General features: G+C 71.3%; 49 protein-coding genes (2 of these 49 cut by a window edge). 19 read left to right on the top strand and 30 right to left on the bottom strand.

Annotation, left to right across the window (positions count from 1 at the left end; all coding sequences use genetic code 11):
- The 10 genes from F8279_RS00300 to F8279_RS00345 form a co-directional block, all read right to left on the bottom strand.
- Window positions 1–2,803: the 5' portion of a non-ribosomal peptide synthetase gene (locus tag F8279_RS00300; protein ID WP_225853054.1), read on the bottom strand. The gene continues 10,064 nt to the left of window position 1, outside the view; only the first 2,803 of its 12,867 coding nucleotides appear in the window; the start codon lies at window positions 2,801–2,803; the stop codon falls past the left edge of the window.
- Between the two features lie 160 nt (window positions 2,804–2,963).
- Complete coding sequence (locus F8279_RS00305) at window positions 2,964–3,908, bottom strand: DUF6039 family protein (protein WP_091416421.1); 945 nt, start codon at window positions 3,906–3,908, stop codon at window positions 2,964–2,966.
- The gene (gene fabD / locus F8279_RS00310) at window positions 3,905–6,241 is read right to left on the bottom strand and encodes an ACP S-malonyltransferase (RefSeq protein WP_151498722.1); all 2,337 of its coding nucleotides are present in this window, start codon (window positions 6,239–6,241) and stop codon (window positions 3,905–3,907) included. The genes F8279_RS00305 and fabD overlap by 4 nt, the downstream gene beginning before the upstream one ends.
- Before the next feature lie 12 nt (window positions 6,242–6,253).
- Window positions 6,254–7,027, bottom strand: coding sequence for an enoyl-CoA hydratase-related protein (locus F8279_RS00315; protein ID WP_091416413.1), 774 nt, complete (start codon window positions 7,025–7,027; stop codon window positions 6,254–6,256).
- Between the two features lie 20 nt (window positions 7,028–7,047).
- Window positions 7,048–7,962 carry a DUF6039 family protein gene (locus F8279_RS00320; protein WP_225853055.1) on the bottom strand — a complete coding sequence of 305 codons (915 nt, stop codon included), beginning with the start codon at window positions 7,960–7,962 and terminating at the stop codon, window positions 7,048–7,050.
- Between the two features lie 116 nt (window positions 7,963–8,078).
- Window positions 8,079–8,813, bottom strand: a complete 735-nt coding sequence (locus F8279_RS00325; protein WP_208576406.1) for a Crp/Fnr family transcriptional regulator — start codon at window positions 8,811–8,813, stop codon at window positions 8,079–8,081.
- Window positions 8,810–9,949, bottom strand: a complete 1,140-nt coding sequence (locus F8279_RS00330; RefSeq protein WP_139135434.1) for an alpha/beta fold hydrolase — start codon at window positions 9,947–9,949, stop codon at window positions 8,810–8,812. Before F8279_RS00330 ends, F8279_RS00325 begins: the two co-directional genes overlap by 4 nt.
- Before the next feature lie 53 nt (window positions 9,950–10,002).
- The gene (locus tag F8279_RS00335) at window positions 10,003–10,950 is read right to left on the bottom strand and encodes a chlorinating enzyme (RefSeq protein ID WP_091416403.1); all 948 of its coding nucleotides are present in this window, start codon (window positions 10,948–10,950) and stop codon (window positions 10,003–10,005) included.
- A gap of 45 nt (window positions 10,951–10,995) precedes the next feature.
- Window positions 10,996–12,801, bottom strand: a complete 1,806-nt coding sequence (locus tag F8279_RS00340) for an amino acid adenylation domain-containing protein (protein WP_175438653.1) — start codon at window positions 12,799–12,801, stop codon at window positions 10,996–10,998.
- A 435-nt stretch (window positions 12,802–13,236) separates the two neighbouring features.
- A complete protein-coding gene (locus tag F8279_RS00345) occupies window positions 13,237–13,818 on the bottom strand; it encodes a Crp/Fnr family transcriptional regulator (RefSeq protein WP_091416396.1) in 582 nt (193 codons plus the stop codon).
- Window positions 13,819–14,236: 418 nt separating this feature from the next.
- On the opposite strand from F8279_RS00345, the gene F8279_RS00350 reads away from it, so the two are divergent.
- On the top strand, window positions 14,237–15,775 hold the full coding sequence (locus F8279_RS00350; protein WP_175438652.1) for a class I adenylate-forming enzyme family protein: 1,539 nt from the start codon (window positions 14,237–14,239) through the stop codon (window positions 15,773–15,775).
- 27 nt (window positions 15,776–15,802) lie between these two features.
- On the opposite strand, the gene F8279_RS00355 is transcribed toward F8279_RS00350, so the two are convergent.
- Both F8279_RS00355 and F8279_RS00360 read right to left on the bottom strand, forming a co-directional pair.
- Window positions 15,803–16,627 carry an NmrA family NAD(P)-binding protein gene (locus F8279_RS00355; protein ID WP_091416389.1) on the bottom strand — a complete coding sequence of 275 codons (825 nt, stop codon included), beginning with the start codon at window positions 16,625–16,627 and terminating at the stop codon, window positions 15,803–15,805.
- Window positions 16,624–17,037: a nuclear transport factor 2 family protein gene (locus tag F8279_RS00360; RefSeq protein ID WP_091416386.1), complete on the bottom strand. Its 414-nt coding sequence runs from the start codon at window positions 17,035–17,037 to the stop codon at window positions 16,624–16,626. The genes F8279_RS00355 and F8279_RS00360 overlap by 4 nt, the downstream gene beginning before the upstream one ends.
- Before the next feature lie 105 nt (window positions 17,038–17,142).
- Between F8279_RS00360 and F8279_RS00365 the strand changes: the two genes are divergently transcribed.
- Window positions 17,143–17,691 (top strand): TetR/AcrR family transcriptional regulator, encoded by a 549-nt coding sequence (locus tag F8279_RS00365; protein ID WP_091416383.1) that lies wholly within the window; start codon window positions 17,143–17,145, stop codon window positions 17,689–17,691.
- An 18-nt stretch (window positions 17,692–17,709) separates the two neighbouring features.
- Here F8279_RS00365 and F8279_RS00370 read toward each other — a convergent pair whose 3' ends face one another.
- Entirely contained in the window at window positions 17,710–18,846 is a 1,137-nt protein-coding gene (locus tag F8279_RS00370; RefSeq protein ID WP_091416380.1) for a hypothetical protein, read from the bottom strand.
- Window positions 18,847–18,993: 147 nt separating this feature from the next.
- Entirely contained in the window at window positions 18,994–20,034 is a 1,041-nt protein-coding gene (locus tag F8279_RS00375; RefSeq protein WP_091416377.1) for a DUF4034 domain-containing protein, read from the bottom strand.
- A gap of 108 nt (window positions 20,035–20,142) precedes the next feature.
- Here F8279_RS00375 and F8279_RS00380 point away from each other — a divergent pair, with 108 nt between their 5' ends.
- Window positions 20,143–20,499 (top strand): nuclear transport factor 2 family protein, encoded by a 357-nt coding sequence (locus F8279_RS00380; RefSeq protein WP_091416373.1) that lies wholly within the window; start codon window positions 20,143–20,145, stop codon window positions 20,497–20,499.
- Window positions 20,500–20,513: 14 nt separating this feature from the next.
- On the opposite strand, the gene F8279_RS00385 is transcribed toward F8279_RS00380, so the two are convergent.
- Window positions 20,514–20,885 carry a nuclear transport factor 2 family protein gene (locus F8279_RS00385; protein ID WP_091416370.1) on the bottom strand — a complete coding sequence of 124 codons (372 nt, stop codon included), beginning with the start codon at window positions 20,883–20,885 and terminating at the stop codon, window positions 20,514–20,516.
- A gap of 200 nt (window positions 20,886–21,085) precedes the next feature.
- Window positions 21,086–22,678 (bottom strand): beta-1,3-glucanase family protein, encoded by a 1,593-nt coding sequence (locus tag F8279_RS00390; protein ID WP_151498724.1) that lies wholly within the window; start codon window positions 22,676–22,678, stop codon window positions 21,086–21,088.
- Window positions 22,679–22,858: 180 nt separating this feature from the next.
- Between F8279_RS00390 and F8279_RS00395 the strand changes: the two genes are divergently transcribed.
- Window positions 22,859–23,299 (top strand): hypothetical protein, encoded by a 441-nt coding sequence (locus tag F8279_RS00395; protein ID WP_151498725.1) that lies wholly within the window; start codon window positions 22,859–22,861, stop codon window positions 23,297–23,299.
- Between the two features lie 229 nt (window positions 23,300–23,528).
- On the opposite strand, the gene F8279_RS00405 is transcribed toward F8279_RS00395, so the two are convergent.
- Entirely contained in the window at window positions 23,529–24,059 is a 531-nt protein-coding gene (locus F8279_RS00405) for a hypothetical protein (RefSeq protein ID WP_151498726.1), read from the bottom strand.
- A gap of 121 nt (window positions 24,060–24,180) precedes the next feature.
- Window positions 24,181–25,188 carry an acetylxylan esterase gene (locus F8279_RS00410; protein WP_151498727.1) on the bottom strand — a complete coding sequence of 336 codons (1,008 nt, stop codon included), beginning with the start codon at window positions 25,186–25,188 and terminating at the stop codon, window positions 24,181–24,183.
- Between the two features lie 78 nt (window positions 25,189–25,266).
- Between F8279_RS00410 and F8279_RS00415 the strand changes: the two genes are divergently transcribed.
- From F8279_RS00415 to F8279_RS00440, 6 genes are read left to right on the top strand one after another with little or no spacing between them, the layout of a single operon-like run.
- A complete protein-coding gene (locus tag F8279_RS00415) occupies window positions 25,267–26,202 on the top strand; it encodes a sugar ABC transporter permease (RefSeq protein ID WP_192580590.1) in 936 nt (311 codons plus the stop codon).
- The gene (locus tag F8279_RS00420; RefSeq protein ID WP_175438650.1) at window positions 26,199–27,137 is read left to right on the top strand and encodes a carbohydrate ABC transporter permease; all 939 of its coding nucleotides are present in this window, start codon (window positions 26,199–26,201) and stop codon (window positions 27,135–27,137) included. The genes F8279_RS00415 and F8279_RS00420 overlap by 4 nt, the downstream gene beginning before the upstream one ends.
- Window positions 27,138–27,176: 39 nt before the next feature.
- On the top strand, window positions 27,177–28,820 hold the full coding sequence (locus F8279_RS00425) for an extracellular solute-binding protein (protein WP_151498728.1): 1,644 nt from the start codon (window positions 27,177–27,179) through the stop codon (window positions 28,818–28,820).
- 6 nt (window positions 28,821–28,826) lie between these two features.
- A complete protein-coding gene (locus F8279_RS00430; RefSeq protein ID WP_151498729.1) occupies window positions 28,827–30,353 on the top strand; it encodes a xylan 1,4-beta-xylosidase in 1,527 nt (508 codons plus the stop codon).
- On the top strand, window positions 30,350–31,042 hold the full coding sequence (locus F8279_RS00435) for a hypothetical protein (protein ID WP_151498730.1): 693 nt from the start codon (window positions 30,350–30,352) through the stop codon (window positions 31,040–31,042). The genes F8279_RS00430 and F8279_RS00435 overlap by 4 nt, the downstream gene beginning before the upstream one ends.
- Window positions 31,039–33,150, top strand: coding sequence for an alpha-glucuronidase (locus F8279_RS00440; protein ID WP_151498731.1), 2,112 nt, complete (start codon window positions 31,039–31,041; stop codon window positions 33,148–33,150). Before F8279_RS00435 ends, F8279_RS00440 begins: the two co-directional genes overlap by 4 nt.
- Before the next feature lie 10 nt (window positions 33,151–33,160).
- Here F8279_RS00440 and manD read toward each other — a convergent pair whose 3' ends face one another.
- From manD to F8279_RS00465, 6 genes are all read right to left on the bottom strand, one after another.
- Window positions 33,161–34,369 (bottom strand): D-mannonate dehydratase ManD, encoded by a 1,209-nt coding sequence (gene manD / locus F8279_RS00445; RefSeq protein ID WP_091416341.1) that lies wholly within the window; start codon window positions 34,367–34,369, stop codon window positions 33,161–33,163.
- Between the two features lie 87 nt (window positions 34,370–34,456).
- Window positions 34,457–34,627 (bottom strand): hypothetical protein, encoded by a 171-nt coding sequence (locus tag F8279_RS30135; protein ID WP_013287071.1) that lies wholly within the window; start codon window positions 34,625–34,627, stop codon window positions 34,457–34,459.
- A gap of 130 nt (window positions 34,628–34,757) precedes the next feature.
- Window positions 34,758–34,979: a hypothetical protein gene (locus F8279_RS00450; protein ID WP_225853056.1), complete on the bottom strand. Its 222-nt coding sequence runs from the start codon at window positions 34,977–34,979 to the stop codon at window positions 34,758–34,760.
- Window positions 34,980–35,207: 228 nt separating this feature from the next.
- On the bottom strand, window positions 35,208–36,368 hold the full coding sequence (locus tag F8279_RS00455; protein ID WP_151498732.1) for an alkaline phosphatase PhoX: 1,161 nt from the start codon (window positions 36,366–36,368) through the stop codon (window positions 35,208–35,210).
- A gap of 109 nt (window positions 36,369–36,477) precedes the next feature.
- Window positions 36,478–37,329, bottom strand: a complete 852-nt coding sequence (locus F8279_RS00460; RefSeq protein ID WP_151498733.1) for a nuclear transport factor 2 family protein — start codon at window positions 37,327–37,329, stop codon at window positions 36,478–36,480.
- 38 nt (window positions 37,330–37,367) lie between these two features.
- The gene (locus tag F8279_RS00465) at window positions 37,368–38,378 is read right to left on the bottom strand and encodes a sigma-70 family RNA polymerase sigma factor (protein ID WP_151498755.1); all 1,011 of its coding nucleotides are present in this window, start codon (window positions 38,376–38,378) and stop codon (window positions 37,368–37,370) included.
- A gap of 408 nt (window positions 38,379–38,786) precedes the next feature.
- Here F8279_RS00465 and F8279_RS00470 point away from each other — a divergent pair, with 408 nt between their 5' ends.
- Window positions 38,787–40,328, top strand: a complete 1,542-nt coding sequence (locus tag F8279_RS00470; protein ID WP_225853057.1) for an RICIN domain-containing protein — start codon at window positions 38,787–38,789, stop codon at window positions 40,326–40,328.
- Window positions 40,329–40,486: 158 nt separating this feature from the next.
- Here F8279_RS00470 and F8279_RS00475 read toward each other — a convergent pair whose 3' ends face one another.
- On the bottom strand, window positions 40,487–42,118 hold the full coding sequence (locus F8279_RS00475; RefSeq protein WP_225853058.1) for an Ig-like domain-containing protein: 1,632 nt from the start codon (window positions 42,116–42,118) through the stop codon (window positions 40,487–40,489).
- Window positions 42,119–42,390: 272 nt separating this feature from the next.
- On the opposite strand from F8279_RS00475, the gene F8279_RS00480 reads away from it, so the two are divergent.
- From F8279_RS00480 to F8279_RS00490, 3 genes are all read left to right on the top strand, one after another.
- Window positions 42,391–43,140: a maleylpyruvate isomerase family mycothiol-dependent enzyme gene (locus F8279_RS00480; RefSeq protein ID WP_151498734.1), complete on the top strand. Its 750-nt coding sequence runs from the start codon at window positions 42,391–42,393 to the stop codon at window positions 43,138–43,140.
- Window positions 43,141–43,718: 578 nt separating this feature from the next.
- Entirely contained in the window at window positions 43,719–44,135 is a 417-nt protein-coding gene (gene panD, locus F8279_RS00485) for an aspartate 1-decarboxylase (protein ID WP_091416322.1), read from the top strand.
- Window positions 44,136–44,424: 289 nt separating this feature from the next.
- Window positions 44,425–45,114 carry a LuxR C-terminal-related transcriptional regulator gene (locus F8279_RS00490; protein ID WP_091416318.1) on the top strand — a complete coding sequence of 230 codons (690 nt, stop codon included), beginning with the start codon at window positions 44,425–44,427 and terminating at the stop codon, window positions 45,112–45,114.
- 28 nt (window positions 45,115–45,142) lie between these two features.
- On the opposite strand, the gene F8279_RS00495 is transcribed toward F8279_RS00490, so the two are convergent.
- The 5 genes from F8279_RS00495 to F8279_RS00515 all read right to left on the bottom strand — a co-directional run bounded on the left by F8279_RS00495 (window position 45,143) and on the right by F8279_RS00515 (window position 49,982).
- A complete protein-coding gene (locus tag F8279_RS00495; protein WP_225853059.1) occupies window positions 45,143–45,877 on the bottom strand; it encodes a thioesterase II family protein in 735 nt (244 codons plus the stop codon).
- A gap of 2 nt (window positions 45,878–45,879) precedes the next feature.
- Window positions 45,880–46,614, bottom strand: a complete 735-nt coding sequence (locus F8279_RS00500; RefSeq protein ID WP_091418355.1) for a thioesterase II family protein — start codon at window positions 46,612–46,614, stop codon at window positions 45,880–45,882.
- A gap of 17 nt (window positions 46,615–46,631) precedes the next feature.
- Window positions 46,632–47,819: a cytochrome P450 gene (locus F8279_RS00505; protein WP_217493413.1), complete on the bottom strand. Its 1,188-nt coding sequence runs from the start codon at window positions 47,817–47,819 to the stop codon at window positions 46,632–46,634.
- 52 nt (window positions 47,820–47,871) lie between these two features.
- The gene (locus F8279_RS00510) at window positions 47,872–49,686 is read right to left on the bottom strand and encodes a non-ribosomal peptide synthetase (protein ID WP_225853060.1); all 1,815 of its coding nucleotides are present in this window, start codon (window positions 49,684–49,686) and stop codon (window positions 47,872–47,874) included.
- A 74-nt stretch (window positions 49,687–49,760) separates the two neighbouring features.
- Window positions 49,761–49,982, bottom strand: coding sequence for an MbtH family NRPS accessory protein (locus tag F8279_RS00515; RefSeq protein WP_091416312.1), 222 nt, complete (start codon window positions 49,980–49,982; stop codon window positions 49,761–49,763).
- A gap of 234 nt (window positions 49,983–50,216) precedes the next feature.
- Between F8279_RS00515 and F8279_RS00520 the strand changes: the two genes are divergently transcribed.
- The 5 genes from F8279_RS00520 to F8279_RS00540 all read left to right on the top strand — a co-directional run.
- Window positions 50,217–51,323 (top strand): branched-chain amino acid aminotransferase, encoded by a 1,107-nt coding sequence (locus F8279_RS00520; protein ID WP_151498735.1) that lies wholly within the window; start codon window positions 50,217–50,219, stop codon window positions 51,321–51,323.
- A gap of 73 nt (window positions 51,324–51,396) precedes the next feature.
- A complete protein-coding gene (locus tag F8279_RS00525; protein WP_192580591.1) occupies window positions 51,397–53,415 on the top strand; it encodes a SidA/IucD/PvdA family monooxygenase in 2,019 nt (672 codons plus the stop codon).
- Window positions 53,416–53,486: 71 nt separating this feature from the next.
- Window positions 53,487–55,427 (top strand): LuxR family transcriptional regulator, encoded by a 1,941-nt coding sequence (locus F8279_RS00530; protein WP_151498737.1) that lies wholly within the window; start codon window positions 53,487–53,489, stop codon window positions 55,425–55,427.
- Window positions 55,428–55,493: 66 nt separating this feature from the next.
- A complete protein-coding gene (locus tag F8279_RS00535) occupies window positions 55,494–56,909 on the top strand; it encodes a DUF6002 family protein (protein WP_151498738.1) in 1,416 nt (471 codons plus the stop codon).
- Window positions 56,903–57,671 carry the 5' portion of a hypothetical protein gene (locus tag F8279_RS00540; protein WP_151498739.1) on the top strand. The gene runs 380 nt beyond the window's last position, so only the first 769 of its 1,149 coding nucleotides appear in the window; its start codon is at window positions 56,903–56,905; its stop codon lies beyond the right edge, outside the window. Before F8279_RS00535 ends, F8279_RS00540 begins: the two co-directional genes overlap by 7 nt.

The raw sequence follows: 57,671 nt of genomic DNA on the forward strand, positions 1-57,671 counted from the left end.
GCCGGTCGGCGGACCCCTCGGCGAAGTCGGCGTCGACGACGTCCCAGAAGAAGCTGAGCCGGTCGCCGTCGTCGACGGCGTTGCTGTCCAGAGACACGTCCGGGGTGCAGGTGAGCCACGGTCCGGCGGTGACGCCGCCGGGCAGCGGGTGATCGGCCAGTTCCAGGACGGACGTGTAGACGACAGGCAGCGCGAAGGGACGTGACCTCCGCTGCCGCATCACGATCCGGCGCAGCTCGGCCAGGCCGCTCAGCGCGGGCGCCTGCGCGTCCGCCCGGATCTGCGCCTGCGCGTCCCGCGCGAGCGCGATCAGGGCGCGGTCGTCTCCCGGCGTCACGGTCAGCCAGCTCAGGGCGGTGAACTCCCCCGGCCGGTACGGCTCGGCCTCCTCGGTCCAGCGCACCACCGGCACGGTGAACGGCTCCTCGAACTCCGTTGCCAGCGCGCGCGTCAACGCCGCCACGAGCAGCGCGTCCGGCGTCACGCCCTGCGCGGCGGCCCAGGCCCGCACCGACCGCCACCCGTCGACGTGGCCCTGGAGGCGACGGCGGCGGCGGTCCGCCGCGTCCGGGGCGACCGGCAGCGCCGGACCGGGCGGCAGCTGCGCGAACCGCCGCTGCCAGTACGCCGGCCAGTGGCCGTCCCCCGCCGGCGGCTGCCGCTCCCCCTGCGCCCGGAGGTACTCCTCGGCCGGTACGGGCGGCGTCGGCGACGCGTCCGGGTCGGCGTAGCACCGCAGCAGCTCACGGAACAGCACGTGCATGCTGCGCCCGTCGAGCAGCACGAGGTCGAGGGCGAGGTGCAGCGAGGCCCGGCCCGGCGCGGTACGCGTCACGCGCAGTTCGCACTGCGGCGCGCGGCCGAGCGGGAAGGCCGTCCGTACCATCTCCCGCGCCATCGCCGCGTGGACCGCCTCGGGATCCGGCTCACCGCTCAGGTCGATGTCCGGGATCCACCACCAGCGTGGCGGCCGGGCGCTGACGTGCAGGTGCCCGTCGAGGGCGAGCACGCTGCGCAGCGGGTCGTACGCCGCCACCAGGCGCAGCCAGGCGGCCTCCAGACGGTCGAGGTCGAGGTCCTCGACATCGAAGCGGTGATAGACCTGGCAGCCGTTCCACGGCGCGCCGCCGTCGGTGGCCCGGGACACGTAGTAGGCCATCTGAAGCTCGTTGAGCGGCCGGACCTCGACGTCGTCCCCGTCGTCGACCGCCTCCAGCGCGGTGCGGAAGGCGCAGAACAGCGTCTCCGGCAGCCCGGCCGGCAACCGGCCGGCGGCGATGTCCCACCGCAGGCGCAGCTCACCGTCCTGCTCCCACATCTGGTGGTCCAGGACGACACCCGACGTACGGCTGGAGGCGTGGGTCACCGCGGCGGCGAAACCGTGGGGGTCCGGCGCGGGGCCCACGTCGAGCAGGCTGGTGAAGACGACCGGCAACGCCACGTCGGCGGCGGTGCGGTCGCGGCGCCGGCGCTCCCGCAGGGCCGTGACCCCGGAGACGGTCCGGTGTCCCAGGTCCGTCCAGAGCTGCTCGTGCACGGCGCGTACCGCATCGCCGAACGGCAGGTCGGTCATGGCCCCGGTCACGAACACGCTGGTGTCGGTGAACGGCCCGATCAGCTTGTCGGCGTCCCGGGGCAGCTGCGGCCGGCTGCTGGTGGTCAGCACCAGCGAGAACGAGGTGCGACCGGCGTGCCGGGCCAGTGTCTCGGAGAACAAGGTCAGGACCAGGGCCGTCGCGGAGACCCCCAGGCTGTCGGCCCGGGCGCGCAGCACCCGCCACTGCCTGGCGCCCACGCGACCGGTCAGCACCCGGCGGGTGGCCAGGTTCTCCCGCGCCGGTCGCAGGCCGGCCAGCGGTCCGGGCGGCAGGTCGCGCAGCCGGTCGGTCCAGTACTCCAGATCCGCGCGGTAGGCGTCGGTGTCCTGCTGCTCCGCGAGCGCCAGCAGCGCGTCGCGAGCGGTGAACGCGGCCGCCGGCAGGTCCGCCGCGGGGTCGGCGTAGCAGCGACCCCAGTGGTCCAGCAGCAGTGCCATGCCGTGCCCGTCGACGAGCATCGCGTCGATCGCGACGTGCACGGTGGCCACGCCGTCCGGGCCCGGTGTGATCTCGACGGCGTGCATCGGCCGGTCGCCGGGCTCGAACCGGAGGGCGCCGAGGCGGTCACGGACGGCCGCGACCCGCTCGGCGTACGCGGTGGCGGTGGGCTGTGCCGGGTGCACCACCACGGCGGACGGCGGCACGTCCTCGGTACATCGCTGCCGGCCGTCCGCCTCGACCACCATGCGGAGCATGTCGTGGTGGGCCACGACCCGCGCCCACGCCGCGCCGAGCCGGCCGGTGTCGGCGTCCGGCACGACGAACTCGCGGTAGAGGTGGCAGCCGACCGGGTCGTCGGTCAGGTCGGGGTCCTTGCCGAAGACGTACGCCTCCTGCAGCGGCGTCAGGTCGAAGGGCTGCCACCGGTCGGCGGGCCGGGCGGTGAGCGGACTGAGCGCGCCGGCCGCATCCGGTCCGGTCCCGGCGGCGGTGACGAGCTCCAGCAGGTCGGCCGGGGTGGTGCCGGGCCTGAGGCGCTCCATCGGAACCTCGACGCCGAAGGCCACCTGTAGTTCGAGCACCAGCCGTGCCGTGGCGACGGAGCTCAGGCCCGCCGCCCGCAGCGGGACGCCCCAGGCCGGCGGGGGTCCGTCCGGCAGCACCGCCGCGAGGACCTCGGTCAGTCGCGCCGCCGCCGGTCCGCCGGGTCCGTCGCCGGGTCCGGCCGGAGCCTGCCGATCGTGTGCCCCACCGCGTGGTTCCACTTCTCCTCCTGTACGAGGAAAGAGCACGTCCCGCATGCGGCGCAGAGCCGGCCCGCGGTTCGTGTGACGCCACTTCCGACGCTGGTCAGGGACGCTAATCACGACGACGGCGCCCGGCTGCTCATAACTGAGCAACCGGGCGCCGGGGGTGTTCAGCAGGTCAGCGGCCCGCTTCGGGGGCGGTGGCGTACATGCCCCAGTGCTGCGGGGTGAGGGCGGTGTCGGTCATCGAGCCCTGGACGAACATCCGGGCCCAGCTGCCACCGCCCCGCTCCGGCTCGATGCGCTGGCGGAAGAAGATGTCGCGCACGCTCGCGTCCCGCACGTGCAGCTCGAGCAGCCGCTGGTAGGTGGCCAACGACTTGAGGTGGATCAGCCAGTGGATCCGGTCCTGCGTGCCGAACGCCTCCTCGTACAGGAAGGCGGTGGCCTCCCCCGGCAGGTTGCGGTTGATGGCGTCGGCGGCCTCCCGGGCGAACTGCCGGGCCTCCGAGCGGAAGTCGTAGACGATCTCCGCGGTCCGGTGGATGACGATCCCGGCGTTCGCCGAGTGCATGATCTGGTCCGCCGGGATGTCGGTCTGTGCCTGCGCGCCGGGCAGGGTGCTGTTGCCCTGGGAGCGAAAGACCTCGCTGTGCTCCTCGGCGCCGTGCTCGGTGCGGGTGCCGTACATCCCCCAGAACTGGGGCAGCAGCACCGTCTCGCGCAGGCTGCCGTCCAGGAACAGGCGGGCCCAGGTCCCGCCGCCCTTCTCCTCGGGGATGTAGTTGCGGGAGAAGGTGTTGCGGTACGACTCGTCGCTGTCGCCCATGTGCACGAGCGTCTCGTACTGGTCCATCGACGACATGTGGATGAACCAGTGGATCCGGTCCTTGACGCCGAACGTCTCCTCGTACACGAACGCGCTGGCCACTCCGACCTGCTTCGTGTTGATGTACTCGGCGATCTCCCGGGCGAAGGTGCGCCCCTCGGAGCGGAACTCGTTGCGCAGCTGGCCGACCCGCTCGACGATCATGCCGGAGTTGGCGGAGTGGAGGATCTCGTGCGGGCTCAGCGACGTCTGGTGCTGCGCCGAGGGAATGGGGGGCGGACTCTGGTCGGTCATCCTGTCGCTCCTTCGGTGAACTGGTGGTACCGGGTGCCCAGCAGGGCGGCGGCGCCCTCCATGAGGCGCTCGGCGATGACGTCGACGTGCCGATCGCGCCAGTCGGCCAGATCCGTGCCGTCGACGAAGCGGTTGAAGGCACCGATGGCGGGGCCGGTGTGGATCTGGAAGTTGACACGCTCGTCCAGGACCCCGCGCAGCGCCATCCGGCTGGAGTGGACGAAGTACCAGCGGAACACCAGGGCCATCCGGTGCTTCTCCTGCCGGTTCGCCCGTGGGATCTGCTCGGGGTGCCGCCGTTGCAGATAGCGCCGCGTCTCGTCCCACACCTCGTCGAAGGACCGGCGGAAGTAGGTGTCCTCGATGGTGCGGCGGGTCCGCGCGTCGATGTCGCCGAGCGACTCGTGCTGGCGGTACAGCTGGTAGAGCCGGTTCGCGCGGGCCGGGAAGAGGGTGCCCTTGCGCACCACCTGCACCCGTGCGCCGAGTTCGAACATGTCGCCGGCCGGCGCGTACGTGGTGTCCTGCACGTCGAGCGTGGCGAGGATGTCCTTGACCGCCGGTGACGTTCCGGCCTGCGGGCTGCACTGGTTGACCGACCCGGTGACGACGAACTCGGCGCCCAGCGTGAACGCCGCGGCGACCGCCTCCGGTGCGCCCAGGCCGCCCGCCGCGCCGATGCGGGGCCGTTCCGGGTAGCGGTACTCGGCGACGACCCGATCACGCAGCCGGGACATGGTCGGCAGCAGTGTCAGCGCCACCCCGGCGTCGGTGTGCCCGCCGGAGTCCGACTCGACGCAGACGTCCGCGCTGACCGGCAGCTCACGGGCCACGTCGGCCTCGGCGGTGGTCAGCCGGCCGTCGTCCACCAGCCGTCGCAGCAGCGACTCCTCCGGCGGGCGGAGGAACTTCTCGGCGACCTCCGGGCGGGACACCTTCGCCAGGACGTTGCGGACCGCCACCGGCCGGCCGTGGGCGTCGCGGTGGGCGCCGGCGAACCGGGCGTGCACGAGCGGCGCGGTGATCCCGGTGTAGCCGGCGGCCTCGACGAACCGCACGCCGTGGCGCACGTAGAGGGCGGCCACCGCGGCCTCGTGGTCGGGGTCGTCCACGGCGTGCAGCAGGTTGGCGCCGTACGGGCCACCGCGCCCCAGCTCGCGGCCGAGGACACCCAGCGCGTCGTCGATCTCGTCGAGGGTGAGGCCACCGGCGCCGAAGAATCCGAGCAGACCGGCCCGGCCCATCCGGAGCACCAGGTCGACCGAGCCGATGCCCTGGTACATGGAGCCGCTCAGATAGGCGTACCGGACGCCGTAGGCGCGGCGGAACGCCGCGGAGCCGAGCAGTTCCGCGCGCACCGGCCGGGGTACGGCCGGCGGCCCCGCGACAGCGGCCGGCGACATCGGAGCCGTGGGTGCCGTGGGCGCCGGGGCCGAGGGCGCCGGGGCCGTGGCGACGCGTGCCGGAGGACCGGCGGCGGGCGCGGCGGCGGGGACCGTCTCGGCGGTGCGCCAGATCCGGCTGAGCACGGTGCCCGGGCCCAGCTCGGCCACGCCGGTGACGCCGTGCTCCCGCAGCCACCGCACCGTGTCCCACCACCGCACCGCACTGCGGATCTGGCGGCCGAGCAGGTCGGCCACCGCGCCCGGCGGGTACGGCCGGGCGGTGACGTTCGAGATCACCGGCAGGCGTGGCTCGCGGAACGTCACACCGGTGAGCACCCGGGCGAACCGGGCCGCCGCGTCGGCCATGTAGCGGGAGTGGAACGGCGCGCTCACGTTGAGCGGCACGCACCGCACCCCGGCACGTCCGGCGAGCCGGTCGGCCGCCACCCGCAACGCCGGTTGCGGCCCGGAGATCACCACCTGGGCGGGCTCGTTGTGGTTGGCGACGTCGAGGACCCGCAGCGCGTCCTCGGCGAGTTCCGCCGCGAGCTGCTCCATCGGGAGCCCGATGACGGCCATCATCCCGCCGCCGGTCACCTCGCCCATCAGCCGGCCGCGCTCGTGCACCAGACGCAGCCCGGTGTCGAAGTCGAAGCAGCCGGCGGCGAAGAGTGCGCCGTACTCGCCGAGGCTGTGGCCGGCGACGACGTCGGGGGCCCCGCCGTCGTCGACGCGCGCGAGATAGGTGAGGGCGTGCACCACGAACAGCGCCGGCTGGGCGTACCGCGTGTCCCGCAGCCGGCGGTCCGGATCCCGCTCGCACAGCTCCCGTACGGAGTACCCGAGCAGTTCGTCCGCGCGGCGTACCAGGTCGGGGTACCGGGCCAGGACGTCCGCTCCCATCCCGCGTGCCTGCGATCCCTGCCCCGGGAACAGCCAGGCGTCCATGCGCGTGCCTCCTCAGCTCTCCCAGGGGAACTTCCCGTGCGCGGCGAAGTCGGCGATGCGCCGCCGTACCGGCGCCGACGACATGAGCCGGCCGAACTCCCGCACCGCTGCCGCCTCGGTCTGCTCGGAGATGATCCACAGCTGGTCGAAGTAGCGTTTGGTGTCGGCCACCGTCGCCCCGTCGATCCGCGACGCCCGCATCAGCAGCCGGCGCAGCGCGGCGTCCGGGTCGTCGGTGACCTCGTCGACCAGGCCGCTGCGGGCGGCCTGCTCCGCGCCCACCGGGTGGGTGCCCAGGGTCATCGCGTACGCCTTCTGGAACCCGACGCGCCGGATCAGGAACGGGAGCACGCAGCACGGCAGCAGGCCCCACAGCGCCTCCGGCAGGCTGAACCGGCTGCGCGGGGTGGCGTACACGAAGTCGCTGGCGGCGGCGATGCCGACGCCGCCACCGGCAGCCGTGCCGTCCACCTGGGACACCACGACGCGGCCGATGGTCGTGAGGCGCCGGAGCAGGCCGAGGAACTCCCGGGCGCCGTTCTCCGCCAGCTCGTCGGTGCCGGCTCCGGCCGTCCCCGCCTCGGCCAGGTCCATGCCCATCGAGAAGATCCCGGCCTCGCCCCTGATCACGACGAGGCGGCAGGTCGGCGACTGCTCCGCCCGGTCCAGCGCGTGGTGCAGGTCGGCGAGCAGCGCGGAGGTGATGCTGTTCTGCCGGTCCGGGCGGTTCAGGACGACGGTGAGCACCGCCGCCGACTCGGAGAGCCGGACGGTCCGGCCGGGCATCGTCGCTGCCACCGGCCGCGTCAGCGGCCGGTGCGGGCGGTGTGCGGCACCAGCACCGTGTCGTTGATGGATCCCTCGACGAACATCCGGCCCCACGTGCCGCCGCCCTTGTGCGGTGCGACGAACTGCTTGTCGAGCAGCGCGCGGAAATCGTCGTCGGTCTCGGCGAGCCGCATCAGGTGCCGGTACGCGTCCAGCGTCCGCAGGTGGATCAGCCAGTGGATCCGGTCCTGGCGTCCCCAGGTCTCCTCGTACAGGAAGATGGTGGCCTCGCCGGCGAGCGTGCGGTTGATGTGCTCCTGCCACTCGTACGCGAACTGCCGGCCCTCCTTGCGCATCTCGTACTTCACCTGCGCCCGGCGGTGCACGATCGCGCAGGCGTTGGCGGAGTGCAGCATCCGGTCGGCGGGCTGGTCCGTCTGGTGGTGTGCGGGCGCGGCGAACAGGCCGTCCAGATCGTCGTCCTCGTCGGCGTGGGTGAGCCCGTGCTGCGGCACGATGACGGTCTCCTGGAACGTCGCCTCGCCGAACATGCGTTCCCAGTTGCCGCCGCCGCGGTCGGTGAGGCGGTCGCCCTGGGCGATCTCCTTGAAGTCGCTGTCGTGCTCGACCATCTCGAGCAGCCGGCCGTAGTCGTTGGGCGCCCGCATGTGGATGAGCCAGTGCAGCCGCTCCTGCCGGCCGAACACCTCCTCGTACACGAACGCCGTCGCGTACGGGTGCAGCACCTGGTTGTTGTGCTGCTGAAGGCTCCGGGCGAACTCGCGGGCCTCGTCGCGGAACTCGTACGCCACCTGGCCGACGCGGTGGATGATGAGACCGGCGTTGCCGGAGTGCAGGATCTCGTCGGGCGCGGTCGTCGTCTGGTGCTGCGCCGGCAGCAGGAACGACCAGGGGTCGGATTTCGCGGATGTCGGGCGCGACGTGATGGTCACCGGCATTCCCTTCGTTACGGCCGAGGGCGACTACGGCGGGACTTGGTGCGGCGTGTGGACGCTAACCGCGGACCGGGACCGGCACTGCTCAACGTTGTGCAGGACGGGTGGCGCGGTCACATCAGCTTCTGCACATAGCCGGTGAGAAGCTCCTCGTGCACCAGCAGGTACGACTCGCGGGTGCGGCGCACGAAGCCCGCGTCGTGGAACCGCTTGAGGAAGTAGCCGACGCGTGACCGGGTGGTGCCCACCATCCAGGCCAGTTCCTCCTGCGAGATGCGCTCGACGATGCACAGGTACTCGCCCTGCCGCTTGCCGAGCTTGCGGGCCAGTCGTAGCAGGATCGTGGCCAGCCGCTGCTCGCTGTCCATCGTCACCAGCGTGGTGATGATCTGCTGCTGCTCGGACAGCCGGCCGGTCAGGTGCCGGATGAAGGCGCCCTGCAACCCGGCCTCGGCCACCGCCTCGAGCAGCCTCGTCTTGGGGATGCGCCGCAGCGCCACCGGGGTCATCGCGGTGGCGGTCTCGATCCGGTTCTCACGCAGGATGCACAGCTCGCCGAAGACGTCCCCGTCGGTGTAGACCGACAGCAGGCAGCGCTTGCCGTCGCGGGACAGGCTGACGGTGCGGACCTGGCCGCTCTCGACCAGGTAGATGTTGCCGTCGCGTTCACCGCAGTTGTAGATGTGCGAGTGCTTCGGCACGCGCATCGTCGTGGCGCTGAGCGCCCGGTCCTGCACCAGGTAGCGCAACTGCTCGCCGAGCGACAGCAGACCGCGCGACATGGCACAGCCTCCCTCCTGGTCGGCCCGTGACTCCTGGTTCTCGGTGCGATGCCGTTCGGCCGTCATGACGCCTCCCTGACGAACGAGGCCGCGAGTTCGAGCAACTCGGGCCGGCCTTCGAACAGCGAGAGATGGTCGCCGGTCGGGGCGACGTGCAGGCGGGCGCCGGGTATCGCGGCGGCGACGCGACGTGAGCCCTCCGGGTGGGCGGTGGCGTCGTCCTCACTCGTGACCACGAGCGTGCGGATCCCGCTCACGGCGGGCAGGCAGGCTCGCGCGTCCGTCCCCATGATCGCCCCGTTGAGCCGGCAGTACCGCTTCAGCAGACGCGGGGTGGCGTACGGGTAGAGCACCAGATGCGCCAGCCCGGGCGGCGTGCCGCGCAGCATGGACCCGCTCATCACCGCGAACATGGACTCGGCCGACACCCGGCCGTCGGCTGTCATGTCCAGCAGAGCACGCAGGTTGCGCTGGTGCTCCGTGCGCGGGCAGTCCGGGCCCAGCTCGTAGTCGCCGTGCCAGAGACTCATCGACGCGACCCGCCCGGGGTGGTCGGCGGCGAACGCGAGGGAGACCACCGCGCCGCCGCACAGACCGACCAGGTGTGCCCGGCTCACGCCGAAGTGCTCCGTCACCGCCAGGACGTCCGCGGCCTGGGCCGGCACGCCGGTGGCGCCGGAGAAGCCGTCGATGTCGCCGAAGAGCCCCCGGGTGTCGTGGGTGAGGACGTAGTGGTCGCGGGCCAGGCGACGCAGCCACGGCTCGCACAGCTTCGCCGGCATCCCGCAGGCGGACACCACGACGACGGCTTCCGCCGCCGGCCGGCCGAGCGCGCGGGCCTGGAGCAGGGTGCCGTCGACGGCCGGCACCGGCGTGACCGGGTACCGCTCGTCGAAGCTGTCCGCGACGGCGGCGGCGACGGCCTCGTCGACGTCGTCCAGCGCGTCCTCGCCACCCGCCGCCTCGGCGGCGGCGCGCAGCCGGTCGCTGACCACCCGCGCGAACGGGTCGAGGTCGGCCGCCGCGGCGGACGGCCGTACGTCGAACGGCGGCGCCCCCAGCCGCCGCCGCACCGCGTCGAGCAGTGCGGCGGAGCAGTCGGCGGCGATCGGGACGGGGCTCGGAAGCACATTGATCAACGGTGTGACGTCCAGTACGGCCGTGGCGAGCCGCCACACGGCCCGGGCTCGGGGTGGGAGCACGTGCCTCCTGACGAAGTGCGGTTCGGGGCAGGATGCGGCCCGGGGCCGGAGGGCTACCGCCGCGTGAAGGCGTGTCCCCGGGTCGTCTCCGTGGACAGCCGGTTGAAGCCGTACCGGTCCTCGCCGCGGACCAGGACCGCGCCGTACCGGTCGAGGCTGACCCGTCCGCCGTACTCCTCGATCTCGGTCGTGTCGGGGTAGACGCGGACGCTCGTCGGCACGTAGCGGGCGGCGAAGCCGAGACGCATCTCGTCGGTCCGGCCGCTGTGCGGCACCGACGCGTGCATGAGCGTGGACCAGAACAGGATCGCCTGGCCCGGCCGCATCACCATGGACACCGCTTTCGACTCGTCCGGCTTGAAGTCCGGGTCCTTCTGGAGTTCCCGATAGTCGTAGCCGAAGAAGCCGCGCCGGACCCCGTCCTTGTCGGCCTGGTTGATCCGGTCGGGCTCGTAGTGCATCTTCTTGGTCTCGTCGTAGTTCATCTGCTGATGCGTGCCCGGGATGAACTGGAGACAGCCGTTCTCCTCGTTCGCCTCGGTGAACGCGGTCCAGACGGTGATCGTGCCGCCGAACTCCTTGACCTCGTCCGGCCAGAGGATCTGCGGCTTGCCGGAGGCGTTGGCGAAGGTGTCCGCCTGGTGCCAGTCGGTGCCCTCGTCACCCGGGTACTTGGGGAAGAACTCGGTCCGCCAGCACAGCAGGTCCGGGCCGAGAACGCTGGCGACCCGGTCGACGATCTGCGGGCGGCTGATGTGGTCGGCGAGGAACGAAGAGTCGAGGTGGCGGTCGTAGTTGGAGATGTTGGTGTTGCCGGACTGCGCCGCCTCGTCCTGGTACACGGCCTTGCTGCGATCGAGCAGCTGGAGCCGCTCACGCCGCCAGGCGGCCTTCATCTCCTCGATCTCGTAGACCTGGAACGGTCCGAAGAAGCCGTTGGCTCGGAAGCCGGCCAGCTCGTCGGGGCTGAGGGAGAAGTCCTGCTTCGGGATGGTGGTCATGGGACTCCAATCGTGGGCGGAGCGGCTGCCGATGCGGACGGTGACTCAGACGGCGACACGGACGCCCTCGTTCGAACCGGCTGTCACACACGCGGCCAGCGTCTCGAGCGTGGCCGAGCCGTCGAGTTCAGCTCCGGTGAGCGAGAGGCCGAAGCGTTCGTTTATGGCCGCGATGATGCGGACGAAGGCCAGCGAGGTGACCCGGGCGTCGAACAGGTCCTCGTCGGCGCGCAGACCGCCGCGGCCGAGGATCTCCTCGACGATCGCGGTGACGACCACGAGCGGGTAGCCGGTGTCACCGGCGGCGTCGGGCACGCGGGAGTCCGTCGCGGCCCGGCTGGTCATCGCCCACAGCGCCTCGTGGTCGGCCTTGCCCTGCGGGGTGAGCGGCACCTCGTCCACCACGTGCACGGCCGAGGGCCGCAGGTGGGCCGGCAGCCGCTCGGCGGCGAGGCCGGTCAGTTCCGCCGCCAGCGATCCGGACCGCTCGGCGCCGGGCGCCGGCACGACGTACGCCACCAGCCGGACGTCCCCGTCACCGTGGTCCCGCGTCGTCACCAGCGCGCCGGAGACCGCCGGGTGGGCGGCCAGGACCGCCTCGACCTCCCCCGGTTCGATCCGGTAACCGCTGACCTTGAGCTGGTCGTCCGACCGGCCGAGATAGACCAGCTCGCCGTCGGCCCGGCGGACCGCCCGGTCGCCGGAGCGGTACCACCGCACGCCCTCCGGGTCGGTCACGAACCGCTCCGCGGTGAGCTGCGGCCGGCCGAGGTAGCCGCGTGCCACGCCGGGCCCGGCGACCTCGATGTCGCCGGGCACGCCGTCGGGTACGACAGCGCCCGTCTCGTCGCACAGCCGGATCCGGAGGTCCGCGATCGGCACGCCGATCGGGCTGACTCCCGGGTCGGCCAGGTCCGCCGAGCGGATGCGCCGGTGCGTGACGTGCACGGTGGTCTCGGTGATGCCGTACATGTTGATCAGTTCGGGGCGGTCGTCGCCGTGCCGGGCGATCCACGGCCGGAGCATCGCGACGTCCAGGCGTTCGCCGCCCAGCACGACGTACCGCAGGTCCGGAAAGCCGCCGGCGGCCCCGGCGGCGTCGGCGGCGATGAGCTGCCGGAACGCCGAGGGAGTCTGGCTGAGCACCGTGACGCGCTGCTCGCGCAGCAGCGTGAGCAGGCGGGCCGGCGCGCGGCGGGCGCCGGCGGGCACGACGACCAGGCGGCCGCCGTGCAGCAGCGCTCCCCAGATCTCCCAGACCGAGAAGTCGAAGCTCCCGGAGTGGAACATCGTCCACACGTCCCGCTCGTCGCACGACACCACCGGCGCGAGCTGCTCGAACAGCCTGATCACGTTGCCGTGCTCGACCATGACCCCCTTCGGCTCACCCGTCGAGCCGGAGGTGTAGATCACGTACGCGAGGTCGGATCGCCCGACGGCCGGCGCCGGTGAGGCGTCCGGCTGCTGCGGCGCGGCGTCGACGAGTTCCACGGCGGCCGACGACGGCAACCGATCGCGGAGGGCACCGGCCGTGACGGTGGTCGTCACGGCGCTGTCGCGCAGCAGGTACTCGATCCGGGTCGCCGGGTAGGCGGGGTCGATCGGCACGTAGGCGCCCCCGGCCGAAAGGATGCCCAGCATGCCGGCGACGAGATCCGGGCCGGGTTCGAGGCAGAGCCCGACGAACGACCCCGGGCCGATCCCGGCCGCACGCAACCGCAGGGCGAGGTGCTCGGCACGCTCCCGCAGCCCGCCGTAGGTGATCGCCTCGTCGCCGGCGACGACGGCGATCCGGTCGGGGTCGTGGATCGCTCGCGCCTGAAAGATCTCATGCAGAGAGTCGCCAAGCACCATTTCTGTCCCTTCCATCCGGTCGGTCACGAGACGGGCATGAACAGCACGAAGTTCTCCGACACCGAACCGCCGGCGCGACCCGCCCCATTACGCGTAGCAAATTTCCACGCCTTTACGACAGTTCCGCGCCGGGCATTCGCTGCAATGGGCACGTTCCCACTCCCCGATCCGACACCGTCTCACCTCGGCGGATTTGCGCCCGTCGGCACGCCGCCGATGCCGGTCACCGTATCGGCGGGCCACCAAACGTGCCTGCTCAATAGTGAGCAGGCACGCCCCGTGACCAGGGAATTGCCCGGTAAAGGCGGGAACCGCGCATCGGTCCACTCTTGGGCGTGGTCGTCCGCCGGAGCCGGGCACGCCGTCCCATGGCGGCGTCGCGCGTGCCGCGGGCCGCGCGACGGCCGGCCACGGTGTCGGGTCAGGGCCGCCTCACACGCCCGCGTGGGCGGCGAGCCGCCGCTCGTTGATCAGGATGAAGGCGCCCCGGGGCGACTCGAGATAGCCGAGCCGGTGGAACTTCTTGAGGAAGTGGCCGATCCGCGAACGGGTGGTGCCGACGAGACCGGACAGCTCGTCCTGGGTGATCCGCTCGTCGAGTCGCAGGCCCGCTTCCGTCCGGTGGCCCAGCTTACGGGCCAGTTGCAGGAGGGTCGCGGCGAGCCGCTGCTCACTGTTCATGGTGACCAGGTTGGTGATCGCCTGCTGCTGCTCGGACATCCGCTCGGCCAGGCACATGACGACACGCTCCATCATCATGTCGTCGGTGACGGCCGACAGCAGGTCGGCCGAGCGGATCCGCCAGACCAGCGCACTGCGCATGGCGGTCGCCGTCTCGTTGCGCACCCCCGGCACCAGACACGCCTCGCCGAGAACCTCACCGGGACCGTGGATCGCCAGCAGGCACTGGCGCCCGTCCCTCGAGAATGTCGAGGTCTTGAGATATCCGCATTGAATGACATAGATAGAGTTGTCGAATTCGCCGGAGTTGTAGAGATGCTCACGCCGCGTCATGCGACGAAGCACACCCGGCAAATTCCGATTAACACTCGACCTCAGCAGAACCTCTCCCAATCCAGCATGATCCGCCGCCTCGAATCTCACCGAATATCCCTCCCCAGGATTAACCGCGCGAGCTTCCTCACAGGACTGCCGAGGTGCCAGAGACCCTACGACACGTACGCAAACACTGCGAGAGGACCGCCCCAACACCGACCGCCATGTTTCATCGACCGAACGGCTGCTGGACAATCGGTCCAGCACAATGCATCGTTATCAATCGGGCGTGGTTCCCGAATCGGACGAGTCGCAAATGGCAGACCTGCGGGCCCCCGGCCGCCGCCGGTGCTCAATCTTGCGCAGTGCGTCCCACCAGGGCCTGCCTACCCTCACGCCGTCGACGGACGGGTCCGGCGGGGAGGCGGGTGGCACCGTGGGCAGTGGCACGTCAGACCGGAGTCGCCTCGGCCCGCCGCCGCGTCTCACCACTGTGCCGGAGCTGCTGCGGGTCCGCGCCGCCGCCACGCCCGCCCGGACGGCGATCAGCGTCGACGGCACGCGCGAGCTGACCTTCGCGGAGTGGGCGACCCGGTCCGACGGCATGGCCCGCACGCTGGTCGACTGTGGCATCCGGCCAGGTGACCGGGTCGCGCTGCGGTTCGGCGGCGCCGACTGGATCGCCTACGCCCTCGCCTGGATGGCGGTCCTCAAGGCCGGCGGCGCGGCCGTGCACCTGTCCGACCGGATGACCGCCGCCCAGCTCACGTACCGATCGGACCGGGCCGAGGCCATCGCGATGATCGATCCGGCCGGCCTGCGGCCCACCGCCCGCGGCACCTGCCGGTCCGTACCGACGGACCGGCTGCACGCCGGCCGCGGCGTCCCGCCCGGTGTGCCGGTCGGGCCCGCGGACGTGTCGGACATCGCGTTCACCTCGGGGACCACGAGCGGGCCGCGGGCGATCGCGGTGCCGCACGGCAACCTCACGTACGGCCGCGGTCAGGCGCCCGACATCCGGCTGTTTCCCACCGAGTCGCTGTTCCTGAGCGCCTGGGTCACCGGCACCAACGCGAGCCAGGCGACGCTGCTGGGCGCCCTGACCGCCGGCCCCGCCGTGCTGGCCCTGTCCCACCTCGACCCGGAACACGTCGCCGGGACCCTGGCCCGGCACGGTGTCGGAGCGGTGAACCTGCCGCCGGCACTCGCCGCGCGGATGGCCCGGGCCGAGGTGGGCCGCCGGCACGACCTCTCCGGTGTCCGCGCGGTCAACACGGGCTCGGCACCGATCCCCCCGGTGATACGGGCCAGGACCGCCGCGTTGTTCCCGGCGGCGACCGTGAACATCATGTACTCGTCGGCGGAGGCGTCGCCCGCCTACACCGCCGTCGCCCTGCCGCCCTGGTCGGAGCACCGGGACGCCCGGACCTACGACCGGCAGCCGTACGCCGGGTCGGTCGGCCGTCCAGGTCCCGGCACCGACGTCCGCATCGCCGGCGCCGACGGGACGCCTCAGCCGGCGGGCGCGATCGGCGAGATCATGCTCCGCTCGCCCGCGCCGCCCCGGCGCTACGACCGCGACCCCGACGGCCGCGCCTTCGCCGACGGGTGGGTGCGCACCGGCGACCTGGGGCACGTCGACGAGGACGGCCACCTCCACATCTTCGACCGCATCGGCGACCTGGTGGTGCGCCACGGCCGGAGGATCTCGACCCAGGCGGTGGAGGCGGCCCTGCACCGCCACCCGGGAGTCGTCGAGGCGGCCGTCTACGGGTGCCCGGATCCGGTGGCGGGCGAACGGCTGACAGCGGCCGTCGCCGCCGAGCCCGGCGTCGACGCCGACGAGGTGCGGGCCTTCCTCGACGGCCGGCTCGACGAACCGGACCGGCCCGACGTCGTCCGGGTGGTCGGCGCACTGCCCAGGAACCTGATGGACAAGGTGGTCAAGCGCGAGCTCCGCGACCGCCGCGCGTGACGCGCGGCCGATGTCACCGGCCCGGCCTCAGGGCACCCGGGCCGGCCGGTCGCGGCAGAAGTCCCGGAACGATCGGGGCGGCCGGCCGGTCACGTCCGCGACGGTCGTCGTCACCCGGTCCTCCGAGCCCGCGGCGACGGCGGTGTCCAGGCCCGCGAGGAAGCGGGCGTAGTCGGGCGCGAGGCCGTGAGCCTCGTGGTACGCCGTGAGTGCGTCCTCGTCGACGGCACGGTGCCGGACCGGGCGGCCGAGGAGTTCGGTGAGGGTGGCGGCGACGTCGGCGTAGCTCAGCCGCTCGGGACCGGTGATGACGTGCTCGGTGTCGTGGGGCGCCGGGTCGGTGAGGGCACGCACCGCCACCTCGGCGATGTCGGCCGGGTCGACGAACCCCACCCGGGCGTCGCCGGTGGCGCTGACGATCTCGCCACGTTCCCGCGCGCTCGCGGCGTGCGGGTGCTCGCCGACGAAGTTCTCCATGAACCAGGACGGCCGCAGCACCGCCCACTCGCGGATCATCTCGCCGAGCTGGGCCTGCACCTCGCCCAGTCCGGGCGTGCCGGCCTCGATCGCCGACGAGCTGAGCAGGACGGCCCGCCGCACCCCGGCGCGCCGGGCCAGGTCCAGAAACGGCAGCATGGTCGGCGCCGGGTCGGCGTCGCCGAGGGGCGCGATCAGGTAGAGCCCTGTCGCACCGTCCAGCGCCGTGTCGTACGTGCTGCGGTCGTACCAGTCGAAGCGGACGCCCCCGGCGGACGCCCGGCGGCTGGCGACGCGGGCCGCGTGGCCGGCGGCGGCGAGTTTCGCCGCGACGAGCCGGCCCGTCGTTCCCGTGCCTCCGACGACGAGGATCATGCGCGCGCTCCCTCGCCGAACAGCTCCTGCACGGCCAGCGGGTTCCAGTAGTCGCGGTAGTACGCGATGCGCCCGGCCCGGACGGTGAGGACGGCGATGTACCGCAGCCGGTACGGCTCGCCCGTGGCGACGACGACGCCGGTGGCGGTGAACTCGGCGACGATCACCTCCGGGTCCGCTGTCTCGTGCACTGTGACGTCGGCGAGCTCCCGGATGTCCAGGGTCTGCGGGTAGTCGATGAGGTAGTCGTGCAGCTCGGCGCGGCCGGCCACCCGGCTCGGCCGCCCGGGCGGCGCGAACGGGAACTCCATGACGGCGTCGTCGGCGAACAGGGCGATGAAGCCCGGCATGTCCTTGGCGAACAGATGCTCCAGGGCCTGGTGGAAAACGTCGGGGGCGGTGCTCGGCACTGTTGTTCCTTCCGGTCGGCGGGCCGCCGCGGTGATCTACGATAAGCGGACGGCCGGTCCACTTCACCATAGCGGACTGGCGGTCCGTTTGCGGAGGGGGCAGGGATGCGGGCTGACGCGGCGCGGAATCGGGAGGCGGTGCTCGCCGCCGCCGACCGGCTGTTCGAGGCGGCGACCGACCCCGACCGGATCTCCATGGACGACGTGGCCGCTGCCGCCGGTGTGGGCAAGGGCACCCTGTTCCGGCACTTCGGTGACCGGTCGGGGCTCATCCGCGCCCTCTACACCGCACGCGGCGAACAGCTACAGGCGACACTCACGGCGGGCCTGCCCGGCGACTCGCCGGCGGACCGCGCCCTGCACCTGCTGCGGGAACTGGTCCGGTTCAAGCAGGCCAACCGGGTGCTGACGCTGGCCCTGGAGAACGCGGGCGACGGCAGCCCCTACCGCACCGAGTCGTACGAGCACTGGCACACCACGCTGACCGCCGTCGTGTCCCAGGCCCGGGGTCCGGAGTCGGCCGACTACCTCGCCCACGCCCTGCTGGCAGCCGTGCGCAGCGATCTGGTGGAGCACCTGCGCGACTGGCCCGACGAACGCTGGGAAGCGGGGTTGACGGCGCTCACCCGGTCCGTGCTGGCGACCGGGCCGTAGTCCGGTCGACGACTGCCCTCACCTGGTCCGCTCGATCACGGCGGTGAGGCGGAGCCCGGCGGTCGACACGGTGCCGCTCCCCCAGAACGACGAGGTTCCCGGGATGCCGGCCAGGGCGTCCAGGCTCGGGTCGTTGCCGTCGACCTTCGGTCCGTACGCGACACTCCACCGCCCGACGGTGTAGCGCAGCAACAGCGTGCCCGGGTACTCGACGTACGGCGGGATCGGATTCGTGCCGCTGATCCAGACGTTGCCGTTCGCGTCGCCCGCGACCGCGTACACCCAGCCGGCCGATGCCGGTCCGGCCACCCGCTGCCACGTCCGGCCGTCCCAGTGCAGGATGACCGGCTTCGGCGCGGAGTCGTAGTCCTGGGTGCCGACCGCCCAGGCGTCGGTCGACGAGCGGGCCCACACGCCGGTGAGCCGGGTGCTCGGGATCGGCGGCAGTGGCGCCACCCGCCACGACCCGCCGACGCGCTGCGCGATCATCGGCTCCGGGTAGGGCGCGTCGGCGACGTACCGTTCACCGGCGGCGAACACACCACCGTCGGGAGTCCGGGAGACCGCCCGCAGGACACCGTTGAGCCCTTCCGTCCCCGGTACCGCGACCCGGCCGAACCGACCGGTGCCGCCTTCCACGACCAGCGGCCGGCCGCCGTCGTGACCGACGAACACCGCCCGTCCGCCGCCCGTGGCGGCCACGTCCAGCAGCTCCGAGGTCCCGGCCGGGGCGGGCCACGGCGCGTGCGCCGTCCAGGTTGCGCCGTCGAAGTGCCCGGCGTACGACTCGCCGACGCGCCGGACGCCCACCGTCCAGACGTCCCGGGCGCTCGCCGCGTCCACCTTGTACAGCACATGCGCCTCGTGCGGCAGCCGCCGCTCCGTCCACGCCCGCCCGTTCCACTGCAGCAGGGCGTACGGCTGGTCGATCGAGTACCCCGTGTAGGTGGACGCCTGGTAGCCGACGGACCAGGCGTTGGCCGGGCCGGTGGCAGCCACGTCGGTCAGCCGGCTCTCGTGGATCAGCGCGGGAACCGTCGCCGTCCACGTCGAAGGAGTCGCGGCGGCGACCGGCGCGACCGGCGGGAGCAGCACGCCCGCCACCAGAGTGGAGACTGTCGCTACCGACAGCCCGTACCGTGCCGGTGATCCCATGGTGACCCTCTTCCCGGATTGGTGGCCGGACCTCAGCATCGCGCCCCGCGACGCTCCACGTACGCCCGGCCGCTGTCCCGTAAGAGAGTGGTAAGAACGGCTCCTCCGAGGGGGAATCGACTGTGGCCGCGACGGCCTCGCCTGCGGTCAGGCGGCGCGGAGGGCGCGGCGACGGGCCCGGAGGAAGACGGCGTCGTGCCGCTCGTCGCCCCACCAGGCCCACGGAACGCCGGTCACGTACCGGCCGATCGACGCGAACACCGGCGCGGCCTCGGCGTCGCGGCCGGTGCGCACCAGCCCGTACGCCAGGAAGTTCGCGTCGTCGAGCCAGTCGGCGTGCCGGGCCGCCGGCTGGTGGAACCACCGGTTCAGCGCGTTGTCGAGATCCGACTGCATGACCGGATCCTGTCGCCACCGCTCGCCGATCTCCTCGGCGGTACCGCCGTGGGGTTCGCGATCCTGCTCCCACAGCGCCCACTCCGCGGCGGCCCGCACCGGCAGCACGAGTAGTGGTGAGCCGGTGGGCGCCGTGGCGGCGACCGAGCGGGCGAAGCCGAACATCGCCTCGTGCGAGCCGCTCCATTTCCGGCAGTGGTAGGTCAGTTTGAAGACGTGGCCCTGATGGTGCCGGGGATCCCGCTTGGTCAGCTCACGCCACGTCTCCTCGACGTCCTCCAGTGGCGCACTCTCGTCGATCATGAGATTGAGCCGGTGCGCCCACGGGGTGGGGTCGGCCGGTGCGAGCCGCATCGCGACATCGTTCACCTGCCGGGCCAGGTCCAGCAGGCGGTGGAACTCGGCCCACTGCTCCCGGCGTACGTTGGAGGCCCAGTCCCCGCCGCGCACCTCCCACGCCCGTGCCATCAGCGAACGGGCACGGACGAGCTGGGCGTCCGGATCGGCGGGCGCGCGAGAGGCCCAGCGATCGGTCCACGCGTCTGTGGTGTCGACCCGGCCGGTCGTACGGTCGACCCGCGATCCCAGCCCGCGAGCGGTCGATTCGGCCAGCACACGGACGTACCGTGCCCGGCGGTCGTAGTCGTCCCGGGTGGCGGCCAGAGCCTTCCGGGCCGGTCCGATGTCGGAGCCGTACCGCGCCTGCGTGCACGCCTCGCGCAGCAGGGCGTCGTCCTGCGCCGGGTTGGGGTCGATCTGGCGGGTGAGTATCCGCCACACGGTCGAGATCATGATCAAGGATGGTAGATGTCAGCGAACAGCGTGTGGGCCCGCAGCGTTGCCGTTCTGCCGCGAGCTAACCCGCTTGTCGTGGCGCGGGGCGCCGGAGAGGATCGGTGGATGGATCTCCGTGCTGCGGAACGGCGGCTCCAAGCCGCTCAGCGTGCCGCCGATGTCGAGTCTCTCGACGCGCTTCTGCACCCCCGGGTCGTGGGTGCCGGACCGGACGGCACGGTCTTCACCAAGGAGGACGACCTGGAGAGTTACCGCTCGGGTGCCCTGCGGATCACCGAACTGGTGGAGGAGTCGCTCGACGTCCAGGACGACGGTGAGACCGGGGTGACCCGCACGGTCGCCGCGGTGGACGCGGTTCAGGGCGGGGCCGTCGTGTCCGCGCGGTTGCGCTACACCCGGCTGTGGGTGCGTGAGGACGGCACCTGGCGGGTGTTGGCCGCCACCTTCGTCCCGGTCCGGTGAGCGCTCGGACCCGCTCAGGCTCCGGCGGTCGACTCCACCGTGTAGTGAATGGTCTGCGCGACGATCCAGCCGTCCTCGATGACGTACGAGTCGGCGCCGTCGCGGACCCGCGCGCCCGGTGCATCGGCGGTCCACTCCAGGAACCCGATCCGATCCTCGATCAGCACTGTCGTGTAGGTGAAGTGGGCGCCCGGAAGCTCCGCGCTCAGCCACTGCGCCAGTTTCCGCACCCCGGCGTGCCCCCGGAACACTCCCCTACGATCGAGGACAAGGCAGTCCGGCGACACGTTGCGCTCGATGTCCTCGGCGAACCGGCCCTCGTTCGACAGGCGCAGATGCTCGTCGAGCACCTCGCGTGCCGGGCGCGCCCGCAAATGCTCGGTCATTCACCGCAGCCTCTCGTGCATGGACGACTCACGCCATCATCCAACGCCGAGCGGCCGCCACGTCGCCGATCACGGATCCTCGCCGCCCGGTCGCAGCGAGCAGGCGGCGCGCGCCGGCTCGCCCGGTGGTCGACACTTCCGTCACCCTGCCGGCGGCGGGGACGACTCGCGGTCGGCCCCCGCCACCGTCGCACGGCCGGTCAGCCCTTGCGCCACTTCTGGTTGGCCGTGCCCGCGCAGTCCCGGAGCTGGAGCCTCGCGCCGTCGCCGCCGTTCCAGTCCTTGATGTCGACGCACTTGTTGGCCTGCAGGTTGACCAGGTCTCCGGCCGCGTTCAGGGTGAACTGCTGGGCGCCGGTGCCGTTGCAGGTGTAGAGCTGCACCACCGCCCCGTTGGCGGTGGACCCGGCGTCGATGTCCATGCACTTGTTGTTCTGGCTCTTCAGCGCCGTGCCGCTGAACGTCCACTTCTGCGCGTTTGTGTTGTTGCAGTTCCACATCTGCAGCGGCGCGCGGTCGACGAAGTTGGAACTCGGCACGTCGATGCACTTGTTGTTCCAGTTGCTGACCACGGGCACCCCGGTGGTCGGGGTGCCGCCGCCACCGCCGGTGAACGGGCTGAGGATCAGTCCGGCCGAACGGGGGTCGCCGTCGTGCACCAGCGACTCGAATCCGCCGACGTCGTCGAAGGCGAACGCGTACGCCCGGCCGTCGGTCATGTTGGCGTGGATCAGGCGGGCGTACTGGTTGGTGGGGTTGTTGCGGTAGAAGTCGGCGGCGTTGGTGCCGGGCTGGGTGTCGGCGGTGCCGAGCGTGCCCCGGTTGAGGGCGGCGCAGAGCGTACGCGAGATCGGGCCGACCACCTGGTCGTTCGGCGCGGGCAGGTCGCCGTCGCAGCCCCAGACGCTGGCCGAGGAGGGCCGGTTGAAGGAGGCGACCACCTGGCCGCTGCCGTTGGTGAAGGTCATGGTGTTGCCCGAGGTGCGGCCGTAGTACCGGATGGCCGGCTGGTCGGCGAAGGGCGCCACGGTCAGCGTCTTCGTGGTGTACGCGTTCCAGGCGGAGGCGATGTAGGAGTCGAGGTAGGTGGCGCTCAGCAGGCCGGCCCCGGCCGCCTTGCCCGGAGCCAGGACGCGCAGCACGGTCCCGTCGGAGCGGGTGTGGACGGTGCCGGCCCAGCCCGGCTGCGCCCGGATCCCGTCGATGACCGCGTTGCGTCCGTTGGCCACCACGTCGCCGGTGCGCTTGGTGACGCCGTCGGCGCCGGTCACGGTGACCGCGTGCGGGATCGCGAACATGTCGACCTGAGAGCTGTTGAGCCACAGCCCGGAGTCGTTGTAGGTGAACTCGCTCCAGTCGAAGAGGATGTCGCGGTTCGCGTCACCGGCCGCCCATGGCGCGGGCTGCACCAGCCCGTCCGGGGTGAGGAGGAACTTCAGCTTCTGCCCGAGGGCGAAGTAGGCCCGGCCGGAGAAGCCACGGGGGAACTGGATCGTGGTGCTGCCGCCGTTGCCGGGGCCCGGTATGGAGACGTCCGGCGCGGGCGACGGCGGGATCTGCCCGCCGGTCCACGGGACGAAGGCGCCGCCGGAGGTGACGTAGCCGAGCCGGCCGGAGGACAGCTGGACGCCGATGACATAGAGGAACACCGGCTCGCTGCGGCCGGTGGTGTTGGTGACGGTGACGGGCAGCAACGCCGGTCCGACCGCGTGGGCGGGCGTGGCGACGACGGCGCCCGCGAGCCCGGCGAGCAGGGCGGACGCGGCGGCGAGCAGCTTTCTTCGGAGACGCATGGCGACACCTCGCTGAAGACAGGGACGGGAGAGCGCTCTCTCAGCAGGGTCCAATTGTTAACAATGTTTGTCAATAGGTGAGCACCGTGGATGCGGCGACCTGCGCAAGGGCCGTGGAGGGCCGAGGCCACCGGATGACTATGATCCACTATGGACCTGCTCGCTGTGGATCGGGGATTCATGAAGCGCGTACTTTCGATGCTGACGGCACTGGTGACCGTCGGGGCGGGCCTGACGGTCGGCGCCCCCGCCGCCCAGGCGGCCGGCTCCTGCTCGGGGACCATCACCTACAGCCAGGTGCAGTCGTCCGGGCTCGGCGAACTGGTGATCTACTACAACAGCAGCAACGGGGGCACCAACAGCGCCTGCTTCTACCACCGCGGGGCGGCATACGGGAAGTCGGCACCCACCTTCGTGCAGATCTACCGCTGCGCGGAGCGTTCGAACGAGGGCGCGCACTGCACCCGTTCGGGTAGCGCGGACACCGATTCCGGTGACTTCAGCTATCACGCCGGCCCGGTCGCCGTCACCGGCACGGCGAACTACTGCGTCGAGGCGGTCGGCTACATCGGATGGGCTGGTCAGCGCCACCAGATCTACAGCCGCCGCCAGGGCTGCTGACTCCCCGCCCACCCGCTCCCGGCCCGCGGCCGGGCCAGTCGGCCGGCGCTCGCGCCGGATCGCCCAGCGCAAGGTGAACCTGCGCCCGGTTGCGGCGCAGCCGGGCCAGGTCCTGCGGGCGCTCGCCGGGGCCGAGCGCGGCCGTCAGCCGGGCCAGTCCGTCGTCGACCAGCCGCAGCGCCCGGCCGGGCCGGCCTGCCCGCCTGTTCAGCAGCGCCAGGCAGTGCGCCTAGGTGAGCGCGTGCACCAGTGCGGTCACCGCTCCGATCAGGAGGGTCACGCCGGTGCCGGCACCGACGACGGCGCTGGGGGTGAGGTCGTACCGCCGGGCGACGGTGACGCTGACGACCGCGACCAGGGTGACGAGCGCGGCCCAGATCGCGAGGGCCGGATACCCCAGAAGTGGCGCCAGGGGGAAGAAGTGCAGGCCGACGATCAGGGCGATCCAGGCCGGAACCAGGGGCGCGCGGCCGGTCCGCCGGAGCCAGATCGCGCCGGCGGCACAGAGGACCACCTCGATCAGGACGATCACACCGAAGATCGGCCCCGTCCTGTCGTCCACGGAGCTGCCCTCGTCCCAGGTGCGTACGGTGACGATGCCGCCGACGACCGCTGCGGTCAGGGACAGCACCGAGCCGGCGCCGAGCCACGGACGCCACGCCTTGGGCGGCGCCTCCTGCGCCCAGCCGAACCAGGCCATCCCGAAGACTCCGAAGATCGCTGCGGTGGCTGCGGCGTTGGCAGCGAATTCAGCATCCATCGGCGCAGTCTAGGTGCGGACGACAAGTCGCTCCGGACGGTGCCCGCGCAGGCGCCACGACGCCTGGTCCGGAGCGCCGGCCCAGGTCCAGGCGCTCCGCTGCGCGCATGCGGTGAGTGCGTCAGCCGGCTGCCGTCGCAGCGGGACGGATCACCGCGTCCAGCCAGCGCAGCTGCCGCCGGACGTGGACGGCCTCGCCGCCCTCGTGGCCGTTGAACGGGTACGTGTGCATCTCCCGTAGCGGCGTGGCCGATGCGGCGGCGGCGTACTGGTTGTAGGCGGCGAAGCCGGTGCTCGGTGGGCAGACCTCGTCCCGCAGACCGATCCCGAAGTGCGCGGGAGCGGTGGCCCGCCGGGCGAAGCTGACCCCGTCGACATAGGACAGCGTGTGCCGGACCTGCTCCTCCGCCTCGCGGTGCACCGCCAGGTAGCGGGCGATCTCACCGTAGGGGGAAGCCTCGGTCAGTTCGATGGCGCGTTGGATGTCGCACAGGAACGGGGCGGTGACCAGGAGCGCGGCGAGGCCGTCGACGAGGCCCGCCGCCGCGAGCGCGAGCCCGCCACCCTGGCTGTTGCCCACCGCGGCGACGCGGGCCGGGTCCACCCCGGGTAGTTCGCGGACGGCGTCGACCGCGCGGACCGCGTCGGTGATCAGACGGCGGTAGTGGTAGTCGTCCGGGGCCAGGATTCCCCGTGTGGCAGGGCTGGGCCCGCCGGGCGCGTCGTGCGGGTCCGGGGTGTCCCCGCGGCTGAACAGTCCGGCCTGTCCCCGGTTGTCCACCAGCAGGTGGGCGTAACCGGCCACCGGCCAGGTGAGCCGCTCGCCCGGCAGCCCGCGGCCGCGTCCGTAGCCCGGGTACTCCACCACGGCCGGCAGCGGCGTGGACACGCCCGCGGGGCGGGTGTACCAGGCCCGGACCGGTTCGCCGGCGAAGCCGGCGAACGTCACGTCCCACACGTCGACCAGCCGCAGACCGGTGGGTTCGGGACGGACGCCGACGAGCGGCGGGGTGGCCGCGGCGGCGGCGAGGGTGGCGTGCCAGAACCGGTCGAAGTCGGTGGGCTCGACGACGGCCGGCGTGTAGCGACGGAGCTGGTCGAGGGAGTTGTCTATCGACGCTCTTGACACGCGATAACGATACCCATAAATTTCCGAAAGGCTTACGGCGTATTACCGGAAAGTTCCGGTCGACGGTCAGGCGGGAGGATGAGCTTGGCATCCCCGATCCCGCGCGGTCGCCGTACGCCCTGGCGGCGGGCCCTGCGCCGGGACTGGCAGCTCTACTCGCTGGCCGTCCTGCCGCTGCTGTTCTTCCTGACGTTCCGCTACCTGCCGATGCTCGGCAACGTGATCGCGTTCCGGCGCTTCCAGCCGGGCGGCAGCCTGTTCGGCGAGTACTGGACCGGGCTGCGGTACTTCCGGTTGTTCTTCACCGACCCCACCTTCTGGAACGTGTTCACCAACACGCTCGCGCTGGGCGCGCTGACCCTGGTGTTCTGCTTCCCGCTGCCGATCGTGCTCGCGCTGCTGCTCAACGAGGTGCGCAACCGCGCCCTCAAGCGGTTCGTGCAGTCGGTGTCCTACCTGCCGCACTTCCTGTCGATCGTGATCGTGGCCGCCATGGTCCTCCAGCTGCTGTCGGTGGACGGCGCGGTGAACCAGATGCTGCGTGCCGTGGGCGGCGAGCCGGTCCCGTTCATGCAGCAGGCCGGATGGTTCCGGACGATCTACGTCTCCTCCGAGGTCTGGCAGACCGTCGGCTGGGGCACCATCCTCTACCTCGCCGCGCTGACAACTGTCGACGGCGACCTGTACGAGGCGGCCCGCATCGACGGCGCCAACCGGTGGCGGCAGACCTGGCACGTGACGCTGCCGGGGATCCGGCCGACGATGGTGACCCTGCTGATCCTCAACATCGGCACCTTCATGGCCGTCGGCTTCGAGAAGATCCTGCTGCTGTACAACCCGCTCACCTACCCGACGGCGGACGTGATCTCGACCTATCTCTACCGGGTGGGCATCGTCTCCGGGAACCTCAGCTACGCCGCCGCGATCGGCCTGTTCGAGTCCGTGATCGGGCTGACGCTGGTGCTGTCGGCGAACGCGATCTCCCGGCGCACGGTGGGGACGAGCCTGTGGTGAGCACGCAGCCGCGTACCCAGGCCCGTACGCGGCAACCGGCGGCCCGGCCGCGTGGCCCCCGGCCCACCCGGGGCTACCGCGTCTTCCAGGTGGTGAACGCCGTCGTGCTGACCGGCGTCGTGGTGGTGACGCTGTATCCGTTCCTCACCATCGTGGCCCGGTCGCTCAGCGACAACGCGTACATCGTCGCGGGTGAGGTGAACCTCGTGCCGCGGGGGTTCAACCTCACCGCGTACCGCGTGGTGACGTCGGACCCGACGTTCTGGGTCAGCTACCGCAACACCGTCTTCTACACGGTGGTCGCCACGCTCATCTCCGTCGTGCTGACCACCTGCTACGCGTACGTGCTGTCGAAGAGGCACCTGCGGGGCCGGACCGCCCTGGTCGGGATCGCCGTGTTCACCATGTTCTTCACCGGCGGCCTGATCCCCAACTACGTCCTGGTCACCAGCCTGGGGTTGAAGAACACCGTGTGGGCGATCGCCCTGCCCAACGCCATCAACGTGTTCAACCTGCTGGTGATGAAGGCGTTCTTCGAGAGCCTGCCGGTCGAACTGGAGGAGGCCGCCGCCGTCGACGGCCTGAACACGTACGGCACGCTGCTGCGGATCGTGCTGCCGCTGTCGAAGGCGATGGTCGCCACGATGGTGCTGTTCTACGCCGTCTCGTTCTGGAACTCCTGGTTCGCCGCGTTCCTCTACATGGACCGTCAGGACCTGCTCCCGGTCACCGTCTACCTGCGCAACCTCATCGCGGGCGCGACCGACGCCACGCAGACCGGCGGCGGCCTCGGCAGCGCCGGCGACGTCGTCCAGTCCGCCGCCACCATCCAGTCCGTGACGATCGTGCTGACGATCCTGCCGATCCTCGCGGTCTATCCCTTCATCCAGCGCTACTTCGTCTCCGGAGTCATGCTCGGCGCCGTGAAGGGATAGCCGCCGCCCACGCACCCCCACCACCGGAAGGAAGAATCCATGGCCCAGCTGTCCCGGCGCCAGGTGCTGCTCGCCACCGGCGCGGCCGCCGTCGTCTCCCTGGCGGGTTGCGGTGACGACACCCCCGACAAGAAGGACCTCGACCGCAACCGTGCCGGCGCGATGGAGAAGTACGGTGTCGGGGACCAGTTCAAGGCGACCGCGCCGGTCACCTTCTCGATCCTCTACAACAACCACCCGAACTACCCGCTCAAGCCCGAATGGCTGTTCTGGACCGAGCTGGCCGGGCGGACGAACGTCAAGCTGGACCCGGTCGCCGTGCCGCTGAGCGACTACGAGCAGAAACGCAGCGTGCTGGTCGGCTCCGGCGACGCCCCGCTGATCATCCCGAAGACCTACCACCCGCAGGAGAACTCCTACGTCTCCTCCGGCGCGATCCTGCCGGTCAGTGACTACCTCGACCTGATGCCGCACTTCAAGGACAAGATCGAGCGGTGGAACCTCCAGCCGGAGATGGACACGCTCCGGCAGGAGGACGGCAAGTTCTACCTGCTGCCCGGGCTGCACGAGAAGCCCTGGCAGGACTACACTCTCGCGGTTCGCACCGACGTGCTGGAGCAGCTGAAGATCCCGTCCCCGACCACCTGGGACGAGGTGTACGCCATGCTCAAGGCGATGAAGGCGGCCCACCCGGACGTCATCCCGTTCTCCGACCGATTCGGCAAGCCCAACCCGGCCGGCAACCTGCTGAACATGCTCGCCCTGGCACACGGCCTGCCCGGCGCCGGCTGGAACTACCAGCCGACGAGCTGGGACGCTGCGGCCGGGAAGTACGTCTTCACCGGGGCCTCCGACGGCTACCGGCAGGTGGTGGAGTACCTCCACAAGCTGGTCGCCGAAGGGCTGCTCGACCCGGAGACGTTCACCCAGACCGACGACCAGGCCCGGCAGAAGCTCGCCAGCGGCAAGTCCTTCGTGATCAGCACGAACGCGCAGACCCTGGTGAACGACTACCGCCCGGACATCGCGAAGATCAACCCGAACGCCCGGCTCGGCAAGATCCTCTTCCCGGTCGGTCCGTCGGGCCCGGTCAACGCGGCGAGCCGGCTGGAGAACGGCGTGATGATCTCCAGCAAGGCCCGCGAGGGCAAGAACTTCGTGGCCATGATGCAGTTCGTCGACTGGCTCTGGTACTCCGACGCCGGCCAGGAGTTCGCCAAGTGGGGCGTCGAGGGCACCACGTACACCAAGGACGCCTCGGGCAAGCGCACCCTCGCCCCGGACGTCAACGTCATCGGGCTCAACCCCAAGGGCAGCAAGCATCTGCAGAAGGACTTCGGCTTCTACAACGGCGTCTTCGCCTACGGCGGCAAGCTCGACCTGGTGCAGTCGTTCTTCTCGCCGGAGGAACTGGATTTCCAGAAGGAGATGAACGCCCGCAAGCCCGCGCCCTGGGTGACTCCGCCACCCGCGCCGCTCAGCGATGAGGAGCGGGAGCAGACGACGCTGTGGGCGACCGCGCTGAAGGACCACGTCACCCAGAACACGCTGAAGTTCGCCCTCGGCCAGCGGCCGCTGAGCGAGTGGGACGCCTACGTCTCGGAGCTGAAGGGAAAGAGCGCGCAGGCCTACATCGACCTGGTCAACAAGGCGTACGAGCGGTACCGCAAGAACCACGGCTGACCGGCGATGCGCGGCACCGTTCCCGAGCGGCCCGTCGGCCGGCTGACCGAAGCCTGGCGTACCTGCGTCGGCACCGGCCGGTTCGACCTGGCCCTGCGACGCGACTATCAGGACTCGCTGGCGCTGGTGCAGCGGGACATCGGCTTCCGGCACATCCGCGGGCACGGGCTGCTCAGCGACGGCGTCGGTGTGCACCGCCCCTACGAGTACCGGGGCGAGCGCCGGGTGCGGCACGCCTTCACCTACGTCGACCAGGTCGTCGATGCCTACCTCGCGGTGGGCATCCGGCCCTTCGTGGAGCTGGGGTTCATGCCCTCGGCGCTCGCCTCCGGCGACCAGACGGTGTTCTGGTGGCGGGGCAACGTCACGCCTCCCCGGTCGTACACCGAATGGGGTGACCTGGTGCGCGCCACGGTGGCCCACCTGGTCGACCGGTACGGCCTCGACGAGGTGCGCGGCTGGCCCGTCGAGGTGTGGAACGAGCCCAACCTGCCGGCGTTCTGGGCGGGCGCCGACCAGGACGCCTACCACCGCCTCTACGAGGTGTCGGCGCACGCCGTCAAGGACGTCGACGCGGCGCTCCAGGTCGGGGGTCCGGCCCTCTCCCCCGGCGCCGACGAGTGGCTGAAGCCCTTCGCCGAGTTCGTCACCGACCGCGACGTACCTGTCGACTTCGTCAGCCGGCACGCCTACACCTCCGGACCGGCCCGGCACCTGCCGTTCGGCACCCGGCAGACCCTGGCCCCTGCCACGGAGCTGCTGGAGCAGTTCGCCGCGCCCCGCCGGCACCTGGCCGGCACCGCGCTGGCCGACCGGCCGGTGCACATCACCGAGTTCAACTCCTCCTACCGGCCGGACAACCCGATCCACGACACGGCCTTCCACGCCGCCTACCTCGCTCCGGTGCTGGCCGGCGGCGGGGATCTGGTCGACTCCTTCTCCTACTGGACCTTCAGCGACGTGTTCGAGGAGGAGGGGGTGCCCACCGCGCCGCTGCACGGCGGCTTCGGTCTGCTCACGCACCGGCAGGTCAAGAAACCCACCTACCATCTGTACGCGTTCATGGCCCGGCTCGGCGACGAGGTGCTCGCGCGCGGGCCGGACCACCTCGTCACCCGGCACCCCGACGGCCGGGTCGCGGTGCTGGCCTGGGCCCCTGTCGACGTCACCGGCCGGGAGCCGGCACCCGAGCGGCACACCCTGTCGCTGTCGGTTCCGATCGGCCCGCCGGGCACCGCGTCGGCGTTCCTGCTCCGCTCGTCGGTGAGCGAGGACGCCGGCAACGCCTGGGCGGCCTGGCGGCAGATGGGCAGCCCGCACTCACCCCGGCCCCGGCAGCTCGACGCGTTGCGGGAGGCCGCCGAGCCGGCCCGTACCCATCGGGCCCTGCCGGTCGCAGGCGGGCGGGCGGACCTCGACCTCGTCCTCGCCCGGCACGAGGTGACCCTCGCCGAGCTGACTCCGGTGGTGGACGAGACCCCGCCGTGGTGGGACGACGACCGGTTGCTCGACCCACCCGGGGAACGACCATGAGCAGCAACCCGGCCGGCGGGCTGCGGGAGTTCGGCGACGGGCCGCTGTCGCGGGCCGCCGCCGTGGTCCACACCCTGCTCGTGACCGAACTGCTGCTCCTGGTGAGCATGCTGCCCGGCCTGGCCGTGCTCGTGCTGCTCGAACGCGACAGCAGCAACCTCCCGCTGGTCGCCGCCGCCGCGCTGCCCGTCGGTCCGGCGGTCTCGGCCGCGCTGTACACGCTGCGGCACCAGCGCCCCGACCTGACCGATCTCCGTCCCGCGGCCGCGTTCCGCCGGGCCTACCGGGCCAACCTGCCGGGCGTGCTGCGCGTCTGGGCGCCGACGCTGCTGTGGCTGGCCGTCATCGCGGTCAACCTGGCGAACCTGCCCGCCGCTGCCGTCCCCGGCTGGTGGGCGGTACCGCTGGTGGTGGTCGGTGCGGGGGTGGTCCTGGTCGGCCTCAACGCGCTGGTGATCGTCTCGCTGTTCACCTTCCGCACCCGCGACGTGCTCCGGCTCGCCCTCTACTACGTGGGACGCAAGCCCGGCGTCACGTTCGGCAACGTCGTGCTGCTGACCGCCGCCGCCGGTGTCACAGCGGTGTTCTCCGAGGCGGTGCTCGCCCTGCTGGCCGCGCTCCTGGTGCTGGCGCTGCTGCGGATCGGCGACCCGATGATCGACGACATCCGGGCGGAGTTCACCACATGAGCGTTCCGGTCACCGGCCGGGCATCCGCCCACGCCGGCAAGTCGATCTGGCACGCCGCCTGGCTGCCGCCCGCGGCGTTCCGCGAACTCGGCTCCCGGCCGGTGCTGGTGCACGGCGAGGGCCTCCTGGTCGACACAGTCCTCGACGAGGTGAGCCGGGCCTGCGCCCGGTACGGCGGACGGGTCTGGCACGGTCCGCCGTGGCAGGTGGACGCCGACCTGGTGCTGGCCCTGCGCGAGGCCGGCCGGGTGCCGAACGTGGCGGCGGAATCGGCCCGGCTCGGTGCGACACCGGCGGTGAACGGCGCGGGCGACGGCGCCCTCGGCGACGAGGGTTATCTGCTGGCGCGGGTGGACGGCGTGACGGTGGTGCTGGCCGACGCACCGGCCGGTCTGCTGTACGGGATGTTCCACGTGGTCCGGCTCGGCGCGGCGGCCTTCGACGACGAGCTTCCGGCGCGTCGGCACCGGCCGGCGCTGGACCGGCGCATGCTCGACCACTGGGACAACGTGGACGTACACCCGGTGTCGGGCCAGGTCGAGCGGGGCTACGCCGGCGGCTCCCTGTTCTGGCGCGACGGCGCCGCCCGGCACGACCACGCCCGGCTGCGGGACTACGGGCGCCTGCTCGCCGCCTGCGGCGTCAACGCGATCACGGTGAACAACGTCAACGTGCACGACACCGAGGCGCGGCTGCTGACCGACCGGCTCGGCGACGTCGCGGAGATAGCCCAGGTGCTCCGCCCGTACGGCGTCCGGGTGCATCTGTCGGTGAGCTTCGCCGCCCCGGTGGTCCTCGGCGGCCTGCCCACCGCCGACCCGCTGGACGACCGGGTCCGGGCCTGGTGGGCCGCCGCCACCCGGCGGGTCTACCAGCGGATCCCCGACTTCGGCGGCTACCTGGTGAAGGCCGACTCCGAGGGCCGGCCCGGCCCGTTCGCGTACGGGCGGGACCACGCCGACGGCGCGAACCTGCTCGCCGAGGCGCTCGCCCCCCACGGAGGCGTGGTGCGCTGGCGGGCGTTCGTCTACGACCACCGCCAGGACTGGCGGGACCGGTCGACCGACCGGGCCCGGGCCGCCCACGACCACTTCGCGCCGCTGGACGGACGATTCGACGACAACGTGATCCTCCAGGTGAAGTTCGGTCCGATCGACTTCCAGCCGCGCGAACCGGTGTCCCCGGTGCTCGCCGCGATGCCGGCCACCCGGCTGGCGGTGGAATTGCAGGCGACGCAGGAGTACACCGGCCAGCAGCGGCACGTCTGCTACCTCGGGCCCTGGTGGAGCGAGGTGCTGCGGTTCCGGCCCCGGGGCGAGGCCGGCGGCACGATCGCCGACGTGGCGGCCGGTCGGGCGGGCGCCGGTGGCGGCCTGGTCGCCGTGGCCAACGTGGGCGACGACCCGTTCTGGACCGCGCACCCACTGGCCCAGGCCAACCTGTACGCCTTCGGCCGGCTCGCCTGGGACCCGCTGCTGGTTCCCGGCGCGATCCTCGACGAGTGGATCGACCTGACCTGGCTGCCGGTCGCCACCGGCGATCCGGAAACGGTGCGGCGGACGATGCACGCGATCATGGACGACTCCTGGCGAACCTACGAGCGCTACACCGCCCCGCTCGGCGTCGGCTTCATGGTGCGGCCCGGCCACCACTACGGCCCGGACGTGGACGGCTACGAGTACACCCCGTGGGGCACGTACCACTTCGCCGACCGCGACGGCGTCGGGGTGGACCGCACCCGGGCGACCGGGACCGGCTTCACCGGCCAGTACCCGCCGCCGTGGTCGGAGGTGTACGAGTCACGCGAGCGCTGCCCCGACGAACTGCTGTTGTTCTTCCATCACGTCCCCTACCGGCACGTGCTGCACAGTGGCCGCACCGTGATCCAGCACATCTACGACACGCACTTCGCCGGGGTCGAGGAGGTGGCGGCGATGCGCGAGCGGTGGCGACTCGTCGCCGGGGCGGTCGACCCGGCCGTCCACGACCGGGTGGCCGAGCGCCTCGACGAGCAGTTCCGCAGCGCCGTCGAGTGGCGGGACCAGATCAACACCTACTTCTTCCGCAAGTCCGGGGTGCCGGACGCGCACGGTCGCCGCATCCACTGAACCGGCGCGTTCACCAGGGGTGCACGGTGCCGTCCGTCAGCCGGTTCACCGGCAGGTAGGCCGGCGCGTACGGGTAGCGGGCCGCGGCCTGTTCGTCGATGTCCACCCCGAGCCCCGGTGTCTCGGCCGGATGCAGGTAGCCGCCGTCGTAGTGGTAGCCGTGCGGGAACACCTCGTCGGTCGCCTCGGTGTGCCGCATGTACTCCTGCAGGCCGAAGTTGGGGATGGCGAGGTCCAGGTGCAGCGCGGCGGCCATGCAGACCGGGGAGAGGTCGGTGGCGCCGTGCGAGCCGCTGCGCACGTGGTGCAGCGCGGCGAGGTCGAAGATGCGTCGCAGGTGGGTGATCCCGCCGGCGTGGACCACAGTGGTACGGACGTAGTCGATGAGCTGTTCCCGGATGAGCTGGGCGGCGTCCCAGATGCTGCTGAAGACCTCGCCGACGGCGATCGGCGTGGTGGTGTGCGAGCGGATGAGCCGGAAACCCTCCTGCAGGTCCGCCGGGACGGGATCCTCCATCCAGGTCAGCGCGTACGGCTCCAGGCTCTTGCCGAGCCGCGCCGCCTCGATCGGGGTGAGCCGGTGGTGCACGTCGTGCAGCAGCCGGAGGGTGGGCCCGAACTCCTCGCGGACCCGGGCGAACACGCTCGGCACGTGGGCCAGGTACGCCTCCGTCGACCAGGCCGTCTCGGTCGGCAGCGCGGCGTCGGCGGGCTCGTAGAACATCTTGTCGGCGCTGACGCCGTACGTCCGGGGCAGGCCGGGCACGCCGCACTGCACCCGCACCGCGCGGTAGCCGAGGTCGACGAAACGGGCTACCTCGGTCAGCACCTCGTCGACGGTCTCGCCGTTGGCATGTCCGTACACGGTCACGCCCTCGCGGGACCGGCCACCGAGCAGCTGGTAGACCGGCAGCCCGGCGACCTTGCCCTTGATGTCCCACAACGCGGTGTCCACGGCGGCGACGGCGCTCATCGTGACCGGCCCGCGCCGCCAGTACGACCCCTGGTAGAGGTACTGCCAGGTGTCCTCGATCCGGGCCGGGTCGCGCCCGATCAGCAGCGGCACGACGTGGTCGCGCAGGTAGGACGCGACGGCCAGTTCCCGGCCGTTGAGGGTGGCGTCGCCGACGCCGGTGACTCCCTCGTCCGTGACGACCTTCAGGGTCACGAAGTTGCGGCCGGGACAGGTCACGATGACCCGGGCATCGACGATTCTCATCCGGTCTCCCCTGCGGTCGGCGCGCCGGTCACCACAGGATTATCCATCATCATCGATCGATGAGGGGGTCGGTGCGGGCCGGGCCGGTCAGGCCGGTTCGGGTACGCCCCCGGGCTCCCCGTCGTCGGGCATCGGCTCGACCGGCGCCTCGGGCAGTTCGCCGGGCGTGTCCGGGAGGAGTTCGCCGGGGTCGTCCGGCACGTCCTCACGCGGGTCGATCGGCGGGTACACCTCGGGATCGAGGTCGGGGTTGGTCATCGGCCCAGTATCCGACGCCACCGCCCGGACCGCCCGCCGAGCGCGCTCGCCGGCTTTCCCGGGCGGCGCGCCCGCCCGCCGATCTTCCGGCTGTCGCGCCGGCCCTCTGCTGCCCTCGACGCATGCGCCGTCACGGGCTCTCACCGTCGCCGGCCGAGGGCGCGGACGACCGGTCCGCCGGCTTGCGCAACCACAGCCACACCCCCGCCGACAGGCACGCCGCGCCCCCGATCGCGACCGCGACCTCGGCCGGTTCGGAGAGATCGTCGAGGAACGGGAAGGTGTGCGAGGCCGCCATCGCCAGAAACCCGATCAGCAACAGGAGGCCGGCGGCGATCCGCTGGAGAACCATGCGCGTCATTGGATCACGACGCCGGCCGCAGCCCTCCAGGCGCCGTCGCGGCGGCCTGCTGCCTGTGATCGTGCGCGGCTTCGCGGCGTACTGCCTGTGCGCGCTGACCGAGGCGCACCGCGCGGTCTGACCGGTCGTCCCGACGGAGCGCGTCGGCGAGGGGCGCCCGGTGAAGGCCGGGCGTCCCTCACCGGGCGGCCGGCGCCGGTCAGCGGCGCCGGGAGCCGGTCATCGGCGGAACGGCCCGGTGACGCAGTAGGTGATGCCGCCGGAGGACGAGCCGGTCGTGCCGCGTTGCGACGAGAAGTACAGCCGGTCCCCCGCCGGGGTGAACGCCGGCCCGGTGATCTCCGAACCGCTCTGTCCGGTGATCCGCAGGAAGACGGAGATCTTGTCGTCCGGCGTGATCATGCAGATCTCCATGTTGCCGCCGTCCTCGGCGACGTACAGGTCACCGGCCGTGGACCCGGTGATGTTGTCGACGCCGGTCAGCGGAGCGGTGCCGGGGCTGACCAGGTTGTCGTCGTAGGCGAGTTCGTACGTGCCGGCGGCCAGGTTGACCTGCCACACGCGGTTGTCGCCCTTCGTGGTGAACCAGACGGTGTCGTCCGCGTAGTGGCAGCCCTCGCCACCGTTGAACGTCTTCGCGCCGGACACCTGCTGCCGCGTGGGCGTGGGTGAGCCGTCCGGGTCGGGCACCGTGGCCCAGGTGAACGTGCCGGAGGTGGCCGTGCCGGCGCGGAAGACCTGGAGGGTTCCGGCGGACAGGTCGCCCCAGGTGGCCGGCACGAAGCGGTAGAACTTGCCGTCGGTCTCGTCCTCGGTCAGGTAGACGACCCGGCGGACCGGGTCGGCCGCGGCCGCCTCGTGCTTGAACCGGCCCATCGCGGGACGCGCCACGGCGGTCCCGCCGAGCGGGTACGTCTCGAAGACCCGGCCCAGGGACACCTCCTCGCAGGAGAGCCAGGTGTTCCACGGCGTCTTGCCCCCGGCGCAGTTGCTGTCGGTGCCGGAGAGGATCCGCGACGCCCCGACCACGGAACCGGCGGAGTTGAAGACGAGACGCGAGGCGCCGCCGCCCGCACCGGCCGCCACCTCGGAGTTCGACACGTAGATCCAGCCGGAGCCGTTCGGGAACACGGCGCCGCCGTCCGGAGCGTCGTGCCAGGTGTACGACGTCCCCGGCACCGTCCGACGGGAACGCGCGACGATCGAGCTGGTGAACCCGGCCGGCAACTGGATGCCGTTGGCGTCGGCGGCCTGAAGCCCACCGTAGGGCCCCCCCGCGTTCTGCGCCGGCGCTCCGTACGCGGCCGACCACGCCGTGAACGGCAGGGCGAGGGCGCCCGCACCGACAACAGTGGCCCGCAACATCGCTCGACGATCCATGGAACCTCCTCCGTAGGTTCCCCAGATCCGACCGTGCGGAGCTTACGCACTCCGAACTGTTGGATGAACGTCGATGGACGGCTCGGTGTGCGACGTCGTGCCCGCGCCGCTAGGGGCGCAGATCCGTCCGTGCCTCCCCCGACGAGGGGTCGTACGGGTAGGAGAGGTGCTGGTGGGTCATCAGCCAGGCCCCGTCGCGTCGCTGGAAGACCCGGGTGCCCCGGGACCAGCTCTCGATCGGCGGACCCCCGTTCGGGCGAACCGAGACGCGGTTGAGGCCCCACGCGACGGCGAGGTCCCCGTCGACCACGATCGTCAGGTCGGGCACGTCCCAGGCGACTGATCCGTCACCTGACGCCGCCAGACCCGCCGCGCAGACCTCACGGACCGCGTTCACGCCGACGTGTCGCAGCGGCTGGTCGTGCTCGTACGAGACCACGTCATCGGCGACCGCATCCATCAGGGCATCGAGGTCCTTGGCCGCGGTGCCCTCGAACCAGCGCTGGTGGAGCCGGCGCACCTCCGCCTCGGCGGTGGTCGCGTCCAGGGTCGGCTCGGCGGCGGGATCGGCCAGCGGGAAGGAGTGGTGTTCGTGGGTGACGACCCACCGGCCCTCCCGCCTGCGCAGGCCGAACGTCAGCCGCAGGCGGTCCGACGGACGTGCGGCGAGGTCGGCCGCCGTACCGCAGCGCAGGAGCGCGTACGCGAAGGCGACGTCCTCGCCGGCGACGACGTCCAGCGACTCGATCTCGAACGACGCGCCCTGCGCCTGCCACCTGAAGAACGGCGGCCAGATCTCCCGGTAGGCGGCCAACCCGCGCACGCCCTCGTACGGCGGTGGCACGTCGAACATCACCATGTCCTCGGCATGGTCGGCCAGGACGCCGGCGAGGTCCCCGTCATGAACCGCGGCGGCCCAGCGCTCGACCAGGGCCCGGATCTGTTCTTCGTTGCTCGGCATGTCGGCTCTGCCCTTCGTGGCTGGTGAACCCGTCAGGACTACAACCCCGGCCGAACCGCGAACTCATCGCCTCCACGCGAACTTTCCGGCAGCCGATCCGGTAGGTCGAAGGCGGGCAGGCGCGCGTCGAGGAACGAGACGACCTCGGCCACCCGGCGCCCCCGCAGCACGAGCAGGTCCAACCCCGCCGGCAGGTAGGCGGCAGCCGCGTCGTTCCACAGGTACGTACCGAACGCGAGCTGCCCGTTGGCACTCGCCGGCAGGAACCGCCACCTCCGCCCACCCGTCACCTCGGCCAGGAAACCGCGGATCTGCTCATGGCCCTCGTACCAGACGGTCAGCGGCGGCATCGAGTACCGCGCGTCCTCCGTCAGCATCGCCACGATCGTCTCGACGTCACCGGATTCCCACGCCGCGGCGTACCGCCTGGCCACCTCCCGCTGCCCCGCGTCGCCCACGTCGGCGAGGATCCGCTGCTGACTGTTCGACGGCGTCAGCCCGGCGACGATCCGGCGGGCCCGCTGCATCGCGCTGTTGACCGCGGCGACGGTGGTGACCAGCATCCCGGCGGTCTCCTCGGCGGAGTAGCCGAGAACGTCACGCAGCAGCAGAGCGGCACGTTGCCGCGGCGGCAGATGCTGCAACGCGGCGACGAACGCGAGTTCCATGGTCTCCCTCGCCATCGCGTGGGTCTCCGGATCCCGTGCGGTGGACGGGGCCGCAAGGCGGTCCGGATACGGTTCGAGCCAGGTCACCTCGGCCCGGGACACGCCCGGGGCGGTGAAATCGGTCGGCAGTTCACGCCGCCCGCGCGAGTGGAGGAGAGACAGTGCCCGGTTGGTGGCGATCCGGTAGAGCCACGGCCGGATCGACCCATGCCCCTCGAACCGGCCGACTGCTCGCCATGCCCGGTCCATGGTGTCCTGGACCGCGTCCTCCGCGTCGTGGAAGGAACCGAGCATCCGGTAGCAGTGCGCACGCAGCTCGTCCCGCAGGGGTGCGACCAGACGACTGAAGGCCGCGCCGTCGCCCGCACGCGCCGCTGCCAGCAGCGTCGCCGTCACGTCCTCGCCCGACGGACCGGCCTCCGCCGATGGTTCGCCCTGGCTCACCCGCCTCAATCTAGTGCCGGGCACCGTCCCGGGTGCCCGGTCTCTGCTCCCCACCGGCGGGGACCGGTGGGCCAGGACACAGAGGGAACGACCTTGGTCGATTCCTTGACTCTCCCGGTGAGACCGCTAACACTTGTCTGCAACGCGCACTTAACAACCAGAACACATCTGCTCGCCTCGGCGAGAGGCGCCGGAGCTGCCCTGATGGCACGCAACTACGTCCAGACCGCGAAGCCCTCCGGGTCGAGCACGAGTCAGCGATGTTAGCGCTAACGAAGCTGGGCTCCCGACGAGCAGCAGAGGCTTCGTCGATCAGTCTGATCCGAACCCAGAGAGGCCAGACCGGTGACTGACCAATTCTCGACGCGGACCGCGTCGCCGCGGGGCCACGCAGCCGGACCGTCGCCGAGCACCCGGTCGATTCGCCGGCTGCTGATCGTGCTGGTGGCCGCCATGACGGCGATGGGTGGCGGCGTCGTCGTCATGTCGGCGCCGGCCGTTGCCGCCACGAACCAGTTCCGGGGCATGAACTGGGCCGTGCTGGGTGACAACTTCAGCACCGGCCCTCTCGTCGTGCAGGGCCTGAGCTCCTCCGACAGCAACGCGACGGTCCGGGCCAAGGCCAACGCCCTCTATGACGACATGGCTTCCACCATGGGCGTCAACACCGTCCGGCTGCCCATCAACACCCACACGGTCGGGACGGCGTGGTGGGAGGCCTACCGAGGCGCCGTCGACGCCGCCACCGCCCGCGGGTTCAAGGTCATCCTCGCCTACTGGGAGGACGGCGCCGCCTCCGGTGGCAGGATCACGAACCTCGCCGCGTGGAACGCGATGTGGTCCACGGTGACCAACACGTACGGCTCGAACCCCAACGTCTACTTCGAGCCGATGAACGAGCCCCACGGTTACAGCTCGACCGAGTGGCGCGACGTCGCGGCCAACTGGCTCAGCTACCACTACTCGGCGGCGCCCAGCCGGGTGCTCGTCGGGGGCACCGGGTTCAGCCAGGACCTGCGGGACGTCTGCAACGACACCCGCTTCGCCTCGACGCTGCTGTCCTTCCACCACTACGCCTTCTTCTACGGCGAGATGACCTACGACGCCTTCCGGAGCCACATCCAGACCCGCCTCGGCAACTGCGCGTCGCGGGCGGTCGCCACCGAGTTCGGCGCACCCATGAACGACGGCCGCAACTACGCCGACGCGAACAGCACCGACAACTTCGTCCGCCACATCCGCGCCATGGCCCAGGTCATGCGCGACAACCGGATGGGCGGCACCTACTGGCCCGCCCTCGGCGGAAAGCCCGGCACCATCGGCTACGACTGGTACTCGATGTACTCGCTCAGCGGTAGCGGCACCGACCTCAACCTGACCGTCCGCAACACCTCCGGCGCCGACCAGATCCGGTACGGGTGGGGCGACACCATCGGGGGTGGCCCCACGACGCCCCCGCCGTCGACGGGAACGTTCTACCGGATCACCGTGCGGCACAGCGGCAAGGCCATGGACGTCCAACAACCGAACACCGACAACGGCGCGCGCGTCGGCCAGTACACGTACAACGGCAATGCGTGGCAGCAGTGGCAGTTCCAGGACGCCGGCAGCGGCTACTGGCGCCTCGTCAGCCGCAACAGCGGGAAGTGCCTCGACGTGGTGAGCGCGTCCACCGCCGACGGCGCCGAGCTGATCCAGTACACCTGTGGCACCGGCAGCAATCAGCAGTTCCAGATCGTCGCCAACGGCAGCTACTTCCAGCTGCGGGCACGACACAGCGGCAAATGCGTGGACGTACCGGCCGCATCCACCGCAGACGGAGTCGTCCTCAAGCAGTACACGTGCAACACCGGCGCCAACCAGCAGTGGTCGCGTACGACCGCCTGACGGACCCCTTCCCGGAAGAGCCCCACCCCTGCGGTGTGCCCGAGATCCCGCACCCGGAAGATCGCCTGCGGCAGCGGGCGTGCCGGACCGCACGGATTCCGCGCGGTCGCGCCCAGCTCACGGACGCGCGGCTGTCGGTGTGGCTCACCCCCGACCGGTCACCGGCGCAGGTGGCCGATGCCGTGCTGGTCGAGCCAGGTGACCGTCCGCGGCACGAACGTCGGCCCCGCCGAGCCGGCGCTGACGTCGGTGGCGATCAGCGGTACCTGGGCGGCGACCGGGAGCAGGGTCGACCGCCAGCAGGCCGGCGTGGCGCAGGCCGAGCGGTCGTCGACGCGCCAGGCGGCGGCCACGCTGCGGCCGTCCGGGTCGGCCGGGCGGTATTCCAGCCACCGGCGCAGGTCGTTGCCGCCGTCGATCCCGGCGGCGAGGACCAGGTTGAACGAGCCCTGGACGCGAAGCAGGCGAATCTGCTCCTGCACGCCGAAGGTCGGCAGGCCGGCGTCGGCGCACGCGGTGCCGCCGTCGCGCCAGCAGGTCCAGACCACCGCGGGATCTGCGCCACCGGCCGCCGGGAAGTCGTAGGACGAGATGTCGAAGACGACTGCGTTGTCGTCGCCGAACACCTCCGCCGCCGCGCTCCAGAAAGAGCGGGTGGCGAGAACGTCGCTCTGGTGCAGCGACACGACGGGTGTGATGCCGGCCCGGACGAGCCGGTCGACGTACAGGGCCGCCTCGTCGAGGTAGCCGACGCGGTTATGCCTGTCGGCAGGGCTGCCGGTGTAGACGTAGCAGGCGTCGCTCAGCACGATCCGCACCGCGTTGACGCCGCGGGCCCGCAGCGCGCCTACGGACGCGTCGTCGACCGGGCCGTCCCAGCGGATCGGTCCCCACGCGCATTCGCCGGGCACGGCCGACCGGACGATTCCGCGTGGCCGGTACGGCCTCGGGTCGGCGGTGACCGTGAGGATGCGGTTGCCGAACGCCTTCAGCGCGGGTGCGGCACCGGGCGCCGGCGGCGGGAGCACCCGGACGCCGCGGACCTCGGCGGTGGCCTGGGCGCCACCGCTGTCGTAGGCGGTGGCGGTGACGCGGGTACCGCTGTTCGGCGGCACACCGCGCCAGTCGAACGCGTACGGCGCGGTGGTGTCCACGGCGAGCAACGTGCCGCGCTCCCGGAACTCGACCCGCTCGATCCGCCGGCCGGCCGCCGCCGTGACCTCCGCACGGATCGGGATGACGCCCGGCGCGGCGAAGAAGTCGTTGGGCAGGGGCGAGGTGAGCGCCACCGACGGCCCGCCCGGCAGCGGGCTGGGCTGCGGGCTCCCCGAGGCCGCCGGCGGCGACGAGCCGGTCGGGCTGGCGACGTCCGCGTTGCACGGCTGGCCGCTCAACACCCAGTCGGTCGGCTCGGGGTCGGCGCCCCGGAAGTTGCCGCCGAACCGCACCGTCACCGAGGCGCCGGTCGGCAGCGTGGACCCCGCCGGCGGGCGGAGCATGGTCACCGGGTACAACTCGCCGCTGCCGAGCGTGTATCCGTCCGGCAGCCGGTCGAGGCCCATGGTGATCGTTTGGCCGTTGGCCTGCCGGAACCGGAGCCACCAGTCGGTGACGGGCGAGCCCAGGTTGGTGACGGTGAGCTCGGCCCAGAAGCCGCTGGACCACTCCCGGGTGATCTTGTAGTCCACCGTGCACGCCGTCGCGGCGTAGGCCGGCCCCAGCACCATCGTCATGGCCCCGCCGACGACGACCGCGGCGGCCGTGGCCAGCGCGAGGATCCTGCGTCGCATCATGCCCCCGCATTCATCGATACGTATCGCTTCACACAGCCTCAGCGGCCGGGGCACGGTCTGTCAATACCGCGGTGCCGCGGGCTGCGGAGGAACGGCATGAGCTCCGCCCAGGCCTGCAAGCCCGCTCATCTCGAGCGGGCTCCCGAAAGGCCCAGCCGACACCGACCTTCCAACTGCTGCACAGCCACGCGGAGCGCGGCAAAGGAGTAGCCATCCATGGCACGACGCCCGTCTGGCGGAGGGCAGGTGGCGCGTGGGACGCTCCCGTCATGCGTATCGCCGAGCACATTGCCGCGCTGGATGAGGAAGGCGTCCGACTGGCAGAGGCGGCGGACCGGGCGGGAATGGACGCACTCGTGCCCACCTGCCCTGGATGGCAGGTCCGTGATCTACTGCGCCATGTCGGCGGTGTCCATCGCTGGGCCATGGCCCACGTGATCACGAGACGCCGTCAGCCTTTCTCCACTCGGGAAGAGGCGGAGTTCTTCGCCGCAGTCGATGACGACGAACTGCTGGACCGGTATCGGGAGAGCCACCGCGCACTCGTGGACACGCTGGCAGCGGCTGACGAGAGCGTCGAGTGTTGGACGTTTCTGCCCGCACCCTCGCCGTTGGCGTTCTGGGCACGGCGGCAGGCTCACGAGACAGCAGTACACCGCGCCGATGCCGAGTCGGCCGTCTCCACGGTTCCGTACTGGGACCCGTCCTTCGCCGCCGACGGCATCGAGGAACTACTCAGCGGCTTCTTCGGCCGGCCCGGTGGGCGTCTGGTGGCCGATCCACCCCTCAGCATGGCCCTGGTGCCCACTGATATCGACGCGGGATGGACCTTCCACATCGAGCCGGCCGGACGCCGCCTGGTCGCCGGTGAGATGCCGGCCCAGCTGACCATCGTGGGAACTGCATCGGAGCTCTACCTGTTGTTGTGGAACCGGAGCGGGACCGAACGCCTTGACCTACGCGGGGACGCGGCCGTCTTGGGTCTCTGGCGGACACGGGCCACGATCACCTGGAACTGACGCGGTCGTCCCGGGAGGGTCATCCCGGCGCCGCCCACCGTGGCTCCCACCCGCTCGTCGACACGACCGAACGCTTCGCCCCACCCCGACGCCCGTGTCGCAACGTGCCGCCCGATGCGCGACGTCGCAGCAGGTACGCCGCATCGCGCAGCGCGGGCGGCCTCGCCGGCGGTCATGGCTCTGCTGGCCGGCGTCATCTTCGTCCGCTACCCGTCGGTCCGCCGACGACACGGGCGGACGCCTCTGCCGGACACCGGTTCCGGCCGTGTTCCCGCAACGCCGCGCACCGGGTACCGAACACGGCAACTTCGACCGCCCGCTGGTTCCCGGGGTAATGGTTGCGTGCGACGAGAACGCATTGTGGAGAAGTCGTCCGTCGATTCCTCAAGCCTTGTGGACCATGGCAGGACCGGCGATACTCGGATGGGGCGAGTTTGCTGACCGGCTCAGGATTCCTGCGATCTGTCCGCCGGAGTCCCATGGCGCGGCGCCGGTCCATCCAACGGCGGCCGGCCCGTCTCCGCAAGGAACCCGCCGACGCCTCTCTCACCGCAGCTGATTCCAGCGGAAGGGTCACCATGCAGCGCACCATGCTGAGATCGAAGATTCACCGTGCCACGGTCACCCAGGCCGATTTGCACTACGTCGGGTCGTTGACGCTCTGTCGGGACCTCATGACGGCCGCCGACCTCCTGCCCGGTGAGCGGGTCGACATCGTCGACATCAACAACGGCAACCGGCTCTCCACGTACGTCATCGAAGGCCCGCCCGGCAGCGGCGTGGTCGGCATCAACGGCGCGGCCGCGCGGCTCATCGCCCCTGGCGACATCGTGATCATCATCGCCTACGGCGTGTTCTCGGAAGCCGAGATCGCGCACCACCAGGCGCGGGTGGTCTTCGTGGACCAGGACAACCGGGCGCTCGGGACCGGTGCGGACCTCGCCGCACCCGTGCCCGGCACCAGGACCGTACGCGGTGATGTCGTCGCTCGGTGACCCGTCTCGTCGACGGTCCCGCTCACCGCCGGGCGCGCCGGCGGCCGGCCGCAGCCGCGATACCTCGCCAGTACGGCCACGCCGGTCATCAGAATAATTACCGCCGATCGAAGAAGGTAATCACCGCACGTAGAATCTGGATTTTCCACGACCAGCGAATGCGAATCCGCACCCCCGATGGCAGGCTGTTGCATCTAGAGCCGCTCCGCCGCGAGCTGCCACCCGCTGGAAACATTTATGCGAGTTACCGCAGTGCCGCACGTCTGCTCACATTGAATTCGGGGGAACCGTGACCCAGGTCCAGTTTCTCGTCAACTCAGCGGCCTATCGCGCCGACCTCGTCGAGGGCCTCGCGATCGCCGGAATCGCGGCGACCGTGGCGAGGACCCTGTCCGACCCTGAGATCCTGTGGTCCGCCGACGCCGTCCTGATCGACACCGACGTGCTGCGGTCGGACCGGGACCTGTCGCACGTCGCCGAAATCGCCCGGCTCACCGTGGTCCTCCTGCTCCACGACACGGCGACGGTGACGTCGGCCAAGCACCGGATGTACCGCGAGGCCGGAGCCGTCGGTGTGATCAGCAAGCGCGAGCCCGTTGACCGCCTCGTCGCCGTGGTGCGGGCGGTCACGTACGGATGCGAGACCACCGCCCGGCGGGACAACGACGGCGCCGCCGGGACCGGGGAGCACGCCGAACCGGTCGGGGGCGAGCTCTCGGCGCGGGAGCAGGAGGTGCTGTCGAAGATCTCGCGCGGCCTGACGCACGGGCAGATCGCGACGCGCCTGGGGATCAGTCCGCACACGGTGGACACCTACGTGAAGCGCATCCGGGCGAAACTCGGGGTGGGCAACAAGGCGGAACTCACCCGGGTTGCCCTGCTGCGTCGCACGGCGGCTGCGTCCGGCTCGCCGCGGGGAGGCCGGGTGGGCCCGGGACGTGCTCCCCTCGACGGCCGGCGCGGACGTCCAGCCGCGTGAGACCGACCGACGGCCGAGCCGCCGTCCGTCAGCCCAGATCGCGTGAGATCACGTCGATCACCCGCTGAAGGCCGACCTCGTTGAGGAAGTGGCCCGTGTCGAGGACGTCCAGGTGGAAACCCGCCACCGTCTCCTCGCTCCACGGCGCCATCAGGCTCGGAGACGCCTCGATGTCGTCCCGGCCGGCGAAGGCGTGGACGGGGACGTTCAGCGGTGGTGACGGACGGTACGCGTGAGTGGCGAGGACCGTCAGGTCCGCACGCAGGATGGGCAGCAGCGCCGAGAGGAGATCGTCGTCGTCGAACACCTCCCGCGGCGTTCCACCCAGCTCTCTCATGTAGGCGACGAGTTCCTCGTCGCTCTCGTTCCATCCCCGGACCACCTCTTCGAGAACGGGAGCGGTGCTGCTCGACACGTAGAGCTTCCTCGGAAGGGGGAGCTGACGGTCACGGAGCGCGTGCGCGAGGGCCCGGGAGACCCGCGCGCCCATGCTGGCGCCGAAACACGCGAAGGGCCGGTCCAGGATCGGTTCCAGCACCTCGATCAGCTCGTCCACGAGCGTCGTCATGCTGGTGTGGGGCGTCTCCATGAACCGGTCCGCCCGGCCGGGCAGTTGCACCGCGACCGGTTCGATGGAGGGCGGCAGCAGGTGCGCCCAGTTCCGGAACATCGACACGCTGCCCCCGGCGTAGTGGAAGCACAGCAGCATGATCCCGGCGTCCTCGCGCCTGCCCAGTCCCTTGAGCCAGCGAAATTCGTCCACGGTCAGCCCGCGCGGCCCAGGCCGTCGCACATCAGCCGGAGCAGGTCCGGCGGCGCCTCGATGAACCTGTGGTGAGGGCCGGGCAGCAGCTCGAAGGTCGTCTCGCCGCAGGACGCCCACCCACCCATGGTGTCGTGGCGGATCTCCACGTCCTCGGTCCATCCGATCGCGGTGATCGGGCAGGTGAGCCGGAACGGATCGGGCACCACGTAACGCTTGTTGGTCTCCACGTCCTCCCGCAGCACCTCTACGTAGAAGGAGATGAGGGCCGGATTCGGCTCCGCGCCGAGTTGCCGGCTCAGCGTGGCGAGCTCCTCGGCGAGTTCCTCGTCGGTCATCTGCAGGAAGCGGCCGAACGGACCGTCCTGGGGCGCCACCTGCGAGGAGATGTAGACCCGGGCGGGCTGCGGCAGCCCGGCCCGGATGATCTCCGACGACACCTCGTAGGCGGCCAGCGCCGAACCGCAGTGCCCGAAGAAGGCGTACGGCAGGTCGAGATACGGCTCGAGACCGGCGACCATCAGCTTCGCCAGCTCCTGGTAGGTCTCGAAGTTGGGCTCGGCCAGCCTGGTCTCGTGACCGGGCAGTTCCACCGGTAGCAGGTCGACCCCGTCGTGCTGCGGGGGCCATCTGCGGTACATGCTGGCACCACACCCCGAGTAGGGGATGAGGAACACCCGCCCGGACACCCCGGCGGACGGTTCCCGGGGCAGCCACTTGTTCCGTTGATTGGGCATCGGCAGCACTCCAGGGGTCAACGTGGCCTGGCGACGATGGGTAGGTGCTTGTACCCGGAGATGAAGTTCGAGCGCAGCCGGGCCGGAGCACCCGCCGGCTCGAACGCGGTGAACCTGCGGAGCAGCTCGTCGAACAGGATCCGGAGGGTGACGCGCGCGACGTTGTGACCGACGCAGTAGTGCGGCCCGAGACCGAATGCGACGTGCCGGTTCGGCCTGCGCCGCAGCTGGAACTTCATCGGGTCCGGGAATGCCTTGGCGTCCCGGTTGACCGCGCCGAACCAGACCGCGACGGCGTCACCCGCCTTGATCTTCGTACCCCTGATCTCGGTGTCGGTGACCGCGTACCGCATGAAGTGGCTGACCGGCGACGCGAGCCGCAGCCCCTCCTCCACTGCGGTCGGCGTGACGCTCAGATCGGCCGCCCACTCGTCCAACAGGCCGTCACCCATGTGCTCGGCGAGCACGTAGGTCGGCGAATGCGGGGTCGTGACGGCCGCACCGAGCAACACGCTGTAGCAGTTGGACATCACCTCGCCAGGCGACATCGGGCGCCCGTCGATCTCGGTCCGGATCAGCACGCTGATCAGGTCGTCACCGAGGTTCTTGCGGCGCTCGTGGGAGATGTCCTGGAAGTAGGCGAACAGTTCGCGGTGCGCGTTGTCCAGCGTCGCCTGGGTCCCACCCGGCAGCAGGTAGTCGGGGTCCTCCGGCGAGCTGGACGCGGTGAGCAGCGTCACCAGCCGGGGCCAGTCCGAGCGCGGCAACCCCATGGCCACTCCCCCGACCGCCACCGGCAGGAACAGCATCGCCTCGGCGAAGTCGAAGGGGCCGCCGTCAGCGAGCGGTTCGAGCACCTCGAGCACAAGGCCACGGATCATCTCCTGCTGGCGCTCGATCGGCCGGATCGCGAGCGCCTTCTGCAGGGAGCCGCGCATGATCGTGTGCCGTGGCGGATCGGTGGCGGGCAGTTGCCGGCCGCCCGCCGGGTCCTCCACGCCGAGCATGCACAGCATCGTGCCGCGCTCCGAGGTGAACGTCTCCGGGTCGTGCAGGACCCGGTGGGCGTCGTCGAATGTGACCACCGACCAGAAGCCCCGCCGGTCGTCCACCTGCCGCCAGGCGAGGCCGTCGAGGCCACGCATCTCCTCCCAGACCGCACGGTAGTCCCCGTCGCTGTACAGCACGGGATCCTCGACGGCCATCGCAGCCGAGGTCACCGGGCACCGGGATGCACGGTCCCCGTTCATGGTCTGGCTATCGCGCTCTCGCATCAGCCGCCGCCTCCAACGGTTCAGTCGGTTGGTCACCGATCTGCCGACGTAGTTCTTCGGCGAGATCGGCAATGGTCGGGCGCAGGAACAGGGTGCGGGCCGGCAGCTCGACGTCGAACTCCTCCTGCAGCGCCACGAGCAGTTCGGCGGCCAGCAGCGAATGCCCGTCCAGGTCGAAGAAGTTGTCGTGGATCCCGACCGGCTCGACCATCAGAGCGTCGCTCCAGATTTCGGCGAGCCTCCGCTCGGTGGGATCGGTCGGGCCCACGTAGTCGTTGGACACGTTGCGCGGCACCTTCGCACGCGGCAGGACCGACCGGTTGACCTTGCCGTTGCCGTTCAACGGGATGTCCGGCAGCACGATGATGGCCCACGGCACGAGGTGGGCCGGCAGGGTTTCCCGTAGCTGCTCCCGCAGCGCGGTGCTGAACGCGTTCCAATGGGCCTTCGGCATCTGGCCCACCGCGACGTAGGCGACCAGTCGGGAGTCGCCGGCGCCGTCGGTGTGTGCCAGCGCGGCGGCCTGCTCGACGCCGGGTTGCCGGAGCAACTCCATCTCCACGGTGCTCGGCTCGACGCGGTAGCCACGAATCTTCACCTGCCGGTCCACCCGGCCGAGGAAGTCGAGTGTCCCGTCGTCGATCCACCGGACCAGGTCCCCGGTCCGGTACATCCGCCCACCGGGACGCGCCGGGTCGAGATCCGCCACGAACGACTCGGCCGTGGCGCCGGGCTTGTTCAGGTAGCCGGTGGCGACGCCGTCGCCGCCGACCCAGAGCTCGCCGACCTCGCCGGGCGGCACCGGCCGCATCGCGTCGTCGAGGACCGCGACGGTGGTGCCGTCGATCGGCGTCCCGATCGGCACCCGTGGCAGGTCGCCGGCGCTGCCGGCGGGGGTCCAGCACGTGGTGAACGTGGTGTTCTCGGTGGGACCGTAGCCGTTGGTGAAGATCAGGCGCGGGTACCTGCTGAGCACGCGCTGGACGTGTGCAGGCGACAGGACGTCGCCGCCCGCCAGGAGGTGCCGGACCCCGGCGAGGCTGTCGAGCTGGTGGGTGGCCATCTTGTGGAACAGCCCGGTGGTCAGCCACAGCACGCTGACCTTCTCCGCGCGGATCAGCTCGCCGATCTCGGCCAGGTCGGCGAAACCCGGCGGGGCGAGCGCCAGCCGGTTCCCCTTGACCAGCGGCATCCAGATCTCGAACGTCGAGACGTCGAAGCCGACCCTGGTCAACTGCAGGAACACGTCCTCGTCCCGCACGCTGATCCAGCTCGGGTCGTCGATCAGCCGGTGGATCGCCCGGTGGGGAACCACGACGCCCTTCGGCTCGCCGGTCGATCCCGACGTGTAGCAGACATAGGCGGGGGTATCGGGTCCGACTTCCGGCGCGAGGACCGGTTCGGTCCGGCCGGCACGGGCATCCTCGTACCGCAACACGACCGGCACCTCGGGCGCCTGCTCCCAGGTGCCGCCGCCGGTGACGACCGCGAACCGTGCCCCCGAGTCCCGGACGATGCGGGCCCGTTGCTCCGCCAGGTCGGCCGGGTCCAGGTACAGGTACGCGCCACCCGCCTTGAGCACCGCCGTCAGGGTCACGATGAGTTCCGGCGACCGATGGAGTACGACGGCGACGACCGCGCCGCCGCGGACCCCGGCGTCGCGGATGCGCCCGGCCAGTTCATCCGAGGCGCTGTCGAGCTCGCGGTAGGTCATCGTCCGGCCGCGGTAGGAGACCGCGACCGCGTCGGGCGTCCGGGTGGCCTGCTCTGCCACCAGTTCGTGAACGCACCGTCGCATGGTCAGTGACTGTTCGATGTCCATCAAGGATCTATCACTCCTGACTCATGCCCGTCGGCCGGGAGGGTGTGCGATCACCGGCTGGCGGAGGTCGTGGCGGGGTCGTGCCGCGCGCTGCGCGGTCGCAGGTCGGTCCAGTGCCGCTCGATGTAGTCGACGCACGCCTGGCGGGAGTCCTCGCCGTGGACGACCGTCCAGCCCGCCGGCACGGAAAGCGTCGCGGGCCAGAGGGAGAACTGCTCCTCCTCGTTGACGAGCACCGAGAACTTTCCATCAGGGTTGTCGAACAGATTCATGCCGCCGACTCCTCAGCTCGAAGACCGGTACTGACCGACCGGTACCGAGAGCCCCGCCGGAATCGTGGCCGGCCGCGGAAACCATGCCGTGCGGACGACGGTACCGACGCGCCACGCGGCGGCCCTGTCCCTTCTTCCTGTGACAGCACAGTGATCGTGAGTGTCGATACGGTCACGTGGCGGTCCGCGCCTACGCAGGGACCAGCGTCCCGAGTGAGGAAGGTGAGCCGGTCCATGGTCGACTTCGAGATACGCCCGTCCGGGCAGCCCGTGCCGGAGGCGAGACGGAAGGCGATCCTGGCCGCGCCGGGATTCGGCCGGACCTTCACCGACCACATGGTCACGCTGCGCTGGTGCGCCGACCGGGGCTGGCACGACGGGCGGGTCGAGCCCTACGGTCCCTTCCTGCTCGATCCCGCGACGGCCGTCTTCCACTACGGCCAGGAGTGCTTCGAGGGCATGAAGGCCTACCGCCAGGCCAGCGGAGCGGTCGGGTTGTTCCGCCCCGAGGAGAACGCGGCGCGGTTCAACAGGTCGGCCGACCGGGTCGGCATGCCCCCGCTGCCGGAGGAGACCTTCGTGCACGCGCTCGAGCTGCTGGTGGGCCAGGACAGCGCGTGGGTACCGGACGCCATCGGCACCAGTCTCTACCTGCGCCCGTTCATGATCGCCACCGAGCCGGCCCTCGGGTTCACCCTGCCGTCCGACAGCTACCTCTTCTGCGTCATCGCCTCACCGGTGACCGCGGCCTTCGATGCGGGAACCGCGCCCCGGTCGCTGACGGTGTGGTTGTCCAAGGACTACACCCGGGCGGCACCGGGCGGCACCGGGGCCGCCAAGACCGGCGGGAACTACGCCGCGGCGTTCAAGGCGACCCAGCAGGCGGTGGCGAACGGATGCGACCAGGTGGTCTGGCTGGACGCCCTCGAACACCGGTGGGTCGAGGAGATGGGCGGCATGAACCTGTTCTTCGTCTACGCGCCGGAGGGCGACGGTCGGCCACGGATCGTCACCCCGCCACTGACCGGAACCCTGCTGCCGGGGGTGACCCGTGACTCTCTGCTGACCCTGGCGCCCCAGCTCGGCCTCGCCGCGGAGGAACGCCGGATCTCCGTCGACCAGTGGCGGCAGCAGTGCGCCACCGGTGAGATCACCGAGGTGTTCGCCTGCGGGACGGCGGCAGTGATCAGCCCGGTGGGTGCCGTCCGGAGCGCCGCCGGCGACTGGCCGGTCGGGGACGGCCGGCCGGGTCCGGTCACGCTGCGTCTTCGCGAGGAGCTGCTGGGCATCCAACACGGCAATCGTCCCGACCCCTTCTCCTGGGTCCGCAAAGCCTGCTGACCGCAGCGACGGACCGATGGGCCGCGGGAGCCGTCGTTCCCGGGAGCGAACTTCGACGCTGGGAGGTACCGCCTTGAGGAATGATCCAGCGCCCGACGCGCGGAGCAGCGAGCCGGGCAGTGAGCAGAATCCGTACGATCTGATCGGCGTCGGCTTCGGGCCGTCCAACCTCGCGCTCGCCATCGCGGCCGAGGAGCTCGACGGCGAACGGACGTGCCTGTTCTTCGAACGCAGCCCTTCCCTGCAATGGCACCCGGGAATGCTGCTCGAGGGCTCCCGCATGCAGATCTCGTTCCTGAAGGATCTGGTGTCGCTGCGCAATCCGGCCAGCCCGTACACCTTCCTCCAGTACGCCAAGGCCAAGGACCGCCTGGAGCGGTTCGTCAACCTCAGCGAGTTCCGGCCGACCAGGCTGGAGTACCAGGACTACCTGCGCTGGGTCGCGGGGTTCTTCGCCGGCCAGGTCCGCTACCACACCGAGGTCACGAGGGTCTCCCCGGTCCGGCGGCCGGGAGAGGACGTGCACCGGCTGTTCCGGGTGGAGGCGCGCGACATCCGAACCGGGGAGACGACGGTCCACCACGCGGCGAATGTCGTGCACGCCGCCGGCGGACGGCCCCGCCTACCCCCAGGGGGAGTGTGCGCCAGCCCGGCCGTCATCCACTCCAGTGACTTCCTGCCGCATTTTCCCGAACGGTTCGCCGACCGGTCGCGGCCCTACGAGTTCGCTGTCGCGGGCGACGGGCAGAGCGCCGGCGAGGTCGCGTTGTACCTGATGCGCACGTATCCCGAAAGCCGCGTGCACCTCTTCCTGTCCGGCCAGGCGCTGCGGGCGACCGACAACAGCCCGTTCGTCAACGAACAGTTCTTCGAGAGCAGCGCGAACGCCTTTTCCGCCCGGCCCCGGGACGAGCGGACCGCGCTGCGGGCAGAGCTGCGCAACACGAACTACGGCGTGGTCGAGGCCGGAACCCTCGACGACCTCTACCGGACGGTGTACGACGACGAGGTCCGCGGACGCCACCGGCTGATCGTCCACCCGGCGACAAGGGTCGTCGCCGTGCGGGAGGGCGACGAGGGTCCGCTGGTCGCGATCCTCGATCGTCGCAGCGGCGCGGAGGGCGAGATCCGGTGCGACGGGGTGGTGCTGGCCACCGGCTACGTCCGGGCCCTGGACGAGTCGATCTTCAGCGAGCTGACGCCCTTCCTGCGGACCGAGAGCGACAAGCTGCTGCTGTCGGGCTACCGGGTGCGCACCACCGCGGAGGTGGCAGGCGGGTTCTACGTCCAGGGCTACGGCGAGCAGCACTTCGGACTCGGTGACACCCTGCTGTCGCTGCTCCCGTTCCGCTCCCGGCAGATCTTCACCGACATCTGCCGGCGGACCCCGCCGCCCCGACAGGCGGTAGCGGTGTCCGACGCGTCGGCGTACCCGCCACCGCACTACCTCGAGCACGACCCGGAGAAGCTCTACGCGGTGATGGAACGCTTCAACTTCGCCACGGTGATCTCTGCCCGGGCCGCCGAGGACCCGGTCGTGACGCACGTGCCGCTCACGCTCGACCGGTCGCGCGGCGCACACGGCGTGCTCTTCGGGCATCTGGACCGAGCCAACCCCCACGCGCAGCTGATCGACGGCAAGCAGGTGACCGTGGTGTTCCACGGACCGAACACCTACCTGTCGCCGTACGCGCTCGAGACCGACGCGCTCCCCACCTGGAACTCGATGAACGTCCACGTGGGCGGCCGGGGCCGGCTGCTCGCCGACCGGGCCGCGCTGGTGACCGGGCTCTCCGGGATCTGCGAGAAGTCGGACCCCGGCGTGGACTCCTACCGGCTGGATCCGGACGACCCGCGCATCGACCGGCTCGTCGACTACGTCGTGGGCTTCGAGATCGAGATCCAGGCTCTGGTCGGGCGGTTCAAGCTCTCCCAGGAACTCGACGACCGGAACCGGCGGCTGGCCGCGTCCGCGCTCATGGCCACCGCGCGACGCGACGAGAGCGAGGTGATCGGGAAGGTCTTCGGGATGAGTCCGGTCAACGGCCGGCAGAACGGCTCGTCCGCGCTGTGGAGTGCCCACTCACGCTGACTCGACCCGGCCGACGGGCCTGCGCGAAGACCGACGATGCGACCGACCGACACCGATTGCGGAGGACGGCAATGCGGGAGGAACAGACCTCGTGGAACCTCGATCGCGGACGGGTGATCTCGGCGCTGCGCGAGGCCAGATCCGGCAGGGGGACGATCCTGCTCTACGAGGGCGCACCGGAGACCGGGAAGACGTGGGTGCTCGACGAGGCGCTCCGGCTCGCGGCGGATGCCGGTTTCACGACCGTCCGGGTCCGCGTGGAGGACGAGCCGGTCGCGGACCCGGCCTCCGGCCGGGACCTGACCGCCGTCGTGATCGACGACGTGCACCGCGCCTCGCCGACGGTCGCCCGGACGCTCCGGTCGCTCACCGCCGCCGAACGACCGGTCCTCTGGGTGCTGGCTCGCGAGTCCGGGGCCGGCTGTTCCGAGGTCGAGCGCCTCTGTCGGGCGATCCGGGCACGGAGTGACACGGGCGGGGAACTCGTCCCGTGGACGGAGGACGAGACCAACGGCTACCTCACCGAGCGGTTGCACGCGACACCGGACCCCGCGCTGACCCGCCTCGCCGGCACCGCCGGCGGCAACCCAGCGCTGCTCGAGACGCTCGTCGACGGCCTGTCGGAGGAGGAGTTCGTCGAGGTCAGCGACGGACGCGCACGGTTGGTCAGGTCAGGGCTGCCTGACCGCGTGCTGCGCTCGGTGCGGGAGCGCCTGCTGCGCACCTGCCGCGAGCAGTTGGTACGTGACGCGATCACCCAGCTCACCGACGCCGCGCTTCCGGCCGGGGACCACGTCGGCGTCGTCGGTCGGCCGCAGGAGACGGTGACCCGCGCGACTCGCGCCTGGCGCTGCGGCGCCCTGTCCCGTGGACTGCGACTCGCCCAGCAGACGATCTCGGAGAGCCGTCGTCTGGCCGGCCAGGGCGCCGCGACCGACGTCGAGTTCGCCGCGGCCGTCCTGCTCGCCGACGCATCGCGGTTCGACCAGTGCGACGAGGTCCTGGAGGCCATCCGTGCACGGATGACGCGCGCCGGCCGCACCGGATGGGAGGGGCGGTGGTCGGGGGCCAGAGCCCACTGCCTGATGCGGGCCGGCCGGCTCGGCGCCGCGGTGTCGGCCCTGGACAGTCGTCCGGTCGCCGAGCTGGCCCCGTCAGAGCTGGTGATACACGCGCTCGCCGCCCTCCGGGACGGCGACGTGGCGAAATCGGCGCGGTACGTCCGTCGCGCCAAGCTGGCCGGCGGTCGTCCGGCGGAGTACGGGTGGGTGGCGCTGCAGCTCGCGGAGGCCCAGCACGGCCCGGAGCACGCCCGGTCCCTCCTCGCCGAGACGTACGGCACCGACCTGCGGCTTCGAGATCTGCTCGTGCACGAGCCGGCGGCGGCGCCGTTCATCGTGCGCGCCGCGCTGGCCTGCGGCGAGCGCTCCACCGCTCAGTGGGTGTGCCGACTGATCAGTGACCTGGCGGACGGCCACTTTCCCGCCTTCCGCGCGGCCGAGGCCCATGCGCACGGCCTGCTCCATCAGGACCCGGGACAGCTCTCGCGGGCGCGACGGCTGTACCCGGACATCTGGTCGCGCGCCCGGGTGGCCGAGGACATCGCCGACCTCGCGCACGACGCGGCCGGCGGCGGACAGTCACGGGCGCGGCTGCGGACGACCGGCGCGCTCCAGGAGGCGCTCTCGCTGTACTCGGAGGCGGCTGCCGCACGGGACTTCGCCCGGGTACGCAGCAGACTGCGGTCGGTCGGCGTCTACGACACCTACGCCCGCTTCGGTGGCGCCTCCGGTACCACCTTCGTCGACCTCACGAGCCAGCAGGAACGCATCGTCCGGCTGGTCGCCGACGGCCTGACCAACCAGCAGATCGCCGACCAGATGTTTGTCAGCTCGCACACTGTGAACTTCCACCTCAGGAGCATCTTCCGCAAGATCGGCGTCAATTCCCGGGTCGAGCTGGCCGCGAGGTACAAGTCGTGGGCGACCACCTCGATGCCGCGGTCGGGTTGACACCCATCCAGCACCGGCTCGCCCGCCGGATCAGCGCACCAACGCCAGGACCAGAGGAGTGTCGTCATGTCGCGTACCGATCGGTCGGCTGTCGGAGTCGTTCCGGCCACGCCGGCAGTCCAGACCGGAAATCTCGTCACCGACTTCTACGACGACATCCGGAGGCTCTCGGCGGCGACGTGGCCGGCCCCGGTACGCGACGACCGGACACGGTTCACCGTGGGCGGAGCGCTGCCCGACCTGACCCCGGCCGTTCGCCGCTACCTGGAGGCGGCCGAGGTGTCCTGGCACGAGATGGGGTACTACCGGGACCACCGGTTGGTGCTGCTCAACCTCGCGCGCAACCCGGGGACCAACACGACGAAGACTTTCGCGTCGTTGCTGATCGTCGCCCGTGCGGCCGAGTTCATCCGGCGGTACGGCGAACCGGTGGTGATCTTCTCGCCGACGTCGGCGAACAAGGGCACCGCGCTGCGGGACGCGCTCGCCCGAGCGCTGTCCTGCGGTCTGGTGGAGCCGGAGCAGCTCCGTGTGGTCGTCCTGGCGCCGGCGGCGAACGCCGCCAAGCTGCGCGCGAATGCGTTGTCCGCGGACCGCCGGCTGGCTCGGCTGAACCCCGTGCTGACCTCCGACGACCCGGTCGCGGAGACCGTCAAGGCGCTCGGCCGGCGCTTCGTCGACGACTACGCCGAGAAGGTGCACCGGGAGCACGGCAGTCACCTCTGGTATTCCCTCGACCTGGACAACTACCTGATCGCGGACGTCGGTCGCGCACTGTTCGAACACGCCGTGGCGCCGGTCGACGCCGCCGACCGGCCGCGCACCCACGCGCACGCGGTCTCGAGCGCCTTCGGCCTACTGGGCTACCACCTCGGCCGCGACATGCTGGAGCGCGACGGCCGGTCGGACCCGACGCGGCGGCCGCACAGCCTGCTCGTGCAGCACCTCGGCACGCCGGACATGGTGCTGCACCTGCGATACGGCGACTTCGACCGCGACCGCGTTCCGCAGTATCGACCGGACCCCGTCACCGGCCGTCTCCAGCAGCGGCACGACCCGCACTTCCCGCTGCTCACGACCGATCCGGGCGAGGTCCTCGACCCGACCTTCTACACCCGACGGCCCACGACGGCGGACCGGATGACGGACATCATCAAGCGGCACGGCGGGGACGGGATCGTCGTGTCCGGCCTGGAGTGCGCCCAGCGGTACGCGCAAGCGGCGCCGCTGCTCGCCGACGCCGGTTTCCGCGTACCGGAGGACCCCGCCACGGTGCGCGAGTGGTCGCTCATGATGGCCCTCACCGGCGTCCTCAACGGCATCGACCGCGGCCTGGTCGATCCGGCCCACGACCTGGTGGTGCACGGTTCGGGCTGGTACACCGACGAGGACGTCAGAGCACTGACCGGTAGCGAGCTGACGCCCGTGTCGTCGGCTGACGACATCTTCCGGGCCGTGTCCGCCGGGAGCCGTTCTTGCTGATCCGACGCTCGGTCCTCGCGCAGCCGGTGTTCGCCTGGCGGACCAGCACCCGGCCGGGGCTGGTTCGGCTCAGGTCGAGCTGGGACGACATCCGGCTCCGCCGCGCCACGTCCGTCCGGTCCACGGTCGACGGCCCACTCACCCTCGGATACCTCGGCCTCCCGGAGGGGACCAGTCATGTGATGCCGTTCCTGGAGGAGCAGGCGGCCCGCGGTGGGCCGGTCCTGCGGCGGAGCACGCGGACGGTGCCGTGGGCCGAGGCGATGGCGCCCGCCGACGTCGACCTCATGGCCATCGGCGCGCCGCCCGCCCGCGTCCGGCCGCTGTTGTCGGCCCGCGACCTGCTCCTTCCCTTCCGGGTCGAACTCGTTGTGCCAGTCGTGCCGGACGTGGCGGCCATGCGCGCCCGTGTGTCGAGGAAGGAGCGGCAGCGCGTCGCGCGCCAGCGGCGTGACCTCGGGTGGAAGCTCGAACACACCGCCGCCGCCGAGGACTTCCAGTGGTTCTACGACCACGTGCACCTACCGACGATGCGGCGGCGGCACGGCCCCGCGACCCGCAGCCTGGAACGCGACATCGCGCTCCAGTGCGTGTTCCGCCGGGGTTTCCTGTTCTTCCTCACCGATGAGCACGAACGCGTCGCGGGAATGCTGTGTCTCTTCGACCGGCGGACCCGCACGCTCACCCTCCGGCTGGCCGGAGTGACGCACGGCGCCCCGGCCCACTACGCCACCGGCGCGTTCGCGGCACTGTACGTGCTGA

It is taken from the genome of Micromonospora sp. AMSO1212t (genome assembly GCF_008868145.1).
In the GTDB taxonomy this organism is placed as follows: Bacteria; Actinomycetota; Actinomycetes; order Mycobacteriales; family Micromonosporaceae; genus Micromonospora; species Micromonospora tulbaghiae.

Excerpts from the sequence above, each read along its gene's own strand:
- F8279_RS00305 (WP_091416421.1), bottom strand. The coding sequence starts at position 3,908 with ATGACCGACCAGAGTCCGCCCCCCATTCCCTCGGCGCAGCACCAGACG.
- fabD (WP_151498722.1), bottom strand. The coding sequence starts at position 6,241 with ATGGACGCCTGGCTGTTCCCGGGGCAGGGATCGCAGGCACGCGGGATG.
- F8279_RS00315 (WP_091416413.1), bottom strand. The coding sequence starts at position 7,027 with ATGCCCGGCCGGACCGTCCGGCTCTCCGAGTCGGCGGCGGTGCTCACC.
- F8279_RS00325 (WP_208576406.1), bottom strand. The coding sequence starts at position 8,813 with ATGACGGCCGAACGGCATCGCACCGAGAACCAGGAGTCACGGGCCGAC.
- F8279_RS00335 (WP_091416403.1), bottom strand. The coding sequence starts at position 10,950 with ATGACCACCATCCCGAAGCAGGACTTCTCCCTCAGCCCCGACGAGCTG.
- F8279_RS00345 (WP_091416396.1), bottom strand. The coding sequence starts at position 13,818 with ATGACGCGGCGTGAGCATCTCTACAACTCCGGCGAATTCGACAACTCT.
- F8279_RS00355 (WP_091416389.1), bottom strand. The coding sequence starts at position 16,627 with ATGATCCTCGTCGTCGGAGGCACGGGAACGACGGGCCGGCTCGTCGCG.
- F8279_RS00365 (WP_091416383.1), top strand. The coding sequence starts at position 17,143 with ATGCGGGCTGACGCGGCGCGGAATCGGGAGGCGGTGCTCGCCGCCGCC.
- F8279_RS00370 (WP_091416380.1), bottom strand. The coding sequence starts at position 18,846 with ATGGGATCACCGGCACGGTACGGGCTGTCGGTAGCGACAGTCTCCACT.
- F8279_RS00375 (WP_091416377.1), bottom strand. The coding sequence starts at position 20,034 with ATGATCTCGACCGTGTGGCGGATACTCACCCGCCAGATCGACCCCAAC.
- F8279_RS00380 (WP_091416373.1), top strand. The coding sequence starts at position 20,143 with ATGGATCTCCGTGCTGCGGAACGGCGGCTCCAAGCCGCTCAGCGTGCC.
- F8279_RS00385 (WP_091416370.1), bottom strand. The coding sequence starts at position 20,885 with ATGACCGAGCATTTGCGGGCGCGCCCGGCACGCGAGGTGCTCGACGAG.
- F8279_RS00390 (WP_151498724.1), bottom strand. The coding sequence starts at position 22,678 with ATGCGTCTCCGAAGAAAGCTGCTCGCCGCCGCGTCCGCCCTGCTCGCC.
- F8279_RS00395 (WP_151498725.1), top strand. The coding sequence starts at position 22,859 with ATGAAGCGCGTACTTTCGATGCTGACGGCACTGGTGACCGTCGGGGCG.
- F8279_RS00405 (WP_151498726.1), bottom strand. The coding sequence starts at position 24,059 with ATGGATGCTGAATTCGCTGCCAACGCCGCAGCCACCGCAGCGATCTTC.
- F8279_RS00415 (WP_192580590.1), top strand. The coding sequence starts at position 25,267 with ATGAGCTTGGCATCCCCGATCCCGCGCGGTCGCCGTACGCCCTGGCGG.
- F8279_RS00425 (WP_151498728.1), top strand. The coding sequence starts at position 27,177 with ATGGCCCAGCTGTCCCGGCGCCAGGTGCTGCTCGCCACCGGCGCGGCC.
- F8279_RS00430 (WP_151498729.1), top strand. The coding sequence starts at position 28,827 with ATGCGCGGCACCGTTCCCGAGCGGCCCGTCGGCCGGCTGACCGAAGCC.
- F8279_RS00435 (WP_151498730.1), top strand. The coding sequence starts at position 30,350 with ATGAGCAGCAACCCGGCCGGCGGGCTGCGGGAGTTCGGCGACGGGCCG.
- F8279_RS00440 (WP_151498731.1), top strand. The coding sequence starts at position 31,039 with ATGAGCGTTCCGGTCACCGGCCGGGCATCCGCCCACGCCGGCAAGTCG.
- manD (WP_091416341.1), bottom strand. The coding sequence starts at position 34,369 with ATGAGAATCGTCGATGCCCGGGTCATCGTGACCTGTCCCGGCCGCAAC.
- F8279_RS30135 (WP_013287071.1), bottom strand. The coding sequence starts at position 34,627 with ATGACCAACCCCGACCTCGATCCCGAGGTGTACCCGCCGATCGACCCG.
- F8279_RS00450 (WP_225853056.1), bottom strand. The coding sequence starts at position 34,979 with ATGGTTCTCCAGCGGATCGCCGCCGGCCTCCTGTTGCTGATCGGGTTT.
- F8279_RS00455 (WP_151498732.1), bottom strand. The coding sequence starts at position 36,368 with ATGGATCGTCGAGCGATGTTGCGGGCCACTGTTGTCGGTGCGGGCGCC.
- F8279_RS00460 (WP_151498733.1), bottom strand. The coding sequence starts at position 37,329 with ATGCCGAGCAACGAAGAACAGATCCGGGCCCTGGTCGAGCGCTGGGCC.
- F8279_RS00475 (WP_225853058.1), bottom strand. The coding sequence starts at position 42,118 with ATGCGACGCAGGATCCTCGCGCTGGCCACGGCCGCCGCGGTCGTCGTC.
- F8279_RS00480 (WP_151498734.1), top strand. The coding sequence starts at position 42,391 with ATGCGTATCGCCGAGCACATTGCCGCGCTGGATGAGGAAGGCGTCCGA.
- panD (WP_091416322.1), top strand. The coding sequence starts at position 43,719 with ATGCAGCGCACCATGCTGAGATCGAAGATTCACCGTGCCACGGTCACC.
- F8279_RS00500 (WP_091418355.1), bottom strand. The coding sequence starts at position 46,614 with ATGCCCAATCAACGGAACAAGTGGCTGCCCCGGGAACCGTCCGCCGGG.
- F8279_RS00505 (WP_217493413.1), bottom strand. The coding sequence starts at position 47,819 with ATGGCCGTCGAGGATCCCGTGCTGTACAGCGACGGGGACTACCGTGCG.
- F8279_RS00510 (WP_225853060.1), bottom strand. The coding sequence starts at position 49,686 with ATGCGACGGTGCGTTCACGAACTGGTGGCAGAGCAGGCCACCCGGACG.
- F8279_RS00515 (WP_091416312.1), bottom strand. The coding sequence starts at position 49,982 with ATGAATCTGTTCGACAACCCTGATGGAAAGTTCTCGGTGCTCGTCAAC.
- F8279_RS00520 (WP_151498735.1), top strand. The coding sequence starts at position 50,217 with ATGGTCGACTTCGAGATACGCCCGTCCGGGCAGCCCGTGCCGGAGGCG.
- F8279_RS00530 (WP_151498737.1), top strand. The coding sequence starts at position 53,487 with ATGCGGGAGGAACAGACCTCGTGGAACCTCGATCGCGGACGGGTGATC.
- F8279_RS00535 (WP_151498738.1), top strand. The coding sequence starts at position 55,494 with ATGTCGCGTACCGATCGGTCGGCTGTCGGAGTCGTTCCGGCCACGCCG.